Raw genomic sequence first — 57671 nt, forward strand, 5'->3', positions numbered from 1 at the left:
GCGGCGCCTACGCCCCCAGCGCCGAGGCCGACTGGCATCTGCTCGCTGGGGATGAGAGCGCGCTGCCCGCGATCGCCACGGCGCTGGAGCGGCTCACCGACAGCCGGGCGGGGGGCGCGCCCGAGGTGCCGGTGCATGTGTTCATCGAGGTGGCGGACGAGACGGAGGAGCTCAAGGTCACCGCGCCCGAGGGGGTCCAGGTGAGCTGGCTCCACCGGGGCGCCGCGCCGGTCGGCGAGGCGCTGGTGGCGGCCGTGCGGGGGCTGGAGTTCCCGCCCGGACAGCCGCACGCCTTCGTCCACGGCGAGGCGGGCTTCGTGAAGGAGATCCGCCGCCATCTCCGCCTCGAGCGCCAGATCCCGCGCGAGTGGCTGTCCATCTCCGGGTACTGGCGGCGCGGCCATGACGAGGACGGCTGGCAGGCGTCGAAGCGGGAGTGGAACCAGCAGGTCGAGGCGGAGCAGGAGAGCGCGGGGCTGGGGGAGGCCGCCGCGTAGGGGGGGCTCTCCGTACGGAAAGCCGCCGCGTAGGGGCGCCGCACGGGAAGCCGCCACGTAGGGGGCTCCGTACAGAAAGCCGCCGCGCAAGGGGTTCCGTACGGAAAGCCGCCGCGTAGGGGGCTCCGTACGGAAACCCGCCGCCCAGCGGCTCCACACAGGAAGCCGCCGCGTAGGAGCGCCGCGCAGAAAGCCGTCATGTAAGGGGCGCAGCAGAAGAGGCCGCCGCATAGCGGACGCGGCGCGTACGACCATCAGGCCCCGGCCGGGAGCATCCGGCCGGGGCCGCCGCGTGTACCGGGCACGGCGGAGCGATCGGCATCGATCCGGCGGCGCGGAGGGCGCACTCCGGCTCGCGGGATCCCGCCATGGGGATTTGACATATCGTCACATGAGCACCTTTCGAGCCCATTTCACACCTTCCGCACCTATCCCTCTTTTGGTTGACTCACATCGAGCGAGAGTTTCGGCACCACGGTGACCTCGGAGCCGACCCGTTCCATGCATGACTCGCCCTCTTACGGCCGGCACCCGGACACGAGTCGAATCCCCTCTCAAGTCGCCATCACCGGTCATGCGGTCTCCGCCGAAGGCCATGGCGTCCCAGGGCCCCGAGGGTCCGTCTCCCCTTCCACTCCTCTGCGCGACGGAAGCCGGTGCGGGCAACGGCCACGTGCCCATCCCTCCTCTCCCGGCACACCCGCCCACAGCAAGACGATCGAACAGGAGAAAACTCATGCCCATCACCACCCTCACCCCCAACCAGGGCAAGGTCGGCGACACCATCAACATCAACGGCACCTCGCTGGGCACGACCGTCTCGGTGAACTTCGGCGGCGCCGTCGTCGCCCCGGCGTCGGTCTCCAACACCCTGGTCACCTTCGTGGTTCCCACCACCGCGCCGTGCTCGGGGCAGGTCTCGGTCAGCGTCAACCTGTCGAACGGAACCCGGAGCAACGCGGTGCCGTTCTTCGTCATCGTCGCGCCGACGACCACGGGGCTGGGTCAGACGTGCCTGCCCGCCGGCGGCGGTTCGCTCACGGTCTTCGGCACCGGCTTCGCGGCGGGGGGCACCGTCCACGTGGGCGCGCTCACCCCGGTCGCCTTCGCCGCCGGCGGCAACAACACCCAGGTCACCGTCACCGCTCCGGCCCACACCCCGACCGGCTGCTTCGACACCCAGCAAGTCACGGTCACCACGGCAGGCGGCTCAGGGACCGCGGGTACCACCCAGGTCGACTACTACAACGCGCCGAGCCTGGCCGCCGCCACCCTGGCGCCTGCCACGGGCCCGGCGGGGACCGAGACCACCATCTCCGGCGCCACCTGTCTCATCGGCATCACCGACGTCACCTTCACCGACTCGGCCGCCACCGCGTTCACGGGACTGCCCTTCACGCCCATCGACGCCACGTCCATCGTCACCACGGTGCCCGCCGCGGCGGCCGCGGGCGCCGGGACCTTCACGGTCACCACGTGTGGTGGCACCTCCGGCCCGGCCACCTTCACCGTCACCTGATCCACCGACCGTGGGCGGGCGAGCCCCGCACGGTCATCCCCCGGGGCAGCCCCCCGCATGGCACACGGTGAATTCCGATCCCCCGTGCCCTGGCCGACGCCCCGCCGGTCAGGGCACGGCCGTCCGCACGGCTCAAGAAGGAGAAGGGCATCATGGCCCCCGTAGTGACCAGTGTCAGCCCCACACAAGGCAATCCGACCGGTGGCACCCCTGTCACGATCAACGGTTCCGGCTTCATCGGCGCCACCGTGGTCAGGTTCGGCCCGAATTTCGCCACCAATGTGGCCGTCGTGAGCGACACACAGATCACGGCGAGGACCCCGCCGGGGAGTGGCACTGCCAAGGTCACGGTCACGGGGCCGACGGGCACCAGCACCCAGAACGTGTTCTTCACCTATACGACGGTCGCGGCTCCGGTGCTCACGGCGCTCAGCCCGACCTCCGGGCCCACCGGCGGCGGCAATACGGTGACCATCACCGGCACCAACCTCACCGGCGCCACCCAAGTCCTCTTCGGCGCCACCCCCGCCACCATCCTCACCAACACCGCCACCCAGATCACCGTCACCGCGCCCGCCGGCACCGGCACCGTCAACGTCACCGTCACCACCCCAGGCGGCACCAGCAACCCACTCCCCTACACCTACACCACCATCTCCGCCCCCACCATCACCAGCCTCAACCCCACCTCCGGCCCCACCTCCGGCGGAAACACCGTCACCATCACCGGCACCAACCTCACCGGTGCCATTCAAGTCCTCTTCGGCGCCACCCCCGCCACCATCCTCACCAACACCGCCACCCAGATCACCGTCACCGCGCCCGCGGGACCGGCGTCGGTGGTGAACGTGACCGTGACCACGCCGGGGGGCATCAGCAATCCGCTGTCGTACATCTATGTCGCCGCCCCGGTCGTCACCGGTGTGAGCCCGCAGTTCGGTCCGGACACCGGTGGCAACTCCGTCACCGTCACCGGCAGCGGCCTGGCCCTGGCGAGCGCCGTCCACTTCGGCCCCGGCCTCGCCACCGGCTTCACCGTGATCTCCGACAATCAGCTGACCGCGACGGCTCCTCCCGGAACCGGCACGGTCGTGGTCACCGTGACCACACCGGGCGGCACCAGCACCCTGGGCCCCGGGAACCCGTACTACACCTATCTCGGCGCTCCGGTGATCAATTCGCTGATCCCGAACGAGGGTTCGTCACTGGGCGGCGACTCCGTCACGATCAACGGCTCCAACCTCACGTACACCGACTCCGTGACGTTCGGCGGAGTCCCGGCCTCCTTCAGCGTCCTCTCGGACAACCTGGCCGTGGCGACGACTCCGGCGCATGCGGCCGGAACCGTCAATGTGCAGCTCCACACCCCCGCGGGCAACAGCAACACCCTCCCCTTCACCTACGATCCGGCCTGAGCCCACCGCGGTGGGCGACGGGCTCGGCGGACCGGGGCGACGGCTCAGCCGACCGAGGAGTACGCCACGACCCCGCGCAGCAGCCCGTCGACCGCGCGGCGGGCACTGCGCGCCACCGTGCCCTCGGGGGCCGCCGCGGCGATCTGGCCGAGCACATCGATCAGTTGCTTGGTCCAGCGCACGAAGTCACCGGCGGGCATGTCGATTTCGCGCAGCACCTCGTCGAGCCCGTGGCCGGAGGCCCAGCGGTAGGCGGCCCAGGCGAAGCCCAGGTCCGGCTCGCGCTGGCCGACCCCCTCCGCCTGGTTGATCTTGTGGTGCTCCTCCAGGGCGTCCAGCCGCCCCCATATGCGCACCATCTCGCCGAGCGCGTCCTTGGCGCGGCCCGTGGGCAGCTTGGGCGGCAGCGCGTCGTCGGCCGTCCGCGCCTCGTAGACGAGCGCGGAGGCGCAGGCCGCGAGCTCGGCGGGGGGCAGCCCCTCCCAGACGCCCTCGCGCAGGCACTCGCTGGCCAGCAGGTCCAGCTCGCCGTAGAGCCGCGCCAGCCGTCTGCCCTCGTCCGTGACCTCGTCACCGCGCAGATAGCCGAGCTCGCTCAGCAGCGAGCAGATCCGGTCGAAGGTGCGGGCGATGGTGTTCGTACGGCCCTCGATGCGCCGCTCCAGCTGCCGGGTGTCGCGCAGCAGCCGGTGGTAGCGCTCGCCCCAGCGGGCGTGGTCCTCGCGGTCGCTGCAGCCGTGGCAGGGGTGGGCGCGGATGGCCGCGCGCAGCCGGCTGATCTCGGTGTCGTCGGCGGCGGGCGAGCGCTCCTTGCGGTGGCGCCGCATATCGTGGTGGCCGGCCTTGGTGCGCAGCGCGGACGCCAGATCGCGGCGCGACTGGGGGCTGCGCGGATTGAACGACTTGGGGATCCGCATCCGGTCCAGCGGCTCGACCGGCACCGGGAAGTCGATCGACGCGAGCCGCTTGACCTGCCGCTCGGCGGTGAGCACCAGGGGCCGCGGCCCGTCGTGGTACTCCATGCCGCGGTGGCCGCCCACCCGCCCGGCGGGCAGCCCGGGGTCCAGCACCAGGGCGAGCCCGGCGAACTTGCCGGTGGGCACGTGGATGACATCGCCGGGGCGGAGCTTCTCCAGGGCGACCGCGGCGGCCGCGCGCCGCTGGGCCGCGCCCTGCCGGGCCAGCTCGGTCTCACGGTCCTTCAGCTCGCGGCGGAGCCGCGCGTACTCGTCGAAGTCGCCGAGGTGGCAGGTCATGGAGGCGCGGTAGCCCTCCAGCCCCTCCTCGTTGCGCTGCACCTGGCGGGAGATCCCGACGACCGCCTTGTCGGCCTGGAACTGCGCGAAGGAGGTCTCCAGCAGCTCGCGCGAGCGGTGCCGCCCGAACTGGGAGACCAGGTTGACCGCCATGTTGTACGACGGCTTGAAGGAGGAGCGCAGCGGATACGTGCGGGTGCCGGCCAGCCCGGCGAGCGCCGCGGGGTCCATGGTGCGCTGCCACAGCACCACCGCATGGCCCTCGATGTCGATACCGCGCCGCCCGGCGCGGCCGGTCAACTGGGTGTACTCACCGGGGGTGATGTCGACGTGCTGCTCGCCGTTCCACTTGACGAGCTTCTCCAACACCACCGAGCGGGCGGGCATGTTGATGCCGAGGGCGAGGGTCTCGGTGGCGAAGACCGCCTTGACCAGGCCGCGGACGAAGAGCTCCTCGACAACTTCCTTGAAGGTGGGGAGCATTCCGGCGTGGTGGGCCGCGATGCCCCGCTCCAGGCCCTCCAGCCATTCGAAGTACCCCAGCACATGGAGGTCTTCGTCGGGGATCCCGGCGGTGCGCTCCTCGACGATGGCCCGCACCTGGGAGCGCGCCGACTCGTCGTTGAGCCGCAGCCCCGCGTGGAGGCACTGCTGGACGGAGGCCTCACAGCCGGCCCGGCTGAAGATGAAGGTGATGGCCGGAAGCAGCCCCTCGGCATCGAGCCGGTCGATCACCTCGGGGCGGCCCGGGGTCCAGATCCGGCTGCGCTGACGGCGCTCGCGCTCCCGGTCGGCCTCGCGCATATTGCGGCCGCGGCGCTTGTCGCGGCCGAAGGAGGGGCGGCTGTTCTCCATCCGGGCCAGCCGGACCAGATCGGGGTTGACCTCGCGGCGTCCGCCCTGGTCGCCGTCCTGGCCGTGCTTCTCCTCGAACAGGTCGTACATCCGGCGCCCGGCCAGCACGTGCTGCCACAGCGGCACCGGACGGTGCTCGGAGACGATGACCTCGGTGTCGCCGCGGACGGTGTCCAGCCAGTCGCCGAACTCTTCGGCGTTGGAGACGGTCGCGGAGAGTGACACCAGGGTCACCGACTCGGGGAGGTGGATGATGACCTCCTCCCAGACGGCGCCGCGGAACCGGTCGGAGAGGTAGTGGACCTCGTCCATCACCACATAGCCGAGGCCGAGCAGCGACTGGGAGCCGGCATAGAGCATGTTCCGCAGCACCTCGGTGGTCATGACGACCACCGGGGCCCCGGAATTGACGCTGTTGTCCCCGGTGAGCAGGCCGACCTGGTCGGCGCCGTAGCGCTTCACCAGATCGGTGTACTTCTGGTTCGACAGCGCCTTGATGGGCGTGGTGTAGAAGCACTTGCGGCCCTGGGTCAGCGCCAGGTGGACGGCGAACTCGCCCACGATGGTCTTGCCCGAGCCGGTGGGAGCGGCAACCAGCACACCCTTGCCGCTCTCCAGGGCCTTGCACGCCTCGATCTGGAACGGGTCCAGCTCGAAGTCGTACATCTCACGGAAGGGGGCCAGCGCGGTGGCCTGCTCGGCGGCCCGGACGCGGGACGCCGCATAGCGCTCGGCGGGAGATAGCTCGTCGGTCATCGTATCTACGAGCCTACCGGCCACCTCCGACAGCGCACGCGATCTTTATCGGGGCTTTGTTCGGGCCGCCGGACCGGGCCGAACGCCGAGCCGCCCGCCGGGCCGCCCGATGGGCGGCCACAGGCGGGCGGGTATGACCGGGTACGGCCGGATACGGCGGCCTACGACCGGGTACGGCTATGTGACGTCGTCGTAGCCGTTGCGCCGAGTGGGGCCGGAGTCGTCCCCGTCGGTGAGCTCCGGCCTGGCGCTGGGCGCGGCCACGGCCTCGGGGGTCAGATCCAGCTGGGACGCCTCGTCGTCGCTCAGGCCGAAGTCCGGGTCGGCTTCCCGGCGGCGCGCCTTGCGCCGGTCGTTGAGCAGGGCGACGCCGACGGCGCCGAAGTAGAGCACGGTGACCGGCCCGGCCAGGGCGAACATGCCGATCGGGTCGGTGCTGGGGGTGGCGATGGCACCGAAGACCGTGATGCCCATGATCATGGCGCGCCACCAGCCGAGCATCCGGCGCCCGCTGAGGATGCCGGTGAAGTTCAGCAGGATCAGCAGCAGCGGAAGCTCGAAGGCGAGCCCGAAGACGACGACCATCCGGGCCAGCAGATCGAGGAAGTCGTCCAGCGGGAGGAGGTTGTTGGCCCCCTCCGGGGTGAAGCCGATGAGGACCTTGGCGCTGGTCGGGAGGATCTTGTACGCGAAGAAGGCGCCGCCGACGAAGAGCGGTACGCCGAGCCCCACGAAGAACAGGCCGTACTTCTTCTCGTTGCGGTGCAGCCCAGGTGCGAGGAAGGCCCACAACTGGTAGAGCCAGACCGGGGTGGCCACCACCAGACCGGTCGTGAAGGAGACCTTCAGCATGATCGTGAACGGCGACAGCAGACCGTTCACGGTGAAGTAGGCGCAGTCGTGGCCTTTGCTCCCCTTACCCGACAGGTCGGAGAGCGACGCCCCGCCACAGCCGACCGAGTCCAGCACCGGCTGCATCAGGAACTTGGCGATGTCCATGTAGAAGAACATCGCGACGATCGTGACCACGCAGATCGCCAGGACCGATTTGAGCAACCGGTTGCGCAGCTCACGCAGGTGCTCGGACAGGGGCATCCGCCCCTCGGGGTCCTTCTCCTTTTTGCGGGCAGACTTGAGCAACCCACGTCCTCATCTCGTGCGTCCGGCGGCGGCCCTTCGTGCCGCCTTCAAGTGGCCCTGGGTCAGCGCTTGGTGCTGTCGCTCGGCTCCGACACCGGGCGCGAGCTGGTCACGTCTCCGGGCGCGGCCTGGATGGTGCGGTGAGTGGCATCGTCCTTACCGGGCTGGGGCGGATCGGCCGGCGCGTTCTGCTGCTGGCCCTCCGACTTCATCGCCTTCGCCTCGCTCTTGAGGATCCGGGCCGACTTGCCCAGCGAGCGGGCCATGTCCGGAAGCTTCTTGGCACCGAACAGCAGCACGACGACGACAAGAATGAGGATGATTTCGGGAGCGCCGAGCCTTCCGAACATAAGCGTCTACCTTCTCACCGAGGCGGCTGGGGGTGGGGCTGCCCGACCAGTCGGACATGTGTCCGGCAGCCGTGCTGTCAGCGATCGTAGCGCGCGGGGGTAAACCGGAAGCAATCCCCGTGCGGACTCCGGGTTGCGGCCCTCCGCCTCGTTTCCAGGGCCACGAAATGTCAGCGTACCCCGCTTGGCTGTGGGGCAGCAGAGTGCCCATCAGCGGCGACCCCCACCGCGGACGCAGAGCGTCGGTCACTGCCGACGCAGAGCGTCGACGGTTGACCCCAGCGGAACCGAGGCCCGCTCCAGGTCCTCCGCGGCCCGGGTGATCCGCTCCGAGCTGTCCGACACCTGCCTGGCCAGCCTGCGGACCTCCGCGTAGACCCGCGCCGAGAGGACGGCGAGCACGGCGATTCCGCAGAAGGCGAGGGCGAGGGCGAGCATCGGCCAGAGCATGCGGCAGAGCCTAGACGGTGGAGTGCAGCCGCAGTGTACGCACCCCACCGCCGGTGAGCAGCTCCACGATCCGCTCCCCCGCCGGTTTGCGCACCGCGGTTCCACAGTCGGGGCAGGTGAAGGAGTAGAAGGTGGTGCGGTGGCTGGCCCCGATGGCCAGCCGCAGGGCGCCCGCGGCCAGCTCGAACCGGCCGCGGCACTGCGGACAGGCTGCCTTGAAGATCACCGACGTGGCACTCCCCCGTGCGGTCACTGTGTGCGTCCCTTCACTCACCGTACGCCGCGAGCGCCTGCCGCGCCGCGTCCCGAGCACTGTCCGCCAGCTCCTGCGGCGCGACGATCCTGCCGTCCCGGCCCAGCCGCAGCGCCAGCCGGCGCAGCGAGCCGGGGTCGGGCGCGCGGAGCGTGATCCGGAGGCCGCCGTCGGGCAGCTCGTCCGCGCTGTCGTGCGGGTAGTACTCGGCGACCCAGCGCCCGCCGGGGCCGACCTCGACGACCACCTCGGGGTCCTCGGCGCCGGTCTGCACCAGCGCGGAGGACAGCTCCGACAGATCGCGCAGCTCGATCGGCGGCGGATCGGAGGCGTCGTCCAGCAGCTTGATCTCGACGACCCGGTCCAGCCGGAAGGTACGCCGCGCCTCGGAGAGGCGGCACCACGCCTCCATGTAGGTGCGGCCGACGGCGAAGAGCCGGATCGGGTCGACCTCGCGCTCGGTGATCTCGTCACGCGCGGGTGAGTAGTAGCGCAGCCACAGCCTGCGGCGTTCGGAGATGGCGCGGTCGACGTCGGCGAAGACCCCGCCCTCCGACTCGAAGATCACCGAGAGCCGGGAGCTGGCGCCCGCCGCCTCGCCCGCCGCGGCCTCCAGCTTGGCGGTGGCCCGCAGCAGCGCGTCCCGGTCGCCCTCGCGCAGCCCGGAGAGGGTGGCGACGGCGCGGGCGGCGACCAGCAGCGCGGTGGCCTCGTCGGCGGCCAGCCGGAGCGGCTCGGCCACGTCATCGGGGTTGTGCCACCAGATCCGCTCGCCGTCGGTGTCGATGTCCATCAGATCGCCGCCGCGGAAGCTGGTGCCGCACAGCGGCAGCACATCCAGGTCGGCGATCAGCTCGTCCTCGCTGATGCCGAAGGCACGGGCGACGTCGGCGACGCGGGCGCCGGGGCGCTCGCGCAGATACGTCACCAGGGAGAGCATCCGCCGGGTCTGGTCAATGGCGTTTCCGGCCATGATGAAGTAGATCCGTCCCCTCAGCCCTTGGCGACCGCGCGCAGCCGGTCCACGACATCCGCCCGCAGTTCCTCGGGCGCCAGTACGACCACATCCGGGCCGAACTCCACGAGCCAGGCGTCCAGGCCGTGCCCGTAGGGAATCTCCAGCTCGTCCCAGCCGTCGCCGTCCGCCCGGGTGGACAGCGCCTTCGCCCGCAGCGGGTACCCGTGGCCGGAGCGCAGCCGGATCCGGGCGGTGCCGTTGGCGGTCTCGCCCGCCCAGCTCTCCACGGTCTCCCGGACGGTGACGTGGTCGGGCACCTCGGCGGTGAACGCGCCGGACCGCAGCCGGACCCGGCCGGTGATCCGGGAGAGCCGGAAGACCCGCTCGGCGGTGCGCTCGCGGTCCCATCCGGCGAGATACCAGTGGCCGCGCCAGCACTCCAGGGTCCAGGGCTCGACCTGCCGCTGCTCGGGGCGCGCGGCGTTCGCCTTGCGGTAGTCGAAGACGACGGGGCGGCGGTCGCGGCAGGCGAGCATCAGCGGCTCGAAGGCGCTCTCATGGACCGGGATGCGCGGCTCCAGCGCGCTGTGTCCGGGCGTGTCGTACGGGTCCTCGGCGACCGGCATCCCGGCGGCGCGCAGCTTCTGCAGGGCGCCGCTGGCGGCGCCGGCGAGCCGGGCCTGCTGCCAGACCTTGGCGGCGAGGCCGAGGGCGGCGGCCTCCTCGGCGTCGAGGGTGATCGGCGGGAGGCGGTTGCTGTCCCGGCGGGCGAGATAGCCGACCTCGCCGTCGACGCCCTCCACCGTCTCGATGATCAGACCGAGTTCACGCAGATCGTCCTTGTCGCGTTCGAACATACGGTTGAACGCTTCATCGTTGGCCGTGTCGGTCTGGAGGTACGCCTCTATGGAGCCCCGCAACTCCCGTTTGGTCAGCGGACGCCGCGTTCCCAGCAGGCACAGGGCCAGGTTCATCAACCGCTCGGCCTTGGCAATCGCCATCGACGCCCTTTCTTCGTGACCTTACGCACGTGACCGTACCGCTACCGGGACGCGCGGCAAAAGCCGAGGGCCCCTGCTCACCGGCAGGAGCCCTCGGCGCGACGGACGGCCGTGTCAGACGGAGACCAGGTCGCAGACGAAGATCAGCGTCTCGCCCGGCTTGATCCGGCCGCCACCGGCGCCCCGGTCGCCGTAGCCGAGGTGCGGCGGGACGATGAGCTGACGGCGGCCGCCGACCTTCATCCCCTGCAGGCCCTGGTCCCAGCCGGAGATGACCTGGCCCACACCGAGCTGGATCCGCAGCGGGGTGCCGCGGTTGTAGCTCGCGTCGAACTCCTCACCCGTGCTGAAGGAGACGCCCACATAGTGCACGGCGACGTTGTCACCGGCCTTGGCCGCGGGCCCGTCGCCCTCCCAGATGTCCTTGATCTCCAGCTCGGCCGGCGGCTCGCCGCCCGGGAAGTCGACCTCGGGCTTCTCGATGCTCACGAAATTGCTCCTTGTGACGTGGTGGGCAACCCGCACAGGCTACAGAACCGCCAGGATGTCCACGGAGAACACCAGCGTGGAGTTGGCCGGGATGCCCTTCTGGGCCGCCTTGCCGTAGCCCAGGTCCGGGGGCACGACGATCAGCACCCGGCTGCCCACCTTCTTCCCGGTCAGCCCCTGCGACCAGCCCTTGACGACCTGCTGGAGCGAGAACTGGGCGAGCTCGCCGCGCTTGTACGTGGAGTCGAACTCCTTGCCGCCGTCCCACAGCACGCCCTTGTACTGGACGAGCAGCGCGTCGGTCTTCTTGACCTCCTTGCCGTCACCCTCGATGACGTACTCGGAGACCAGCTTCTTCGGCGCGGACTTCTTGGGGATGGTGATGCTGGGCGCCTTGCCGTCGGTGTTGGTGGACACCTTGGGCAGGTCGACGTTGGTCTGGTCCACCTTGCTGCCCTTGGCCGAGCTCTTGGCGTTGTAGGCGCCGACGAGGTCGATGACGAAGACCAGCGTGTCGGTGCCCTTGATCCCGGCCTGCGGCTGGCCCTGCTTGCCGTAGGCGTACGCGGGCGGCACGGCCAGCTCCAGCCGGCTGCCGAGGTTCCGGCCCAGCAGTCCCTGGTCCCAGCCCGGGAGGACCTGGCCCTTGCCGATCGGGAAGGCGGCGGTCTTCTTCTTGTCGAAGGTGTTGTCGATGACCTTCCCGGTGTCCCAGATCTGCGCCAGGTAGTTGATCTGGAGCCAGTCGCCCTTGACCGTCTTCTTGCCGTCGCCCTGGCTGATCGTCTTGACCGCGAGATCCTGCGAGGGCTTGCCCGTGCCCTTGGCGACCTTCGGTTTCTCCCCGAACTTCTTACCCGCGGTAATGGCCGGCACCGGGCCGGAGACGATCTTGCCGCTGGGGGCCGGTGAGGGACTCTGGTTCGTCGGCTCCTGGGACGGCTTGGTCTTCTCGGACCCTGACTTATCGTCACCGCAGCCCGCGAGTGTCAGCAGGCCCGCGGGCACGGCAAGGAGTACGGAGCGTCGACGCACGGAGTCCTCGTTAGGTAGATCTTTCGATGGCCAGTGCGCGCCACTCTACGACGTGACTCGGGCCCCGTCCGGAGAACGCACGGGGCCCGAGGGGAAGGTAAGCCGTACGCCGGTCACATACCGGCGATCAGCTTCTCCACCCGGTCGTCGACCGAGCGGAACGGGTCCTTGCACAGCACGGTGCGCTGCGCCTGGTCATTGAGCTTCAGATGCACCCAGTCGACGGTGAAGTCGCGGCGCTGCTCCTGGGCCCGGCGGATGAAGTCGCCGCGCAGCCGGGCACGGGTGGTCTGCGGCGGCACCGACTTGCCCTCGAAGATCTTCAAGTCGTTGCAGACCCGGGCCGCCTGGCCGCGCTTCTCCAGCAGGTAGTAGAGCCCGCGGCGGCGGTGGATGTCGTGGTAGGCGAGGTCTATCTGGGCGATGCGGGGATGCGACATGGTGATGTTGTTCTTCGCCCGGTACCGCTCGATGAGCTGGTACTTCATCACCCAGTCGATTTCGGTGCCGATCCGGTCGAGCTCCTCGGTGCGGATCGCGTCGAGGGTGCGGCCCCACAGCTCGAGGACGCGCTCGACCATGCCGGTGCGGATGCCCCGGCGCTCGCAGAAGTCGACGGCCTTCTCGTAGTACTCCTGCTGCACCTCCAGGGCGGACGCCTCGCGCCCGCTGGCGAGCCGCACCTTGCGCTGCCCGGTGATGTCGTGGCTGACCTCGCGGATCGCCCGGATGGGGTTCTCCAGGGTCAGGTCGCGCATCACCGTGCCCGCCTCGATCATGCGGAGCACCAGGTCGGTGGCGCCGACCTTGAGCAGCATGGTGGTCTCGGACATGTTGGAGTCGCCCACGATGACATGCAGCCGGCGGTAGCGCTCGGCGTCGGCGTGGGGTTCGTCGCGGGTGTTGATGATCGGCCGGGAGCGGGTCGTGGCGGAGCTGACGCCCTCCCAGATGTGCTCGGCGCGCTGGCTGACGCAGTAGACCGCGCCGCGGGGGGTCTGGAGGACCTTGCCCGCGCCGCACAGGAGCTGTCGCGTCACCAGGAACGGGATGAGAATGTCGGCGAGCCGGGAGAACTCCCCGTGCCGTGCCACCAGATAGTTCTCGTGGCAGCCGTAGGAGTTGCCCGCGGAGTCGGTGTTGTTCTTGAAGAGATAGACGTCGCCCGCGATTCCCTCCTCGTGCAGGCGGCGCTCCGCGTCCACGAGCAGACCTTCGAGAATGCGCTCGCCCGCTTTGTCGTGGGTGACCAGCTCGGTCACGTTGTCACACTCGGGTGTCGCGTATTCCGGGTGCGAGCCCACGTCGAGATAGAGGCGGGCGCCGTTGCGCAGGAAGACATTGCTGCTGCGGCCCCAGGAGACGACACGGCGGAAGAGGTACCGCGCCACTTCGTCAGGAGACAACCGGCGCTGTCCCCTGAATGTGCACGTGACGCCGTACTCGTTCTCCAGCCCGAAAATGCGGCGGTCCATGCCTGAACATTACGCCTGATGGCGTGCTCTGAAACCGGGTTCGGCGGCATGGTTGCGATCATTTTCCGCACGAGGTTCATCCGGTGTTCGGTACGTGGTCGGCTGGACGACGGGCCGCGGCCCGTCCAGGAGGAACCGCTGGGCCGCCAGCAGGACCGCCAGCGCGGCCGCGCCACCGGCCGCGGGCACCGCGAATCCGGGGGCCACGCCGCCGAACTGGACGGCGGGCCCGGCCACGGCGGTGCCGACCGCGTTGCCCACCACGAAGGTGGTCACCAGCCAGGAGAACGCCTCGGTGACCGTGCCGGACGGCGCGTGGCGGTCCACGACGACGAAGGCGCAGGCCAGCGCCGGAGCGAGGAACACGCCCGCCACCCCGGCGAGGACGGTCATCGTGACGACGCCCGGCACCAGCATCAGCGGCAGATAGCCCACCGCCAGGGCGGCCACGAGCAGCCGCAGCCGCCGTTCGGGCGCGCCGGGCCAGGCGCGGCCGCCGTAGACGATGCCGCCGGCCAGCGCGCCCACGCCGAGGGCGGAGAGCAGTGCGCTGGAGACCACGCCGCCGCCGTGCTCGTCGGCGTACGCCACGGCGGCCACCGCGATGGCGCCGAGGGCGAGCCCGATGAAGAAGAACGAGCCGAGCAGCACCAGCAGCCCGGGCGAGCGCAGCGCGCCCAGCCAGTGGGCCTCGCGCGGCGCGGAGCGCCACTGCCGCGAGGGCCGCGAGACCACGACGGAGAGCGCGCCCGCGACCCCGATGGCGTTGATGACCAGCAGCGCGGCCGCCTCGGACCACACGGCCACGGACAGCGTGACCAGCAGCGGGCCGACCGCGAACATCACCTCCTGGGCCACGGCGTCCAGCGCGTACGCCGCGTGCACCTGGTCCTCGCGCCGCAGCACCGTGGGCCACAGCGCCCGCAGCCCGCCCTCCAGCGGCGGGGTGAACAGCCCGGCGATCAGCATCGCCACGTACGCCACGGGCAGCGGCTCGATTCCGACGACGGCGAACAGGACCATCCCGAGCGCGGAGGCCACGGCGGCGGGGAGCATCACCCGGGGCTGGCCGAGGCGGTCCACGGCCCGGCCCAGCAGCGGCTGGCCCACCGCGTTGGCCGCGCCGTAGACGGCCGAGAGCCCACCGGCGAGGGCGTAGCTGCCGCCCTCGGCGCGGGCGAAGAGCAGCACGGCGAGGGCGGCGGTGGCGTTCGGAAGCCGCCCCAGCAGCGTGCCGGTGAGCAGCCGTGCCGCGTGCGGGGTGCGCAGCAGTTCCCCGTAGCCAGCCGCCATTGCCTGCCCCTTCCTGCGGATACCGGTGGGTTCCGCCGGGTTGTCGCGAGCGTCTCGCGGGTCATGGATGACGTTGTACGTATAACGTCCAGCGTCATACGTACCATGGCCGCCACCGCGGGTCCACTCGCGGGCCGGAATGAGCAGCCTGCGGCCAGCCGTACGGCGACCGAGGGGAGCGGAGGCGATGGTGACGAGCGCGGACCGCGCCCACGCGGCGGACGGAGCCGCCGGGAAAGGTTCCCGGGGAACCGGCCGGACGGGTGAGTCCGCGCGGCGCGGCGGGACGGTCGACGGCGGGACGACCGCGAGTGGCGAGGCCACGGCGCGCGGCGGGACGGCTCCCGGTGGCGGGTCGCCCACGAGTGGCGAGGCCGCGACGCACGGCGGCGGATCGGCTCCAGGCGACGGGACGACCGCCAATGGCGAGGCCACGACACGCGGCGGCGGGACGCCTCCAGGCGACGGGACGACCGCCAGTGACGAGGCCCCGGCGCACGGTAGGAGGACGGCTCCGGGGGGCGGCCGGGCGGCCGCGAGTGGCGAGGCGGCTCCGGGCGGTGCGGCGTCGGTAGGCGGCGGGGCGGCTGCGGGGCGGCCGGCGGCGGGGCGGGCGACGAGCCGGGATGTGGCACGCGCGGCGGGCGTGTCCCAGGCGACCGTGTCCCTGGTGCTCGGCGAGAAGTGGCCCGGACGGGTCTCCGAGCGCACCGTGGAGGCCGTGCGCGCCGCCGCGCGGGATCTGGGCTACCGTCCCAACCTCGCGGCCCGCAATCTCCGCCTCGGCCGCACCAGGACCGTGCTGCTGGTGGTGCCCGCCCTCACGACCGAGTTCTTCGCCCGTGTCTACACCGGCGCCGAGCGGGTCGCCGCCGACCACGGCTTCGGTGTGGTGCTCTATCCGTCCCCCGAGGGCGTGGGCCCGGCCCGGGACCCGTTCGACTCGGCGCGTGCCTCGCTGGACGGGGTGATCGCCTCCTCCATGGCGGCCGACGCGCTGGTCGTGGTGCGCGGCGGCGGACTGCCGCTGGTGATGCTCGACAGCGACCCGGACGACGCGGCCGCGGCGGCCACGGTCAACCTGGACATCGCGGACGGGGCGCGGCAGGTGGCCGAACATCTGCTGGGGCTCGGGCACCGCCGGGTGGCCCATCTCGCGGCGGCGGTGGACTCCTGGACCTTCCGGGTCCGGGCCCGGGCCCTGGCGGAGGCGGTGGGCGGGGTCCCGGGCACCGCGCTGAGCGCGGAACCGGCGGGGCTGAGCGTCGAGGAGGGCCGCCGGGCCGCCGAGCGCGTCCTGGCCCGCCCAGGACCCCGGCCGACCGCGCTCGTCTGCGACGACGACATCCTGGCCGCGGGCGCCTGCAAGGCGGCCCGGCGGCTGGGGCTGCGGATCCCGGACGACATCTCGGTGACGGGCTTCGACGATCTGGCCCTGGCCACGGCGGTGGAACCGGAGCTCACCACGGTCCGGCTCTCGGCCGAGGCGGTGGGCGCGGCCGGTATGCGGGCCCTGATCACGCTCCTGGACGGCGAGACACCCCGGGACACCGTGCTCCCCGTCGATCTGCTCCCCCGGGGCTCCACGGCCCCTCCCCCACGGTCCTGACCCGGGTCCGGGCCCCATGACGCCACCGCCGCCCCGGTGGACCCGGGGCGGCGGTGGCGGTGAGACGAATCGGCGGCGGGCGGGTCAGTCCTCGGACTCCGAGGAGGACTCCTCCGGGGACTCGGCCGACGCCTCCGCGTCGGCCCCGCCCTCTCCGGGCTCCAGGAGCCGGGAGAGCTGGCCGCCCAGGACGCGCTTGAACTTGCGCTTCTGGGGGCGGGTGCGGTCCAGGACCGCGACCTCGAGCTGCTCGGCGGTGAGGCTGCGCTCCCCGCCGTTGTTGTCACGGGAGAGCGAGTCGACGGCCAGCTTGAGGGCCTCGGCCAGGGTCATGCCGTCCCGGTGGCGCTGGTCGAGATAGCTGCTGATCTGGTCGGCGTTGCCACCGACGGCGACCGAGCCGTGCTCGTCCACGATGGAACCGTCGTGCGGAAGCCGGTAGATCTGGTCGTCCTCGGGGCCCTCCCCGACCTCGGCGACGATCAGCTCGACCTCGTACGGCTTCTCGGCGGCGCTGGAGAAGATCGTGCCCAGGGTCTGGGCGTAGACATTCGCCAGCCCGCGGGCCGTGACGTCCTCGCGGTCATAGGTATAGCCGCGCAGATCGGCGTAACGGACACCGCCGATGCGCAGATTCTCGAATTCGTTGTACTTACCGACCGCCGCGAAGGCGATCCGGTCATAGATCTCGCTGACCTTGTGCAGCGCGCGGGACGGGTTCTCCGCAACGAAGACGATGCCGTCGGCGTACTGCAGCACGACCACGCTGCGGCCGCGCGCGATGCCCTTACGGGCGTATTCCGCGCGGTCGGCCATGGCCTGTTGAGGAGAAACATAGAACGGCGTCGTCACCGGCTGTCCGTCCCTTCTGTCATTGGCGAATGCATTCCGGTTGGACCGTCCTGATCAGAGCAGGGCGGCGCGGGGGCCGTCCGGCTCTTCGAGGCGCCGCTCATGGATGGCGTGGGCGAGTTCGGACACCTCGTCCTCGCTGAACCTCTTGAATCCGTCCTCGGTGAGGGAGGTGATGATCGGATAAATGCGGCGGGCGAGATCCGGCCCACCAGTGGCCGAATCGTCGTCGGCTGCGTCATAGAGCGCCTGGAGCACGGCCATGGCGGCCTGCTCCTCGGTCGAATCCTCGCGGTAGAGCTTCTTGAGCGCGCCCCGGGCGAACATCGAGCCCGAGCCCGTGGCGGCGAAGCCGCGCTCCTCCGAACGCCCGCCGGTCACGTCGTAGGAGAAGATACGGCCCTTCCCCCGGTCGACGTCCCACCCCGCGAAGAGCGGGACCACGGCAAGACCCTGCATCGCCATGCCGAGGTTGCCGCGGATCATGGTCGACAGCCGGTTCGCCTTGCCCTCGAGCGAGAGCACGGTGCCCTCGACCTTCTCGAAGTGCTCCAGCTCCAGCTGGAAGAGCTTGACCATCTCCACCGCGATACCGGCGGTCCCCGCGATCCCGACCGCCGAGAACTCATCGGCGGGGAAGACCTTCTCGATGTCACGCTGCGCGATGACATTGCCCATGGTGGCGCGGCGGTCACCGGCGAGCACCACACCGCCGGCGAAGGTCACCGCCACGATGGTGGTGCCGTGGGGGGCCTCGATGGCGCCCTGCACCGGGGGCAGCGGACGGTTCCCCGGAAGCAGCTCGGGCGAGTGCTCGCCCAGGAAGTCCATGAACGACGAGGAGCCGGGCGTCAGGAAGGCAGCCGGCAGACGCCCTGTGCTACGAGTGTTGGCTTCCACACGTTTCCTTCCACCAGATCTTGAAATGATGCACGGACCATACCCCTGGCCATGGAAGTCATCCGTCCTGCGTCCCATTCGCCGGGACGCAGGACGGAGGAAGACGCGCCTTACTGCCCGCCCTTCTGAACGAAGGACCTCACGAAATCCTCGGCGTTCTCCTCGAGTACGTCGTCGATCTCGTCCAGCACGGAGTCGACGTCGTCCGAGAGCTTCTCCTGCCGCTCCTTGAGGTCGTCCGCGGCCTGTGCGTCCTGCGTCTGCTCCTCGACCTCTTCGGTCGAGCGCGACGCCTTCTGCTGACCGCCGCCGGTGTCCTTGGTCGCCATTTCCCTCACCCCGCTCGGTTCGCCCGCTGATTCGATCGGTCTCAAGATCAGACCCTACAAGCAGGGTCCGACATCGGCCTCCCACTCGCTACAACGCACGGAGGCCACCTCGATGATTCCCGGCCCAAGGGCATTTCAGCCTCCGGACAGCACCCGGACCAGGTCCTCGGCCGTGCGGCAGCGGTCCAGCAACTCCTTGACGTGGTTGCGGGTGCCGCGCAGCGGCTCCAGGGTGGGAACCCGTTGCAGGGAGTCACGGCCCGGGAGGTCGAAGATCACCGAGTCCCAGGAGGCCGCGGCCACGTCGTCCGCGTACTGCTCCAGGCAGCGGCCGCGGAAGTAGGCGCGGGTGTCCTCCGGGGGCTTGTTCTGGGCGCGTGCGATGTCCTGGTCGTCCAGCAGCCGCTTCATCTTGCCGCGGGCCACCAGCCGGTTGTACAGACCCTTGTCCGGGCGTACGTCGGCGTACTGGAGGTCCACCAGGTGGAGCCGGGCCGCGTCCCACTCCAGGGCGTCGCGGCGGCGGTAGCCCTCGAGCAGCTCCCGCTTGGCGATCCAGTCCAGCTCGCCGGACAGGCTCATGGGATCGCGCTCCAGCCGGTTCAGCACGTCCTCCCAGCGGGCCAGGACGTCCCGGGTCTGCTCGTCGGCGTCCGCGCCGTAGCGGTCCTCGACGTATTTGCGGGCCAGCTCGAAGTACTCCATCTGGAGCTGCACCGCGGTAAGCGTACGGCCGCTGCGCAGCGTGACGAGACGGCGCAGCGTCGGGTCGTGCGAGACCTGGTGCAGGGTGCGCACCGGCTGGTCCACCGCGAGGTCCACGGCGATAAAGCCGTCCTCGATCATCGACAGCACCAGGGCGGTGGTGCCCAGCTTGAGGTACGTCGACAGCTCGGAGAGGTTGGCATCGCCGATGATCACGTGCAGCCGGCGGTACTTCTCGGCGTCGGCGTGCGGCTCGTCGCGGGTGTTGATGATCGGGCGCTTGAGCGTGGTCTCCAGGCCGACCTCGACCTCGAAGTAGTCCGCCCGCTGGCTGATCTGGAAGCCGTGCTCATGGCCGTCCTGGCCGACGCCGACGCGGCCCGCGCCCGTGACGACCTGGCGGGAGACGAAGAAGGGCGTCAGGTGGCGCACGATGTCCGAGAAGGCGGTCTCCCGCTTCATCAGGTAGTTCTCATGCGTGCCGTAGGAGGCGCCCTTGTTGTCGGTGTTGTTCTTGTAGAGGTGGATGGGCTGGCCGCCGGGCAGCTCGGCGGCGCGCAGCGCGGCCTCGGCCATGATGCGCTCACCCGCCTTGTCCCAGAGCACCGCGTCCCGGGGGTTGGTGACCTCGGGGGCGGAGTACTCGGGGTGGGCGTGGTCCACATAGAGCCGGGCGCCATTGGTGAGGATCACATTGGCCAGGCCGATGTCCTCGTCCGTGAGCTGGCTGGCGTCGGCGGACTCGCGTGCGAGGTCGAATCCGCGGGCGTCCCGCAGCGGGTTCTCCTCCTCGAAGTCCCAGCGGGCGCGGCGCGCCCGGTGCATCGCCGCCGCGTAGGCGTTGACGACCTGGGATGAGGTGAGCATGGCATTGGCGTTCGGGTGCCCCGGGACGGAGATCCCGTACTCCGTCTCGATTCCCATCACGCGCCGTACGGTCATGCGGCCCTCCTTGCCCGGCGCCGCCCCCGGCTGGGATCGGCGCTCAAGTACCGCTGCGCTCCCGGTCCATCTGCGGCCCCCGATCCCCCGTGCCGCGATACTGCGGTACCGAAGAGCCTAGAACGGCCAAGCGGTGCTGCGGAGATCATTACAGTCATTGCTCCGGTCGGGCTCGTAGGACTCATACGAAGAATGCGGTCCGAAAAGCGCATCCGGCTGCGGATGCCCCGTCCAGGACATCCGCAGCCGGACCGCGGCGTTACAGGTACTGACCGGTGTTCGCCACCGTGTCGATGGAGCGTCCGGTGTCCGCGCCCTGCTTTCCGGTGACCAGGGTGCGGATGTAGACGATCCGCTCACCCTTCTTACCGGAGATCCGGGCCCAGTCGTCCGGGTTCGTGGTGTTGGGCAGGTCCTCGTTCTCCTTGAACTCGTCCACGCAGGCGGCGAGCAGATGAGAGACGCGAAGGCCCTTCTGGTTGTGGTCCAGGAAGTCCTTGATGGCCATCTTCTTGGCGCGGTCCACAATGTTCTGGATCATGGCGCCGGAGTTGAAGTCCTTGAAGTAGAGGACTTCCTTGTCGCCATTGGCGTAGGTGACCTCCAGGAAGCGGTTCTCCTCGGACTCGGTGTACATCTGCTCGACCACCGACTGGATCATCCCGCCGATGGCGGCCTTGGGCGACCCGCCGTGCTCGGAGAGGTCGTCGCCGTGGATCGGCAGGGACTCCGTGAGGTACTTCGAGAAGATGTCCTTGGCGGCCTCGGCGTCCGGACGCTCGATCTTGATCTTCACATCGAGGCGGCCGGGGCGCAGGATCGCGGGGTCGATCATGTCCTCGCGGTTGGAGGCACCGATCACGATCACGTTCTCCAGGCCCTCCACACCGTCGATCTCGGAGAGCAGCTGGGGGACGATGGTGTTCTCCACGTCCGAGCTGACCCCGGAGCCACGGGTGCGGAAGAGGGAGTCCATCTCGTCGAAGAAGACGATGACGGGCGTGCCCTCGCTGGCCTTCTCCCGAGCCCGCTGGAAGACCAGCCGGATGTGCCGCTCCGTCTCACCGACGTACTTGTTGAGCAGCTCGGGGCCCTTGATGTTGAGGAAGAAGCTCTTCCCCGCGGGCTTGCCGGTCACCTCGGCGACCTTCTTGGCAAGGGAGTTGGCCACGGCCTTGGCGATCAGCGTCTTACCGCAGCCGGGCGGGCCGTACAGCAGCACACCCTTGGGCGGCCGCAGTTCGTGCTCCTTGAAGAGGTCGGGGTAGAGATACGGGAGCTCGACCGCGTCGCGGATCAGCTCGATCTGGTTTCCCAGACCGCCGATCTTGTTGTAGTCGATGTCCGGCACCTCTTCGAGGACGAGCTCCTCGACCTCGCTCTTCGGTACCACCTCGTAGACATAGCCGGACCGGGACTCGAGCAGCAGGGCGTCACCGGGCCGGATGGTGGTGCTCAGCAGCGGCTCCGCCAGCCGCACCACCCGCTCCTCGTCGGTGTGCCCGATCACCAGGGCGCGCTCGCCGTCCTCAAGGACCTCCTTGAGGGTGACGATGTCCCCGGCGCGCTCGAACTCCATGGCCTCGACCACATTGAGCGCCTCGTTGAGCATGACCTCCTGGCCGCGCTTGAGGTCGTCGAGCTCGACGCTTGGGCTGACATTCACCCGGAGTTTACGACCCCCGGTAAAGATGTCTGCCGTACCGTCCTCGTTCGCCTGCAGAAAGGCTCCGAAACCGGCCGGCGGCTGCGCGAGCCGGTCGACCTCCTCCTTGAGGGCCACGATCTGGTCGCGGGCCTCACGGAGTGTGTTCGCGAGCCGCTCGTTCTGTGCGGAGACTCCCGCCAGATTGGTCTGCAGCTCGACGATCCGCTCTTCGAGAATCCTCGTATGACGCGGAGAGTCGGCGAGCTTGCGGCGCAGGACGGCGATTTCCTGCTCGAGATAGGCAACCTGGCCGGCAGGGTCATCAGACCCCCGCCCCGGCCGGATGCCGCGGTTGATGTCGTCGTCGTGGGCTGCCACGGTCCTCACCTCCTCCAAGGGGAGCTGGACGCTTCCTGACCCTACCTGGGCCGGTGCGGGTTGAAACCCCTAGATCACAAACCCGGTCGGCGTGTGTCCGATCTTCACCCTTGCGCACTCCCTCACGCCAGGTGAATACCCACCCAACAACATCGGAAAGCGAGCGGTTGTATCGTCGACACGGTCAACACCCGTCAGGGTTGGCGATATTTAGACAATGTTGAATCGCGTATCGAAGGAACAGGAGGCGGCACACCGTGCGGAACGAGGAGCTCGGCGGTCTTGAGGTCTGGATCGACCAGGATCTGTGCACCGGGGACGGTATCTGCGCCCAGTACGCTCCCGAGGTCTTCGAACTCGACATCGACGGTCTAGCCTACGTCAAGAGCGCCGACGATGAGCTGCTACAGGAGAAGGGCGCGACCACCCCGGTCCCCCTGGCCCTGCTGACCGAGGTCAGGGACTCCGCCAAGGAGTGCCCCGGCGACTGCATCCATGTACGCCGCGTCACGGACCGGGTCGAGGTCTACGGGCCCGACGCGGAGTGACCCACCGCGAGTAGCCGCATACCGCGAGTAGCCGACTCACACGCTTCCCGGGACCGGCAGCGCCTTCAGTACGAACTTTCCGTCCCGCCACTGCCAGTTGACCTTGCGCTGCAGATCCGGACAGCACCGCGGGACCTTCGCCGACGAGTATCCCAGCAACGTGGCCGAAACCCTCTTTCCGCGCACCGCGAAATCGGTGATGCTCATCCCTTCCTTCGGATCCACGAAGGTGGCCACCACGCGGGGCGCGGTGCCCGCGTGGCCGACCGGCTGGGAGAGCGCGTAGACGCCGCTGGGCGGGGTGCCGAAGGCGGTCGGGCAGCGCACCACGGCGACGGTCTCCGGCCGCCCGTCCCCGTCCAGGTCCGCCGAGCCCCGGTCGACGACGTCGGGCCGGGCCCGTCCGCAGTCCATCGGATAGTCCGCGGCGCGGGGGTCGGGGGCCTTGGCAGCCGGGAGCCCCCCGGTGCCCGGCGCGGACGCGGTGGTGGACGTGGTGGCCTTGGCGTCGGAGGGCTGGAAGAACGACCCTCCGGCGATGACGGCGGCCACGGCGGCCGCGGTCGCGACCCAGTGCACCGGACGGGGATGGGTGTGCGCGAGATCCGTGCCCAGAGGCTGCACGCGGGATGACTCCATGTGAGGGGCTGAGGCGGGAGATGACCCGCATCGTGCCACATCTCACAGGGGCGCGGCCACCGCCCCCACACGGGGAATTCGGTGGCCGCGCCGAGCCGTTGTGGCGCCGGTTTCCGCCGGGCGGGCCCCAGATGGCCGCCGGACGGACCCCGGACGGCCGTCAGGCGTCGCCGGAGGGGCGCCCGTCGCCTCCTGATGCGTCCGTGACACCGGTGTCCTTGGCCCGGCCGGTGTCCTTGGCGGAGCCGGTGTCCTTGGCCGGGCCGGTGTCCCCGGCGGCGCCGGTGTCCTTGGCGGTGCCCCAGCCCACGTAGTCCTCGCCGTAGGCGCCCTTGGCGGGCCTGCGGCGGCGCATCGGGGGCTCCACGCCGTCCGCGAGCCGGCGGGCGGTGAGCAGGAAGCCGGTGTGGCCGATCATGCGGTGGTCGGGCCGTACCGCCAGGCCCTCCACGTGCCAGGTGCGCACCATGGTCTCCCAGGCCGACGGCTCGTTGAAGGTGCCGTGCTCGCGGATGGCCTCAACGGTGCGGGCGAGCTGGGTGGTGGTGGCGACGTACGCGCACAGGATGCCGCCGGGGACGAGCGCCTTGGACACCGGCTCCAGGCACTCCCAGGGGGCGAGCATGTCCAGGATCACGCGGTCCACGTCGGTGTCGCTGAGGTTGTCCTGGAGGTCGCCGACGGTGAGCCGCCAGGCGGGGTGCGGGGCGCCGAAGTAGCGCTCGACGTTCTGGGCGGCGATCTCGGCGAAGTCGGCCCGGCGCTCGTAGGAGTGCAGCATGCCCTGGTCGCCGATGGCCCGCAGCAGGAACGTGGAGAGCGAGCCGGAGCCGACGCCCGCCTCGACGACGCGTGCGCCGGGGAAGATGTCGGCCATCGCCAGGATCTGCCCCGCGTCCTTGGGGTAGACCACGGCGGCACCGCGTGGCATGGACAGGACATAGTCGGGGAGCAGGGGGCGCAGCGCGAGATACGCGACGTTTCCCGTGGTGCGCACGACGGTTCCCTCGGGGGCGCCGATCAGCTCGTCATGGGGGAAGGATCCCTTGTGGGTGTGGAAATTCTTCCCGGACTCGAGCGTGAAGGTGTAGTGGCGTCCCTTGGGGTCGGTGAGCTGGACCTGGTCCCCGACCTGGAAGGGCCCGCGACGGCGGGCGGCACCGGTCGGTTCGGACATGTGAACAGCCTACCGGGCACTTCGCCGTGCCCGGACCACGCCCGGGTGCCTTCAGGAGGAGCCCGAGGGGGTCCTGGCCATGGCCGCCACGAAGGCGCGCTCGACATCGGCCGTGGAGAGCACCCCGTAGACCTCGCCGGTCTCCTCGACCACCAGGTACTCGGTGGCGGGGGTGGCGCGCAGGGTGTCCAGCAGTTCCTCGCCGGTGAGCTCGGCGGAGACCCGCATACCGTCCTTGAGGTCCTGGGCGAGGCCGCTGACCGCGACCCAGGGGCGGCGGTGCTCGGGGATCCCCACGATGGCCGCCTCGCGCACCACCGCGGTCGGGGCGCCGTGGCCGTCCACCACGACCAGGGCGCGGGCCCCGGCCTCGTTCGCCCGGCGCAGCGCCTCGGAGAGCGGGGTGTCGGCCGCCACGGGGACGGCGCGCCGGGTGAGCGTACGGGCGCGCAGGTCCGGCAGCCGCTCCCGCAGCCGGGCCATCCGCAGGCTGTTACCGGCGCCGGTCCAGATGATCGCGGCGAGTATGGCGGCCAGCAGCGCGTCGGTGAGCGAGTCGACGCTGCCGAAGCTCTGGGGCTCCTCGCCGAGCCCGCCCGCCTGGGTGAGCAGCGGCAGCCCGACGAGCACCGCGACGGCGAGCGCGCGGCCGCTCCAGGCGGCGGCGACGGTGCCGGTCATGGGCCGGCCGCTGATCTTCCAGACGACGGCCCGCAGCATCCGCCCGCCGTCCAGCGGCAGTCCGGGCAGCAGGTTGAACGCGGCCACGATCAGGTTGGAGACCATCAGCCCGGCGAGCAGCACCCCGGGCACCGTGCCGGGCTCCACGACCAGCATGCCGAGGTAGAACACGCCCGCCAGGACCAGCGAGAGCAGCGGGCCGACGAAGGCGAGCACGAACTCCCGGCCGGGGGTCTCGGTCTCCTTCTCGATCTCCGAGACCCCGCCGAAGAACTGCAGCTGGATCCGGCGCACCGGCAGCTTGAAGCGGAGCGCGGCCACGGTGTGGGCGAGCTCGTGCACCAGCACCGAGGCGTAGAAGGCCACCGCGAAGAAGAGCGAGACCAGATAGCGGGCGGCGCCCAGCTCGGGCAGCACCCGGTCGAGCTGGCCGCCGAATACCCAGGTGATGAGGGCGGCGACCAGGAACCAGCTGGGCGAGACGTACACGGGTACGCCGAAGGGGCGGCCCATGAGAAAGCCGCCGCCCACCTCGCGTGGGCGCGGCTGCTTGCCGCCCTCGGGCTCGGTCGCGCGGTCCGATTCCCCGTTGTCGGACTGCCGCTGCCCGCTGTTGTCCACGGTGTCCCCTCGTCGGATGCTCGGTCGCACCCCTCTTTTTGATACGGTCCCCACGATCATGCAGTGCCGGGGGCTCGAACGTCGATGGTATGCGTCCGGCTGTCGGTGGCGGGTCGTAGGGTCTTCGCCATGGGAACCACCACGGGAACCACCACCGGGAAGGCCGAACCCTCCGACGGGCCGCCGAAGTCCGGCCCCGCCGCCTCGCTGTCACCCTCACGGGCGGCCGATTTCATGCGGTGCCCGTTGCTGTACCGCTTCCGAGTGATCGACAAACTGCCGGAGAAGCCCAGCGCGGCGGCCACCCGCGGCACCGTGGTCCACGCGGTGCTGGAGCGGCTCTTCGACGCCCCGGCCGCCGACCGCACCGCGCCGCGGGCCCGGTCGATGGTGCCGGGCGAGTGGGAGCGGCTGCTGGCGGCCAAGCCGGAGCTGGCGGAGCTGTTCCAGGAGGAGGACGGCGCTCCGGCGCCGGACCGGCTGGCCGAGTGGCTGACGGGGGCCCAGACGCTGGTGGAGCAGTGGTTCTCGCTGGAGGATCCGACTCGTCTGGAGCCCGCGGAGCGCGAGCTGTTCGTGGAGACGGAGCTCGAGTCCGGGCTGAGGCTCCGTGGAATCATCGACCGGATCGACATCGCTCCCACCGGTGATGTGCGGATCGTGGACTACAAGACGGGCAAGGCCCCCGCGCCGCAGTACGCGGGCGAGGCGCTGTTCCAGATGAAGTTCTACGCCCTGGTGCTGTGGCGGCTGCGCGGGGTGATCCCGCGGCGGCTCCAGCTGGTCTATCTGGGCAGCGGAGACGTGCTGACGTACGACCCGGAGGAGCGGGATCTGCGGGCCGTGGAGCGCAAGGTGCTGGCCCTGTGGGAGGCGATCCGGCTGGCCACGGAGACCGGCGCCTTCGTGCCCCGGCAGACCAGGCTCTGCGGCTGGTGCGACCACCAGGCACACTGTCCGGAATTCGGGGGTACGCCACCGCCGTATCCGTTGACAGTGCTACCCCGTCAGTCCGGCAGAATGGACGCGGTCTAGGAGAAGGAGTTCCCGTGGCGATCCGCGTCCTACTGGTCGATGATCAACCGCTGCTGCGCACCGGCTTCCGGATGATCCTGGAGGCGGAGCAGGATCTGGCGGTCGTCGGTGAGGCCGGGGACGGTCTGCAGGCCCTCGATCAGGTGCGGGCGCTGCAGCCCGATGTGGTCCTGATGGACATCCGGATGCCGCGGATGGACGGCGTGGAGGCGACCCGTCAGATCACCGGCCCGGGGCGGGACGGCCCGGCCAAGGTGCTGGTGCTGACCACCTTCGACCTGGACGAGTACGTGGTGGAGGCGTTGCGCGCCGGGGCCAGCGGCTTCCTGCTGAAGGACGCGCCCGCCACCGAGCTGGTGCAGGCCATCCGCGTGGTGGCGGCGGGCGAGGCGATGCTGGCGCCCAGTATCACCCGCAGGCTGCTGGACAAGTACGCCGGGCATCTGCCGTCGGGCGAGGAGCCGGTGCCGGACACCCTGCACACGCTGACCGAGCGCGAGGTCGAGGTGCTGAAGCTGGTGGCCCGGGGGCTGTCCAACGCGGAGATCGCCGCCGATCTGTTCGTGAGCGAGACCACGGTCAAGACGCATGTGGGCCATGTGCTGACCAAGCTGGGGCTGCGCGACCGGGTGCAGGCCGCCGTCTACGCCTACGAGAGCGGGCTGGTCCGCCCCGGCGCGCAGTAGGCGTCACCGGTGCGGCTCCGGCGGGGCGGCCGGCCGATGGGCCGGTCGGTCGCCCCCGTCGGCCCGTCGATCCAGCAGCCCGTCAGCCGCCGGACGACTTGCCGATCTCCCAGAAGCGGAAGACCGTCGAGGAGTCGAGGGTCCACTGCAGCCCGGTGATGTCGTCCTGGGCCACCGCGTACTGCTTGCCCTGCCACAGCGGGAGCATCGGCACCTCGTCGGCGACGATGTCCTGGATCCGCTGGAAGTCGCCCACCGTGGCCTCCCGGCTGGGCTGCTCGGCGGTGGCGGGGATCAGCTGCGCGGTCAGCCGCGGCGAGGTGTAGTGGTTGGCCAGGACGTTGCCGGCGCCGAAGAACGGGGCGACGAAGTTGTCCGGATCCGGGTAGTCGGGCACCCAGCCCTTCACATAGACGCCGTACTTCCCGCCGGCGACGCCCTTCTCGTACGTGGCGACGTCCGCGCTCCTCACATCGACGTCGAACAGCCCGCCGGCGTTGAGCTGCTCGGCGATCCGGCGCAGGCCCGGGACGGTGCCGGGGCCGTAGCGGATCGGGGTGCCCCACAGGGTCAGCTTGACCTTGCCGGTGATCCCCTCGTCCCGGAGCGCCTGCTTGGCCTTCTCGGGCTGCGGGCGGTCGCCGTACTTGTCGTAGAAGGCGGTGTTGTGGCCGGTGATACCGGCCGGGACCACCGAGTACAGCGGTTCGGCGGTGCGCTTGTAGACGTCCCGCACCAGGGTGGAGCGGTCGATGAGGTACGCCATGGCCTTGCGCACCCCGAGCTTGCCCGCCACCGGGTCCTTCATGTTGAAGACCAGGTGCTGGACCTCGGCGCCGGTGCCCTCGACCACGTTCAGGCTCTTGCCGCCGCCGAGGCTCCGCGCCTGGAGGTCGGCGAGGTCGCGCATGGCCAGCCCGCGGTAGGCGAGGTCCACATCGCCCTTCTGCACGGCGGACTTCAGCCGCGCCTGCGCGCCGTGGAAGAACTTCAGGGTCAGCCCGGAGTTCTTGGGCTCGGCGGGCCCCTGGTAGTCGCCGTTGACGGAGAAGTCCGCCTCGGCCTTGGTGAAGGAGTCCAGCTTGTAGACGCCGGAGCCGACCGCCTTGTGGTCCGTGCGCAGCTTGTCGGCCGGGTACTCCGCGTGGTCGACGATGGACCCGGCACCGGAGGCGATCTTCTGCGGGAAGGTCGCGTCGGAGTCCTTCAGCTGGAAGACGACGGTCCGCTTGTCCGGGGTGTCGATGCTCCCGATGGAGGTGAGCATCAGCGCCGGGCCGTTGGGGTCGTTGATCCGCTTGGTGCGCTCGAAGGAGTACTTGACGTCCTCGGAGGTGAGCGGATGGCCGTCTGTGAACGTCAGGCCGTCCTTCAGGGTGCAGGAGTAGACCCGGCTGGTGCTGTCCTTGAAGGAGCACTTCTCCGCCGCCTCCGGCTGCGGTGTGGTGCTGCCCTTCGGGAAGCTCAGCAGCGACTGGAAGACGTTGTTGAACAGCAGCCAGGAGCCGGGGTCGTAGCCCGACGCCGGGTCGGTGGCGAGCACCTCGTCCGACATCCCCATGACCACGTGCTCGCCGGCGCCCGCCGCGTCCCCGTCCTCACTGCCGCAGCCGGTGAGCAGGGCGGCGGCCAGTCCCGCCCCGAGGGGCGCTGCCAACCACTGATCACGTTTCCTCAACGGTATTCCTCACACACTCGACGTCTCCGTGTCCGACCCCCGTAAGTCGTTTCAGTCGCCCTTGCCGAGCTCCCACAGCTGGAGCATGGTCGAGGAGTCGAAGGCGTACTCGGCGCCCGTCACGTTCCCGCGGGCGGCCACGTACGTGTTGCCCTGCCACAGCGGAAGGTAGGGCACATCGCTGGCGACGGCGTTCTGGATGGACTGGTAGTCCTTGTCGGCGAGGCTGCGCTGGGCCTCCTGCCGGGTCTTGGGGATCAGCTCGTCCTGGATGGTCTTGTTGCGGTAGGGCGAGTTGAGGAAGTTGTCCTTGGTGAGGAACGGCGCGGTGTAGCTCTCGGGGTCCGGGAAGTCGGGGAGCCAGCCCATCCCGGAGGCGGAGAACTGGCGCTTGACGAGCGCGGGGCGGAAGTCCCGCCACGGGTAGCCCTTGACCGTGACGGAGAACAGTCCGCTGGCGTTGAGCTGCTTGCGCAGTTCCTTGAACTCCCCGGCCGTCTCCGGGCCGTAGTGGTCGGTGGTGTAGGTCAGCGTCAGCTTAACCGGGGTGCTGATACCGGCCTGGGTCAGCACGCGCCGGGCCTCCTCGGGGTCCGGGTCGCCGTACTCGTTGTGGAACGAGTTGATGTGCGAGGAGATGCTGGTGGGGATCATCGAGTAGAGGGGCTCGGCGGTCCGCTTGTACACATCGCGCACCAGCGCCTGGCGGTCCACGAGATGGGCGATGGCCTGCCGGACCGCCTTGTTCTTCACCGTCGGGTCGGAGGTGTTGAAGACCAGGTAGCGGATGCCCTGCCCGGAGGACTCGAAGAGGCGGACGCCCTTGATCTCGCCCTTGTTGAGCTTGTCGAGCTGCTCCGGCGAGAAGCCGCGGTGCACCAGGTCGATGTCGCCCTTGACCAGCGCCTTCTCCATGGTCGACGCGGAGTCGTAGAACCGCATCTCCACCTTGCCGGCCTTCGGCTCGACATCGCCCTTGTAGTGGGAGTTCCTGGTGAAGACGACCTTGGTCAGCCGGTTGTCGCGCACCTCGGTCCTGGCGCTGTACGGGCCCGAGCCGGTCATGTCGAAGCCGTCGCGCAGCGCGTCGGGCTTGTAGACCTCGCTGTCGAGGATCGCGGCGGCCGGGGTGGTGAGCTTCGACGGGAAGGTCGCGTCCGGCTGCGAGAGATGGATGACGATCTCGCGGTCGCTGGGGGTTTCGATCTTGTCCACATTGGACAGCAAGGACTTGGTGCCGTTGGGGTCGTCGATGCGCAGCACCCGCTCGAGGGAGAACTTGACGTCCTTCGAGGTGAGGTCGTGGCCGTTGGAGAACTTCAGCCCGTCGCGCAGCGTGCAGCGGTACTGCTCGCTCTGTCTGTCCTGGAAGCCGCATTTCTCTGCGGCATCGGGTATCGGCTCGGTTCCCGAGCGGGGCAGCCGCATCAGCGTCTGGAAGGCGTTGTGCAGCACGCTCCAGGACGCGAAGTCGTAGGCCAGGGCGGGGTCCAGCGGCGCGGGTGCCGCCTTCGACGCCTCTATGCGGTCCGTGCTGCCCAGGACGAGCGTCTTGCCGTCCGAGCCCGAGCCGTCGGTACCACCGCACGCGGCGAGCGTGGAGATCAGGAGGCCGGCCACGGCCGGCAGCACCAGCGACTTGCGCGTCATTGTCGGGAGTCTCCCTGCCATCGATCAACTACTCGCGACGACATTAGTCCGAGGCGCCAGTGATACTCGGACACAACGAAGTTGAGGCGATATCACGCCCCGATAACGAGCGATCATCGACCGATATCCGGACGTGGCCGCGATTCGTGCGCGATGCCACTAATCCGGACACAAAGGCTCTCCCAAAACGCATCAGACGGGACGCGCGACAGCCAACCATCGCACTCGTCTACGGCATATGCAGTGACAAACATCACGTTCCGTTGTCGCCAACGGAACGTGAAAAATCCGCCCGCGCTATTCAGTCTGCAATTTACATGAATACGCTCGGTGCGCGATCAGTGCACCGCCGTGATCAGAGTGCGCAGAAAATCGAGATCGACTTCTTCGAGCGAGCCGATGACCGTACGCCCCGCCGCGGGCTCGATCGGCACCACGGACGGCACCGCGACCACCCGGCATCCGGCCGCCTCCGCGGCCCGTACGCCCGTGTCGGTGTCCTCGATGACCACGCACCGCCCCGGCTCCGCCGCGAGCCCCGCCGCAGCGAACAGATACGGGTCCGGATGCGGCTTGGTCCGCTCGACCTCGTCGCCCGCGACCGTCAGGGCGAAGTGCTCCGGGCCGAGCGAGCGCAGGACGCGGTCCATCACCCGCCGGTGGGAGGCGGAGACCAGGGCGGTGGGGATGGAGTGCGCGGCCAGCTCGGTGAGCAGCCGGCGGGCTCCGGGCAGCATCGGCACACTGCCGTCGATCAGCTCGGTGAAGCGGCTGTTGAGCAGGCCGGTGAGCTCGGCGAGGGCGATCTCGGCGCCGGTGGCCTCGATCAGGAACTGGGCGCTGCGCGACATCGGGCCGCCCACCACGACCTGGCGGTACTCCTCGGCCAGGGCGTGCCCGAGCTCGGCGAAGATGGAGACCTCCGCGTCCCACCAGATGCCCTCGGTGTCGACCAGGGTGCCGTCCATGTCGAGCAGAACGGCTTGCAGAGCCGAGCCTTCGGCCGTACGGGTGTCGACGGCGGGGATGCTGCTGGTCATCCAAACACCTCCGGATAAGGGGCACGAAGGCCGGCCCCCTTCCACGGACGGGAAGGCGACCGGCCTCTACCGGATCGACCAGTCTACGTCGCGCCGCGCCGACGCGCCCGGTGAGAGCCTGTGACACAGGCTCTGAGCACCCAAGGCGGTCACAGAAGGCCGCCAGGGGGCTACCGCGCGTCTACCGCGCGTTGAAGTACTTCGCCTCCGGGTGGTGGATCACGATGGCGTCCGTGGACTGCTCGGGGTGGAGCTGGAACTCCTCCGAGAGCTTCACCCCGATCCGCTCCGGCTCCAGCAGGTCGGCGATCTTCGCACGGTCCTCCAGGTCGGGGCAGGCGCCGTAGCCGAGCGAGAAGCGTGCGCCGCGGTACTTCAGCGCGAACATGTCCTCCATCTCGCCCGGGTCCTCTCCCGCGAAGCCCAGCTCGGCGCGGACCCGGGCGTGCCAGTACTCGGCCAGCGCCTCCGCGAGCTGGACGGACAGGCCGTGCAGCTCCAGGTAGTCGCGGTAGGAGTCGGCGGCGAACAGCTCGCCGGTGGCCTCGCCGATCCGGGAGCCGACGGTCACCACCTGGAGGCCGACGACATCGGTCTCGCCGGACTCCTCGGGCCGGAAGAAGTCGGCCAGGCACAGCCGGCGGCCGCGGCGCTGGCGCGGGAAGGTGAAGCGGGTCCGCTCGCTGCCGTCCTCGTTCAGCAGGACCAGGTCGTCGCCCTTGGAGACGCACGGGAAGTAGCCGTAGACGACGGCCGCCTCGAGCAGGTTCTCGGTGTGCAGCCGGTCCAGCCAGCCGCGCAGCCGGGGCCGCCCCTCGCTCTCCACCAGTTCCTCGTAGCCGGGGCCCTCGCCGGTGCGGGACTGCTTGAGCCCCCACTGGCCCTTGAACAGCGCCCCCTCGTCCAGCCAGGAGGCGTAGTCGGCCTGCTGGATGCCCTTGACCACGCGGGTGCCCCAGAAGGGCGGGGAGGGCACGGGGTTGTCGGTGGCCACGTCGGAGCGTGCCGGGCCCTCCTCCGGCTCCGGCTCGCGCACCTGGGCGGCGCGCTGGGGGACGCGGCGCTGCCGGAGCTCGGGGAGCGTGGCGCCGGGCACGCCGCGCTTGACGGCGATCAGCGCGTCCATGAGCCGCAGCCCCTCGAAGGCGTCGCGGGCGTAGCGCACCTCGCCCTCGTAGATCTCGTGCAGATCCTGCTCGACATAGGCCCGGGTGAGCGCGGCGCCGCCGAGGATGACGGGGAACCGGGCGGCCAGCTTGCGCTGGTTGAGCTCCTCCAGGTTCTCCTTCATGATCACGGTGGACTTCACCAGCAGCCCGGACATGCCGATCACATCGGCACCGTGCTCCTCGGCGGCCTCCAGGATCGCGGAGACCGGCTGCTTGATGCCCAGGTTGACCACGTTGTAGCCGTTGTTGGACAGGATGATGTCCACGAGGTTCTTACCGATGTCATGGACGTCGCCGCGGACGGTGGCGAGCACGATGGTGCCCTTGCCCTCGTCGTCCGACTTCTCCATGTGCGGTTCGAGATGGGCGACCGCGGTCTTCATGACCTCGGCGGACTGGAGGACGAACGGCAGCTGCATCTGGCCGGAGCCGAACAGCTCGCCGACCACCTTCATGCCCTCCAGCAGCGTCTCGTTGACGATGTCGAGGGCGGGGCGCTCCTGGAGGGCCTCGTCGAGGTCGGCCTCCAGGCCGTTGCGCTCGCCGTCGATGATGCGGCGCTGGAGCCGCTCCTCGAGCGGCAGCGCGGCCAGTTCCTCGGCCTTGCCCGCCTTGAGCGACTTGGCGGTGGCGCCCTCGAAGAGCCCCATCAGCTTCTGCAGCGGGTCATAGCCCTCGGCCCGGCGGTCGTAGATCAGGTCCAGGGCCGTACGGACCTGCTCCTCCTCGAACCGCGCGATCGGCAGGATCTTGGAGGCGTGCACGATCGCCGAGTCCAGGCCCGCCTTGACGCACTCGTCGAGGAAGACGGAGTTGAGCACGATGCGGGCGGCCGGGTTGAGGCCGAAGGAGATGTTGGACAGGCCCAGTGTGGTCTGGACGTCCGGATGGCGCCGCTTGAGCTCGCGGATCGCCTCGATGGTGGCGATGCCGTCCTTACGGGACTCCTCCTGACCGGTGCAGATGGTGAAGGTCAGGGTGTCGATGAGGATGTCCGACTCGTGGATGCCGTAGTTGCCGGTCAGGTCGGCGATCAGCCGCTCGGCGATCTCGACCTTGTGCTCCGGCGTGCGGGCCTGGCCCTCCTCGTCGATGGTCAGCGCGATCAGGGCGGCGCCGTGCTCCTGGGCCAGCCGGGTGACCTTGGCGAACCGGGACTCGGGGCCGTCCCCGTCCTCGTAGTTCACGGAGTTGATGACCGCGCGTCCGCCGAGCTTCTCCAGCCCGGCCCGGATCACGTCGACCTCGGTGGAGTCCAGGACGATGGGGAGGGTGGAGGCGGTGGCGAACCGCCCGGCCAGCTCCTCCATGTCCGCGACGCCGTCCCGGCCGACGTAGTCCACGCACAGGTCGAGCAGATGGGCGCCCTCGCGGATCTGCTCCCGGGCCATCTCCACGCAGTCGTCCCAGCGGGCCTCCAGCATGGCCTCGCGGAACTTCTTGGAGCCGTTGGCGTTGGTGCGCTCGCCGATCGCCAGGTACGAGGTGTCCTGGCGGAACGGCACGGTCTGGTAGAGCGAGGCGGCGCCGGGCTCGGGGTGCGGGGTGCGCTCGGTGGGGGTCAGCCCGCGGACCCGCTCGACGACCTGGCGCAGATGCTCGGGCGTGGTGCCGCAGCACCCGCCGACCAGGGAGAGCCCGTACTCGCGGACGAAGGTCTCCTGGGCGTCGGCCAGCTCACCGGGGGTGAGGGGGTAGTGGGCGCCGTCCTTGCCCAGCACCGGGAGGCCGGCGTTGGGCATGCAGGACAGCGGGATCCGGGAGTGGCGGGCGAGGTGGCGCAGGTGCTCGCTCATCTCGGCGGGGCCGGTGGCGCAGTTGAGGCCGATCATGTCGATGCCGAGCGGCTCGAGGGCGGTGAGCGCCGCGCCGATCTCGGAGCCGAGCAGCATGGTGCCGGTGGTCTCGACGGTGACCGAGCAGATCACCGGCAGGTTGGCGCCGGTGGCGGCCAGGGCGCGGCGGGCGCCGATGATCGAGGCCTTGGTCTGCAGCAGGTCCTGGGTGGTCTCCACCAGGAGGGCGTCCGCGCCGCCGGCGATCATGCCTTCGGCGTTGGCCTGGTAGGCGTCGCGGAGGACGGTGTACGGGGCGTGGCCGAGGGTGGGCAGCTTGGTGCCGGGGCCCATGGAGCCGAGCACCCAGCGCTGGCGTCCGTCGGCGGCGAACTCGTCGGCGACCTCACGGGCGATCCGGGCGCCGGCCTCGGAGAGCTCGTGGACGCGGTGGGCGATGTCGTATTCGCCGAGCGCCGCGTGGTTGGCGCCGAAGGTGTTGGTCTCGACGCAGTCCACGCCGGCGGCGTAGTACTCCTCGTGGACCGAGCGGACGATGTCCGGGCGGGTGACGTTGAGGATCTCGTTGCAGCCCTCGAGCTGCTGGAAGTCGTCGAGACTGGGCTCCTGCGCCTGGAGCATCGTCCCCATCGCGCCGTCGGCGACCACCACTCGGGTGGCCAGCGCTTCGCGGAGCGCGTCGGCTCGGGCGGCGGATGTGGGCGATGGCGTATGAGAGGCCATGGATGTGCTCCCTGGAGTGCGACGGCTGTCGGCTTTGCGCCCTCCCCCGGGGACGGCGCACCACGCCAGGGTAGCGGCCAGTGGTCATTTCGCGAGGGGTGGCCCATCAGCCGGGACGAGCACGGCCGATTCGGCCCCCGTCGGCCCATTGATCGCCGACACACAGCCGTCAGGTACCGAGCAGTCGACATGGACCGATAGTGTTCAGCATTGTCGAACCGCAGTCAGGAGGTTGGCGATGGCCCGGAACATCCAGTCGCTGGAGCGCGCCGCCGCGATGCTACGCCTGCTCGCCGGTGGTGAGCGACGTCTGGGACTGTCCGACATCGCCTCCACCCTGGGGCTGGCCAAGGGCACCGCGCACGGCATATTGCGCACCCTCCAGCAGGAGGGCTTCGTGGAGCAGGACGAGGCGTCCGGCCGCTATCAGCTCGGCGCGGAGCTGCTGCGCCTGGGCAACAGCTATCTGGACGTGCACGAGCTGCGCGCCCGCGCCCTGGTGTGGACCGACGACCTGGCCCGCTCCAGCGGCGAGAGCGTGTACCTGGGCGTGCTGCACCAGCGGGGCGTGCTGATCGTCCACCATGTCTTCCGGCCGGACGACAGCCGCCAGGTGCTGGAGGTCGGCGCGATGCACCCGCTGCACTCCACGGCGCTGGGCAAGGTGCTCTCCGCCTACGACCCGGTCGCGCACAGCGAGGTGACCGAGGCCGACCGTAAGGCGTTCACGCCCCGCACGGTGACCGGGGAGCGCGAGTTCGAGGGCGTGCTGGACCTGACCCGGGCGCGCGGCTGGGGCTGCGACGTGGAGGAGACCTGGGAGGGCGTGGCCTCCGTCGCGGCGCCCATCCACGACCGGCGCCGGCTGCCCGTGGGCGCGGTGGGCATAACGGGCGCGGTCGAGCGGGTGTGCGCGGACGGGGAGCTGCGCTCCGAGCTCGTGGCCGCCGTACGGGACTGTGCTCGCGCCGTCTCCCGGGACCTGGGCGCCCTGCGCTTCTGAACCGTGCCACCGCGTGCGGATTTGCCCCCATATCCCCGCATGACCTGCTTCATCACGGTTTCACATACGCACGATTTTTCCTTCACACGACCCTTGACGGGGTCTTCGGCGTGAAGAAAACTGCCGTTCATCGGTCGGCATTGTCGAACACCTGACGACAATATTCGCTATGGTGGACTCGCCGCGGGCCGACCAACGCCCTCCCACGAGGGCGCGGACCACCGGAGAGACCCGGGGGTTCGCCTTCCCCTGGACGAAGGACAAAGGAGTCGCGGGTGTCCAGCTCCGACATCTTCATCGGCGAGACCATCGGTACCGCCGTTCTCATTCTGCTCGGCTGCGGTGTCGTCGCCGGCGTTGTCTTGAAGCAATCCAAGGCGTTCGAGGCCGGGTGGGTCGCCATCACCCTCGGGTGGGGCTTCGCCGTGCTCACCGGCGCCTACATCTCCGCACCGCTCTCGGGGGCGCATCTGAACCCGGCGGTGACGATCGGCCTCGCCATCGAGGGCGGCGTCGAGTGGAGCAAGGTGCCCATCTACTTCCTCGGGCAGATGCTCGGCGCGGTGATCGGCGCTTCGCTGGTGTGGCTCGCCTACCTCGGCCACTTCCACGCCCATCTCACCGACCGCGAGATCGTCGGCGGACCGGGCGCCCAGGACACGGCGGCGGCGGACCGGCAGCAGCAGGCCACCGGCGCCGGCCCGGTGCTGGGCGTCTTCTCCACCGGCCCGGAGATCCGGAACGTCGGTCAGAACCTGGCCACCGAGATCATCGCCACGACCGTGCTGGTGCTCGCCATCCTCACCCAGGGGCTCAACGGCGACGGCAAGGGTCTCGGCGTCATCGGCGTCATGATCACCGCCTTCGTGGTGGTCGGCATCGGCCTCTCGCTCGGCGGCCCGACCGGTTACGCCATCAACCCGGCGCGTGACCTCGGCCCCCGGATCGCCCACGCCCTCCTGCCGCTGCCCAACAAGGGCGGCTCGGACTGGGGCTATGCCTGGATCCCCGTAGTCGGCCCGCTCATCGGCGGCGCCATCGCCGGCGGGATCTACGAGATCGCCTTCGCCTAGTCCACCCCACCATTCGCAGGAGAGCAGCAGATCATGACCGACACCCACACCACCAGCGCCTCGTCCCACGGCCAGGGACCGTTCATCGCGGCGATCGACCAGGGCACCACCTCCAGCCGCTGCATCGTCTTCGACCGCGACGGCCGCATCGTCGCGGTCGACCAGAAGGAGCACGAGCAGATCTTCCCCAAGCCCGGCTGGGTGGAGCACAACGCCACCGAGATCTGGGAGAACGTCAAGGAGGTGGTCGCCGGCGCCATCACCAAGGCCGAGATCACCGCCGTCGACGTCAAGGCGATCGGCATCACCAACCAGCGCGAGACCACCCTGCTGTGGGACAAGAACACCGGTGAGCCGGTGCACAACGCGATCGTCTGGCAGGACACCCGCACCGACGCCCTCTGTCGCGAGCTCGGCCGCAACGTCGGCCAGGACCGCTTCCGCCGCGAGACCGGCCTCCCGCTGGCCTCGTACTTCGCCGGTCCCAAGATCCGCTGGCTGCTCGACAACGTCGAGGGGCTGCGCGAGCGGGCCGAGGCGGGCGACATCCTCTTCGGCACCATGGACTCCTGGGTCATCTGGAACCTCACCGGCGGGGTCAACGGCGGCGTGCACGTCACCGACGTCACCAACGCCTCCCGCACCCTCCTGATGAACCTGCACACCCTGGACTGGGACGAGAAGATCCTGACCTCGATGGACATCCCGGCCGCCGTGCTGCCGCGGATACGCTCCTCCGCCGAGGTCTACGGGCACACGGCCGAGGGCGTCCTGGCGGGCGTGCCGGTCGCCTCCGCGCTCGGCGACCAGCAGGCGGCCCTGTTCGGCCAGACCTGCTACTCCGAGGGCGAGGCCAAGTCCACCTACGGCACCGGCACCTTCCTGCTGATGAACACCGGCGAGAAGCCGGTCAACTCCTACAACGGGCTGCTGACCACCGTCGGCTACCGGATCGGCGACGAGAAGCCGGTCTACGCCCTGGAGGGCTCGATCGCGGTCACCGGTTCGCTGGTGCAGTGGATGCGGGACCAGATGGGCCTGATCAACAGCGCCGCCGAGATCGAGACCCTCGCGAGCTCGGTCGAGGACAACGGCGGCGCGTACTTCGTGCCCGCCTTCTCGGGCCTGTTCGCCCCGTACTGGCGGTCCGACGCGCGCGGTGTGATCGCGGGTCTGACCCGCTACGTCACCAAGGCGCACATCGCCCGTGCCGTGCTCGAGGCCACCGCCTGGCAGACCCGCGAGATCGTCGACGCGATGACCAAGGACTCCGGGGTCGAGCTCACCTCGCTCAAGGTCGACGGCGGTATGACCTCCAACAACCTCCTGATGCAGACCCTCTCGGACGCCCTGGACGCACCCGTGGTGCGCCCGATGGTCGCCGAGACCACCTGCCTCGGCGCCGCCTACGCCGCCGGTCTCGCCGTCGGCTTCTGGCCGGACACCGACGCCCTGCGCGCGAACTGGCGCCGGGCGGCCGAATGGACCCCCCGAATGGACGCGGACGTCCGCGACCGCGAGTACAAGAACTGGCTCAAGGCCGTGCAGCGGACCATGGGCTGGATCGAAGACGAGGAGTAAGCAATGACCACCCTGCAGAGCGTTCCGTCCTCCCTCGGAACGCACCCGGCTGCCGGTTCGAACCCGAGCCGAGCCGAAACCCGGGAACAGCTCTCCAAGGCGACGTACGACCTCCTGGTGATCGGCGGCGGCATCCTGGGCATCACCACTGCCTGGCACGCCGCGCAGTCCGGACTGCGGGTGGCGATGGTGGACGCCGGTGACTTCGCCGGCGCCACCTCCTCGGCCTCCTCCAAGCTGCTCCACGGCGGCCTGCGCTACCTCCAGACGGGCGCGGTCAAGCTGGTCGCCGAGAACCACTTCGAGCGGCGCGCGGTCTCCCGTACCGTCGCCCCGCACCTGTCCAACCCCCTCACCTTCTACCTGCCGGTCTACAAGGGCGGTCCGCACGGCGCGGCCAAGCTGGGCGCGGGCGTCTTCGCCTACTCGGCGCTCTCCGCCTTCCGCGACGGCGTCGGCCATGTGATAGGCGCCGAGCGGGCCGCGCGCGACGTCCCGGAGCTGCGCACCGAGGGCCTCAAGGCGGTCGCGGTCTACGGCGACGGCCAGATGAACGACAGCCGCATGGCCCTGATGACGGTCCGGGCGGCCGTGGAGGCGGGCGCCACCGTCCTCAACCACGCCGAGGTCGTCGGCCTGCGCAAGAACGACGGCCGGGTCGCCGGAGCCGAGCTGAAGGACCGCACCGACGGCACCGAGTTCGGGGTCAGCGCCCGTCTGGTGCTCAACGCCACCGGCCCCTGGGTGGACCACCTGCGCCGGATGGAGGACCCGAACGCGGCCCCGTCGATCCGGCTGTCCAAGGGCGCGCACCTGGTCCTCAAGCGCACCTCCCCGTGGCGGGCGGCGCTGGCCACCCCGATCGACAAGTACCGCATCACCTTCGCCCTCCCCTGGGAGGACATGCTGCTGCTGGGCACCACGGACGAGGAGTTCGAGGGCGACCCGGCCGATGTCGCGGTCAACGAGGCGGACATCTCCCAGATCCTGGACGAGGCGGCCTTCTCCATCCGCGACCAGCAGCTCTCCCGCGATCTGATCACCTACTCCTTCGCGGGGCTGCGGGTGCTGCCCGGCGGTCCGGGCGACACCGCCAAGGCCAAGCGGGAGACCGTGGTCACCGAGGGCAACGGCGGGATGCTCTCCATAGCCGGCGGCAAGTGGACCACCTTCCGCCACATCGGCCGCACCGTGATGCGGAAGCTGGCCGAGCTGCCGGGCCGTCCGCTCGCCGACGACATGGAGCCGGTCAAGCAGCTGCCCCGGCACATGCCGCTGCCGGGCCTGGCCAATCCGCACGCCGTCGAGCACCGGCTGCTGGTGGACGGCGGCACCCCCGGCCCGCGCATGGCCGCCGACACCGCCCGCCATCTGGCGACCCACTACGGCTCGCTCTCCTTCGACATCGCCCGGCTGGCCGGCGGCGACCCGGCGCTCGCGGAGCGGATCCACCCGGACGCCCCGGAGATCTGGGCGCAGGTCGTCTACGCCCGGGACTACGAGTGGGCGCGCACGGCGGACGACGTCCTGCGCCGCCGCACCACCCTGACCATCCGCGGCCTGGACTCCGAGGACATCCGGAGCCGGGTCGAGGATCTGCTGGCCAAGCGACCCTGACCCCCGCGGGGCCGCCTTCCCAGGTCCGGGCGGCCGGGTGAGAGGAAACGTCTTCTCACCCGGCCGCCCGGACTGCTAGTTTGAAGCAGCAATCAATTCGAGGAGGGGGTGAGCGCGCGATGTCCTACCAGGAGCACGCCATCTCGCTCACCGCCCGCCGCCATATCGATCTGCACCGCGTCTCCAGCGCGATCTGTCAGGGCCGCTGACGGCTTCTCCGCCGCCCGGCCCTTTCTCTTTTCCGCATCCGCAGCTCTTTCGTTCCGTTCAGCCTGGAGACCTCCCCATGCTCGGCTCACGCCGCGGTCATGCCGTTTTCGGCGTCATCACCGCTCTGTCCCTCGCCGCCACCGCCTGCTCCTCCTCCGGCGCGTCCGGCGCGGGGAGTTCCACCCCGCACTCCGGCGGCCGTCTGACCTTCGCCCTGGCCTCCGACCCGATCTGCGTCGACCCGCAGCAGCAGGGCAACAACGACGCGCTCTACCCCGCCCGGCAGTTGGTGGACTCCCTCACCGACCAGGACCCGAGGACGGGGAAGATCGTGCCGTGGCTGGCCAGGAGCTGGGAGGTGAACAAGGACGCCACCACCTTCACCTTCCACCTCCGCCGCGGCGCCACCTTCAGCGACGGCACCCCGGTCGACGCCCGCGCGGTCAAGGACAACTTCGACGGCATCGTGCGGCTGGGGGCGAAGTCGGTGCTGGGCGCCAGCTATCTGGCCGGGTACGCGGGCACGACCGTGGTCGGCGAGGACACCGCCCGGGTGCGGTTCAAGGAGCCCAACGCGCAGTTCCTCCAGGCCACGTCCACCTTCACACTCGGTCTGCTGGCCCGGTCGACCACCCGGCTCCCGGCGGCGAAGCGCTGCACCGACCACCTCGTGGGCTCCGGCCCGTTCACCCTCGTCGACTACACCCCGAACAAGTCGGTCGAGGAGCGCCGCCGCCCGGGCTACGCCTGGGGCTCGTCGCTGTGGCGCAAGAAGGGCCCGGCCTATCTGGAGCGCATCTCCTTCAAGGTGGTCCCCGAGTCCGGGGTGCGCACCGGCTCCCTCCAGTCCGGGCAGGCCGATGCCATCGGGGGCGTCGCGCCTAGTGACGAGGACGGGCTGAAGGGCACCGGCTTCACCCTGCTCAGCCGGGCCAACCCCGGTGTGCCGTTCGCCCTGACGGTCAACGCGGGCCGCCCCCTCACCCGGGACGCGAAGATCCGCGAGGCCATCCAGCTCGGGGTGAACCGCCAGGAGGTGGTCGACACCGTCCTCAGCCGCCGCTACAAGCCGGCCACCAGCTCGCTCGCGTCCACCACCACCGCGTACAAGAACCTCGGCGACCGGCTGCGCCACTCCCCGGACCGGGCCCGGAAGCTGCTGGACGAGGCGGGCTGGAAGCCCGGACCCGGCGGCATCCGGGTCAAGGACGGCCGGAAGCTCTCCCTCAAGGTCGTCTGGGCCACCAACTTCGGCCCCAACCAGACCGCGCTGGAGCTGATCCAGCAGCAGCTGAAGAAGATCGGCGTCCAGCTCACCCTGAAGTCCCACTCCATCGGGGACTATGTCGAGGTCCGGCAGAAGGGCGACTACGACTACGCCTGGGGCAACACCACCCGCGTCGACCCCGACATCCTGCGCACCTCCTTCTCCGGCGAGGGCCTCAACCTCTCCCGGCTGCACGACCCCGCGCTCGACTCGGTGCTCGACCAGCAGTCGGCCACGGCCGACCCGGCACGGCGCGCGAAGTACGCCGCCCAGGCCCAGGCCCTGGTGGTGGAGAAGGGCTACCAGGTGCCGGTCTTCGAGCTCACCACCGTGATCGGCGTCGGGAAGAACGTCCACGACCTGGACTTCGAGGCGTCCTCCCGGCTCCAGTTCCATGACACCTGGCTCTCCTGAGCGCCGTCCCGAACTCCGAAGAGCGAAAGCGAACCCATGCCGCGCTACCTTGTGCAGCGGCTGCTCCAGGCGGTCTTCGTGCTGTGGGCGGCCTTCACCACCTCCTTCGTCGTGCTCTATCTGCTGCCCGGCGACCCGGTATCGATCATGGCTTCCGGGGGCGGTGACACCAACGATGTGAGCCCCGGGCAGATCGCCGAGCTGAAGCGGGTCTACGGCTTCGACAAGCCGCTGATCGAGCAGTACGGCGATCGGCTGTTCCACGCCCTCCAGGGCGACTTCGGGATCTCCGTCCAGAACGGTGACCCGGTCACCCGGCTGATCGCCGACCAGTTGCCCGCGACCCTCCAGCTCACCTCGGCCGCGCTGCTGCTGGCCACGGCGGTGGGGGCGGGCGTCGCGCTGGCGGCCACCTACACCCGGCGGCGCTGGCTGCGGCAGGCCCTGCTGTCGCTGCCCGCGCTGGGCGTCTCGGCGCCGACCTTCTGGGTGGGCCTGATCCTCGTCCAGGTCGTGTCGTTCCGCTGGGGGCTGCTGCCCGCCATCGGCAACGAGGGGTTCCAGAGCCTGATCCTGCCGGCGATAACCCTGGCCGTGCCCGCCTCCGCCGTGATCGCGCAGGTCTTCGCCAAGAGCCTGCGGACCGCGCTGGCCGAGCCGTATGTGGAGACGGCGCTGGCGAAGGGGGCGAGCCGGCCGCGGGTGCACTTCGGGCACGCCCTGCGCAACGCCGCCGCCCCGCCGCTGACCGTGGCCGGAATGCTGGTCGGCAATCTGCTGGCGGGTTCGGTGATCGTGGAGACGGTGTTCTCCCGGACCGGTGTCGGCCGGGTCACCGCCACCGCCGTGACCGCCCAGGACATCCCGGTGGTGCAGGGTCTGGTGGTCTTCGGCGCCCTGGCCTTCGTACTCGCCAACCTGGCCGTGGACCTGATCATTCCGCTGCTCGATCCACGCATCACCGGCGCCGCGGCCCCGGCGGTGACCCGATGAGCCGCCGCCGCGCCGCCGCGCGGTTCTGGGTGCGCAGGCCCGGTCTGGTGGTGGCGGTGGCCGTGCTGGTGGTGACGCTCCTGGCGGCCTTCTTCCCCGCCCTGTTCACCGGGCGGGATCCGCTGTCGGGGGTGCCGGCCGAGCGGCTTCAGGCGCCCAGCCTCCACCATCTCTTCGGCACCGACCAGCTGGGCCGGGATCTGTTCTCGCGGGTGGTGCACGGCTCGGCGCTCTCGCTCAAGGCCACCTCGCTGGCCGTGGCGGTGGGCCTGGTCGCCGGTTCGGCGCTGGGGCTGACCGCGGGCTATGTGGGCGGGCTGCTCGACGACGCCCTGATGCGGATCGCCGACGTCCTGCTCGCCATCCCCAGCCTGCTGCTCTCCCTGGCCGTGGTGACCGCGCTCGGCTTCGGCACCGTCAAGGTGGCCGTCGCGGTGGGCGTGACCAGCGTGGCCGGCTTCGCCCGGATCATGCGGGCCGAGGTGCTGCGGGTGCGCGAGGCCACCTATGTCGAGGCGGCCCGGTCCTCGGGCTCGCGCCCGCTGTCGGTGCTGCTGCGGCATGTGCTGCCGAACGCCTCCGGGCCCGTACTGGTCTACGCGGCCGTCGAGTTCGGCACCGTGGTGCTCGCCGTCTCCGCGCTCAGCTTCCTGGGCTACGGGGCCGAACCACCGGCACCGGAGTGGGGCTCCCTGGTCTCCGGCGGCCGCGACTACCTCGCCACGGCATGGTGGCTCACCACCCTGCCGGGCCTGACCATCGCCGCCACCGTACTGGCCGCGGGACGGGTCTCCCGCGCGCTGGACGGCGAGGCGAAGGAGGCGTCCCGATGACGGTCACCACCGCGCCCCTGCTGTCGATCCGCGGGCTGAAGGTCTCCTACCGCACCGGCGACGGCTCCCCGCCCGCCGTGCGCGGGGTGGACCTCGACATCGCCCCCGGTGAAGTGGTCGCCCTGGTCGGTGAGTCCGGCTCGGGGAAGTCCACCACCGCACACGCGGTCATCGGCCTGCTGCCGCCCGGCGGACGGATCGACGACGGCCGGATCCTCTTCGACGGTACGGACCTGGCCGCCGCCGGAGAGCGGGAGCTGCGGGCCCGGCGCGGCCGCGACATCGGGCTGATCCCGCAGGACCCGATGGTCTCGCTCAACCCGGTGCAGCGGATCGGGCGGCAGGTCGCCGAGGTGCTGCTGATCCACGGCCTGGCGGACCGGGCGTCGGCCCCCGCCGAGGCCGTACGGATCCTGGGGCAGGCCGGGCTGCCGGATCCGGAGGTCCGGGCCCGCCAGTATCCGCACGAGCTGTCCGGGGGCATGCGGCAGCGCGTGCTCATCGCGATCGCGGTGGCGGCGCGCCCCCGGCTGGTGATCGCCGACGAGCCGACGAGCGCGCTGGACGTCACCGTGCAGCGGCGGATCCTGGACCATATCGAGACGCTCACCCGCCAGGCGGGCACGGCCGTGCTGCTGATCACCCACGATCTGGGGGTCGCGGCCGACCGGGCGCGGCGGATCGCGGTCATGTCGGAGGGCGGGATCGTGGAGACCGGCCCGGCCCGGGACGTCCTCACCGCGCCCCGCCATCCGTACACCCGGCAACTGCTGGCGAGCGCGCCGAGCGTGACGACGGCGCGGGTGCGGGCGCGGGAGGCGGCACCGCGGGAGACTCCTCCGGCCGCCGCCGACCTGGTCGCGGTGGCGGGCCTGGTCAAGGTGTTCGCGCCGCGCGGTCGGGCGGCGGTCCGCGCCGTGGACGGGGTGGACTTCCGGATCCGGCGGGGTGAGAGCTTCGCCCTCGTCGGGGAGTCCGGTTCGGGGAAGTCCACCACGGCCCGCATGGTGGCCCGGCTGACCGACCCCACCGAGGGCCGGATCCGGTTCGACGGGCAGGACATCACCGCGCTGTCGGGCGCGGCGCTGCGCCGACTGCGGCGCCGGGTCCAGCTCGTCTACCAGAATCCGTACTCCTCGCTCGACCCCCGCCGGTCCGTGGCCGACGCCGTCACCGAGCCGCTGCGCGCCTTCCGGGTGGGCGACCGGGCGGCACGGCTGCGGCGGGCGGCCGAACTGCTGGACCGGGTGGCGCTGCCCGCGGCCACGCTGCGCCGCAGACCGGGTGAGCTCTCGGGCGGTCAGCGGCAGCGGGTGGCCATCGCCCGGGCCCTGGCCCTCAGCCCCGATCTGGTCATCTGCGACGAGCCGGTGTCGGCACTGGATGTGTCGGTGCAGGCGCGGATTCTGGAACTGCTGGCGGAGTTCCAGCGCGATCTGGGGCTGAGCTATCTCTTCGTCTCCCATGACCTCGCCGTCGTACGGCAGATCGCCGACCGGGTGGGGGTGATGCGCGACGGGAGGCTGCTGGAGACGGGCACGACGGATGAGGTCTTCGCCTCGCCCTCCCATCCGTACACCGGGGAACTGCTCGCCGCGATCCCCGGCGGGCGCCATGCGGTCTCCGTCCGATCCTGATCCGCCCGACGCTGGAAGGACACCATGAAGTTCTCCGTACTGTCCCTGATCAGCCATGCCCCGCATCCCTTGACCGGTGAGCTGCCCGCCGCCGCCGAGCGGTTCGAGGACGTCGTGGAGACGGGGGTGGCCGCCGAGCGGCTCGGCTTCGACGCGTACGCCGTCGGGGAGCGGCACGCCGGGCCGTTCCTGTCCTCGAGCCCGACGGTGGTGCTGGGCGCGCTCGCGGCCCGCACTTCGCGGATCCGGCTGCTCACCGGTGTGACCGTGGTGGCGATCCTGGACCCGGTGCGGGTCGCCGAGGACTACGCGACGCTGGACCAGCTCTCCCGGGGCCGGATCGAGCTGGTGGTGGGCAAGGGCGCGGAGGCCGGGCACTTCGACCTCTTCGGCCTCGACGAGGACCGGCAGTGGGATCTCCAGGCCGAGAAGTACGAGCTGCTGCGGCGGCTGTGGAGCGAGGAGAAGGTCACCTGGAAGGGGGAGTTCCGGCCGCCGCTGAAGGAGGTGACGACCGTGCCGCGCCCCTACGACGGGCTCCCCAGGGTCTGGCACGGCTCGGCCACCAGCCGCAACTCACCCGAGCTGGCCGCCAGACACGGCGATCCGCTGTTCACGGCGAACGCCATCCAGCCGCGCGAGGCGTACGCCGGGCTGATCCGCCACTACCGCGAGCGGTTCGAGGCGTACGGGCACGATCCGGCGACCGCGCATGTGGCGGCCGGGTCCGGCGGGCTGTTCATCGCGGACACCACCCAGCGGGCGATCGAGGAGTACAAGGACTACTACGAGGCGCGGGTGCGGCAGAACTTCAAACCGCACCTCGCGGACAAGCCGGGCTACAACACCCCCTTCCGCACGATCGAGGACGCGATCGAGAGCGGGCCGCAGCTCATCGGGAGCCCGCAGCAGATCATCGACAAGATTCTCGGCTATCACGAGCTCTACCGGCACGACCTTCAGTCGATCACGGTCGACGGGATCGGGCTGAGCCGGTCCCGGCAGATCGAGACCTTGCAGAGGTTCGCCGAGGAGATCGCCCCGGTGGTGCGCCGGGAGGCACCCAGCAAGCTCTGGAGCTGACGGGCGATCTCACCAACTCGCCGCCCATGCGAGGCAGTTGGCGGTAGATCCACCGCGGGCCTGTGAACTTACTCGCGCGTTAAAAATCAGCTGAATCGCTCTTGCCTTCTTCGGCGGTGCGCGCATCAATGACATCGCCACATCGCCCGTGGATGACGGGCGGGAACCACCCCCCACACATCAGCCGCACTTCCCCCACTCCGGAAGGCAATCCCATGAGACGGATCAAGCTCGGGATCGGCACGGCAATGGGAACAGCAGCACTGGCCGCCGGCGCGCTGGCGCTGGCACCGACCGCGACCGCGGTCACCCCCACGACAGCCACCCTCACGGCCGACTGCGGGACCTTCGGGTCGGGCCTGGCCACCCTCACCGCGACGCAGAGCGGGACCGCCGCGACCATCACCCTGTCCTCGGGGGCGATCAAGGCCCCGATCGACGTTCCGGCGGGCTCGGTGAGCTCGACGCTGACGCTGTCGAAGAGCGGCGGCGGAACCAAGACCTTCACCGGCAGCTCCAACCCGGCGATCCCGACCGGCTCCGATGTGACCACCGGCCCGCTCAAGGGCACGGTGGCCGCGGGCGATGTCCTGGAGGCGAAGTCGCTCAAGCTGGTGATCTTCGGTCTGATCACGGTCAACTGCACCGCCACCACGCCCCAGTCCCCGGGGCCGTTCACCTTCTGAGCCATCCGATGAACCGGCTCTGAGCCCGCTTCGGGCCCTCCTGGTAGAAGGTCACACCGGACCGGCGGCGTCCCCGGCAGACGCCGCCGGTTCAAGCACGTCATAATGGACCTGATACATCGGATGTTTGGCCCGGGGAGGTCCACCATGGCGGTCACCGACGAGGCGATCGAAAAAATCAAGGGCATGATCGTCTCGGGCGCGCTGCGCCCCGGTGACCGGCTCCCCAAGGAGAGTGAGCTGGCCGCCGATCTGGGGCTGTCGCGCAACTCGCTGCGCGAGGCCGTCCGGGCGCTGTCGCTGATCCGGATCCTCGACGTACGGCAGGGCGACGGCACCTATGTGACCAGCCTCGATCCCCAGCTGCTGCTGGAGGCGCTGAGCTTCGTGGTGGACTTCCACCGCGATGACACGGTGCTGGAGTTCCTCGCGGTACGGCGGATCCTGGAGCCCGCGGCCACGGCGCAGGCCTCCACCCGGATCAGCGACGCCGAGCTGGACCGGCTCCAGGAGCAGCTGGACGCGCTCGGGCAGGAGCCGTCGGTGGAGGAGCTGGTCGCCTGCGATCTGGAGTTCCACCGCGGCATCGTCCAGTCCTCGGGCAACTCGGTGCTCTGCTCGCTGCTCGACGGGCTCTCCGGGCCCACCACCCGGGCCCGGGTGTGGCGCGGTCTGACGCAGGAGGACGCGGTCAGCCGCACTCTCCATGAGCACCGGGCGATCCTGGCCGCCCTGCGGGACCGCGACGCGGAGGCGGCACGGTCCTGGGCGACGGTGCACATCGCGAGCGTCGAGCAGTGGCTGCGCTCCACGCTGTGAGCCCACCGGCGCTCCGCCCCGGCCCCCGCCGGGAGGCTCCGCCCCGGACTCCCGCCCGCGGGTCCGGGGCGGGCTCGCCCCCGGCTCCGGGCGGAGCCCTGCCGCGTGGCAGGCGCTTCGCCCCTGGAACCCGGGGTCTGGGGCGAAACCGCGCCTTCCAGCCCCTCCGGCGATTGAGGAGCGGGGTCTGGGGCGGAGCCCCAGTTGAGGGAAGGGGCGGGTAGGGGAAAGCAGCCCGCCGCAGGCGTCACAATCCGGCGGGCACCCCCTAGGTTCCCAGACCGTAGGCGCGGGCCGCGTTGCCGCCGAAGACGGCGGCGCGCTCGTCCTCGCCGAGCCGGAGGGCGGCCCGGTCCGCGAGGGCCACCACCTCGTCGTAGGTCGCGGCGAGAACGCACACCGGCCAGTCGGAGCCGAACAGCACCCGGCCGGGCCCGAAGGCGTCCAGCACGTGCCAGGCGTACGGGAGCACCTGCTCGGGCTTCCAGCCGGCCCAGTCGGCCTCGGTGACCAGACCGGACAGCTTGCAGTCGACGTTCGGCAGGGCCGCGAGCGCGGCCAGCTGCCAGGCCCAGGGGTCGCGCTCCCCGCTCGCCACGGGCGGTTTGGCGGCGTGGTCGAGGACGAAGCGCAGCTGCGGCAGCTCACGGACGGCGTCGATGGCCGCGGGGAGCTCGCGCGGGGTGACCAGCAGGTCGTAGACCAGCCCCGCGTCGGCCACGGCGGCCAGCCCCCGGCGGGCGTCCTCGCGGTCCAGCCAGCGCGGATCCGGTTCGTCCTGCACCTGGTGGCGCAGGCCCACCAGCCGGTCGCCACCGGGCCCGGCGGCCAGCTCCGCGAGCACCTCGCCCACCCCGGGGTCGGTGAGGTCCGCCCAGCCGACGACGCCCGCGATCCGGTCCGATCCGCCGGCCAGGGCGAGGAGTTCCCGGGTCTCCTCGACGGAGGAGCTGGACTGGACGACGACGGTGGCGTCGATCGCATGGGCGTCCAGATGCGGGGCGAGGTCGTCCGGGGTGAAGGTGCGGCGGATGGGCTCGGCCCACGCGCCGTCCATCCACGGCTGCTCACGGCGGGTCAGGTCCCACAGGTGATGATGGGCGTCGATACGGCGCGGCAAGGGCACTCGGGCACTCCTCGGGGGGGTCAGACCGGCAGCGGGATGTCGTCGTCGAGCAGACCGCGCCGGACCAGGGCCGGCCACAGCTCGTCGGGGATGTCGTGGGCGAACATCCCGGCATTGTCCCGGACTTCGGCCGGGGAGGCGCAGCCGACCACCGCGGCGGCCACCGCCGGGTGGCCGAAGGGGAAGCGCAGCGCGGCGGCCCGCAGCGGCACCTGGAACTCGGCGCACACCTCGGCCAGCCGCCGGGCCCTGGCGAGGAGTTCGGGCGGCGCCTGCTGGTAGTCGTAGCGGGCGCCGGGGGCGGGGTCGGCGAGCAGCCCGGAGTTGTAGATCCCGCCGACCACCACGGAGGTGCCGCGCCGCTCGCACACCGGCAGCAGATCGTCGAAGGCGGTGCGCTCCAGCAGCGTCCAGCGCCCGGCGCACAGCACGACGTCCACGTCGAAGTCGGCGACGAACCGGGCGAGGAGATCGCTGTGGTTCATGCCGAAGCCGATGGCCCGGACGAGCTTCTCCCGCTTCAGCTCGGCCAGCGCCGCGAAAGCCGTCTCGTAGACCTCACGGACGTGGTCCTCCGGATCGTGGAGGTAGACGATGTCCACGGCGTCGACCCCGAGCCGCTCCAGGGAGGACTCGAGGCTCGCGCGGATGCCGTCCCGGGTGAAGTCCCACTCGCGGACCCGGTCGGGGGTGTCGGCGAACCCGGCCGCCTGGACGGGCTCCCCGGGGGCGCGCGGCCGCAGCCGCCGCCCCACCTTGGTGGAGAGCGTGTACCCGGCGCGGTCGCGCCCGGCCAGCACCCGCCCCAGCCGCTCCTCGGACAACCCGACGCCGTAGTGCGGCGCGGTGTCCATATAGGTGAGACCGGTGTCGAACGCCGCCCTTACGGTGTCCAGCGCACGCTCCTCCGGCACCGCCTCGTAGAGGTTGGCCAGCGGCGCGCAGCCCAGCCCCAGGGGTGGTACGCGCACCCCCGAGCGCCCCAGTTCGCGCGGGCCGCTCGGGGCCCGTCCGCCGTCGACCGCCATGGTTTCCTCCCGGCTCTCAGTCCTGCTTCTCGCCGCTTGCGTAGCGGGAGATGATCAGCGCGACGATGATGATCGAGCCGTTGATGAACTGGTTCCACAGGGGCGGCACCCCGCCGAGGGTCATCACATTGACGACCAGCTGCAGCGTCAGCACACCGGTGAGCGCGCCGAAGAGGGTGCCGCGGCCGCCCTTGAGGCTGATCCCGCCGATGACCGCCGCGGCGAACACCTGGAAGATCCAGCCGTTGCCCTGGGTCGCGGCGACCGAGCCGTAGTGGCCCGTGTAGAGGATGCCCGCGAAGGCGGCCAGCAGTCCGCCGACGCTCAGCACGATCCAGGTGATCCGGTCCACCCGGATGCCCGCCGCCCGCGCGGCCTCGGGGTTGCCGCCGATCGCGTACAGCGCGCGGCCGTGCCGCAGATAGCCCAGGGCCAGACCGCCGAGGGCGTACAGCCCCAGGCAGATCCACACGGCGGCGGGCACGCCCAGCCACTCGGCCTTGCCGAGGTAGCGGAAGGACTCGGGGACGTTGACGATCGACTGGCCCTCCGCGATGCCGACCTGGAGTCCGCGCAGCATGGTGAGCATGCCCAGGGTCGCGATGAAGCCGTTGACGCGCAGCTTGAGCATCAGGAAGCCGTTGGCCGCGCCGATCAGCGCCCCGACCGCCAGGCACAGCGGTATCGCGGTCCACACCGGCAGCAGCCCCAGGCCCTCGAACCGCGCCCCGTGCGCGGGCAGCACGAGCCACAGGGCGATCACCGGCGCCACGGCGATGGTCGACTCCAGGGAGAGGTCCATCCGCCCGCTGATCAGGATCAGCGCCTCGCCCAGCACCAGCAGCCCCAGCTCGGTGGACTGCTGGACGACCCCGATCAGGTTGTCCTCGGTGAGGAAGGCGGGCGAGACGATGAAGCCGATCACCCCGAGGACGAAGATCACGGGGACCAGCGACAGATCGCGCCAGCGCGCGATGTCGATCCGCGGCCGGCCCCCCGCCGGGTCGTCAGCCACCGCCTCGGCGGTCCGCTGCCGTGCGGTATCGGTCATGTCTGCCTTCCTTCTGTGCGGTCTTCGGTGTCCCCCGCCGTGCCGTTGGTGCCCGGCTCCGTGATGCCCTCCATGGCGGCCACGAGCTGGCGGTCGCTCCAGCCGCTGCCGAACTCGGCGACCACCCGGCCGTGGAAGAACGCCAGGATCCGGTCGCAGACCCGCAGATCGTCCAGTTCGTCGGAGACGATGACCGCGCCGCTCCCGGCCGCCGCCACGTCCCGTACGACGCCGAGCAGCGCGTCCTTGGACTTCACGTCCACCCCGGCGGTCGGGCGGATCGCGACCAGGACGCTGGGCTCACGGGCCAGCGCCCGCGCGATGACGACCTTCTGCTGATTTCCGCCGGACAAACCCGAAACGGGCTGCGAAGGTCCCGAGGTCTTGATGTCCAGGGAGGTGATCATCCGCTGGGCGAAGGCGCGGGTCCGGGAGGGCAGCACCGTGCCGAAGGGCCCGAGCTGGTCGGTGACGGTCAGCGTGGCGTTCTCGGCGACGCTGCGGCCCAGGACCAGGCCCTGGTCGTGCCGGTCCTCCGGGACGTAGCCGATGCCCGCGTCGATGGCGTGCGGCACGCTGCCGGGGCGCACCGGCCGGCCGCGCACCGAAAGCCGCCCGCCGACCGGTTTGCGCAGCCCCACCAGGGTCTCGCCGACCGCCGTGTTGCCGCTGGCCGTGGCCCCGGCCAGGCCGAGCACCTCGCCGGGGCGCACCACCAGGTCCAGCGGGTCGAACTCGCCCTCCAGGGCGAGCCCTTCGGTGCGCAGCACCGGCTCCCCGTCCGGGTCGGCCTCCTTACGGGCGACGGGAGCGCGCACCACGGCCCGGGAGCCGCCCCCGGGCGCCCCGCCGTCGTCCCCGGTCATCGCCGCCACCAGCTCCTCCTTGGGGAGGCCGGCGACCGGGGCGGTCAGCACATGCCGGGCGTCGCGGAAGACGGTGACGGTGTCGCAGAGTTCGTAGACCTCCTGCAGATGGTGCGAGATGAACAGGAAGGCGACCCCCTGCCGGCGCAGCTCCAGCAGCTTGGCGAAGAGCCGGTCGATCCCGCCCGCGTCGAGCTGTGCGGTGGGCTCGTCGAGGATGATCAGCCGGGCGCCGAAGGAGAGCGCGCGGGCGATCTCCACGAACTGCCGCTGCTCGACGCTGAGGTCCTTCGCCCGCGTCTGCGGATCCACCTCCACGCCGTACTCGGCCAGCAGCGCGCGGGCGTCCTCGCGCAGGGCGCGCCAGCGGATGCGCCCTGCGCCCGGGAAGCGGTTGAGGTAGAGGTTCTCGGCGACCGTCAGGTCCGGGACCACCATCGACTTCTGGTAGACGCAGGCCACCTTGCGCTGCCAGGCGGCGGTGTCGCCGTAGCCGGGAGCGGACTCGCCCGCGAAGGTCACCTCGCCCTCGTCCGGGCGCTCCATCCCGGTCAGGACGGACACCAGCGTGGACTTGCCCGCCCCGTTGCGCCCGACGAGCGCATGGGCCTCCCCGGGCCGCACCGCCAGCCGGGCGTGGTCCAGGGCGACGGTGGGCCCGAACCGTTTGACGATGCCCTGGGCCCGTACGACGGCGGGCTGTTCGGCCTCGGCCATGGTCACTTCTTCTCGAGCTGGTTGGCCCACAGCTTCTTGTCGTCGACGTTCTCCTTGGTGACCAGCGGCGCCGGGAGCTGGTCCTCCAGGCCGTTCTCGATCTTGACGATCTTGGAGTCGTGGTCGGTCGGGCCGGGTTTGAACGTCTTGCCGTCCAGAGCGGCCTTGGCGTAGTTCAGGGCCCACTGGGCGTAGAGGTCGGCGGGCTGGGAGAGCGTGGCGTCGATCTTCCCGGAGCGGATCGCGTCCAGCTCCTCGGGTATCCCGTCGTTGGAGATGATCGTGATGTGCTTGGCCGAACCGGCGGGCTTGAGCAGCCGCTTCTGCTCCAGCAGGGCGAGCGTGGGCTGCAGGAAGGCGCCGCCCGCCTGCATGTAGATGCCGTTCACGTCCTTGTGCTGGGCCAGCAGGCTCTGCAGCTTGGCGGAGGCCACATCGCCCTTCCAGTCGGTGGGCAGCTCATGCACCTTGATGCCGGGGTACTTCTTCTTCATGCAGGAGGCGAACGCCTGTGAGCGGTCCCGGCCGTTGATCGAGCTGAGGTCGCCCTGGAGCTCGGCGATCCGGCCCTTGCCGCCCAGCTTCTCGCCGAGGTACTCGCACGCCTTGGTGCCGTACGCCCGGTTGTCGGCGCGCACCACCATGTAGACCTTGCCGGAGTCGGGCCGGGTGTCCACGCTGACGACGGGGATCTTCTTCTCCTCCAGCTGCTCCAGGGTGGAGGAGATGGCCCCGGTGTCCTGGGGCGCCATGATGACCGCCTTGGCGCCCTGGTCGGTGAACGCCTGGACGTTGGCGACCAGCTTGCCGATGTCGTTCTGCGAGTTGGACAGCGGGAGCGCGGAGACCGTGCCCTTGTCGATGCCCTTCTCCAGGTACTGCTGGTAGGAGTTCCAGAAGTCGGTGTCCGTCCGCGGCATGTCGATGCCGACCTTGCCGCCGCCGGCGCCATTGCTCTCTCGGTTGCAGCCGGTGAGCGCTGCGACGGCCAGCAGCACGGCGCAGGCGGCGGTGCCGGTGGTGCGGAGTCTCGTCATCGAGTCCCGTCCTTGGTCGTTCCTGGGTCGAGTCGTGCAAGTGGTGCCGGCCTCGGGCGGAGGCGATTGTGCGGTTGTCTCAAGCGGTTGTCTCAAGCGGTTGTACGGCTGTCTCGAGCGGCCGGGCCGTTGTCTCGAGCGGCCGGGCCAGGAGGCCGGGCCGTTGTCTCAGGAGGAGGCGGGCCGCAGCCGCAGCCCCTGCATCCCTCCGTCGACGGCCAGCGCGGTGCCGGTGACGGCCGCGGCGGCGGGACTGGCCAGGTACGCGACGGCGGCGGCCACCTCGTCGGCGGAGACCAGCCGTCCGGTGGGCTGCCGGGCCTCCAGGGCGGCGCGCTCGGCCGCCGGGTCGGGGGCCTGGTCCAGCAGCCGGCCGACCCACGGGGTGTCCACGGTGCCGGGGTTGACGCAGTTGACGCGCACCCCTTCGCGGATGTGGTCCGCCGCCATGGCGAGGGTCAGCGACAGCACCGCGCCCTTGCTCGCGCTGTAGGCGGCGCGCTGCGGCAGTCCGGCGGTGGCAGCGATCGAGCAGGTGTGGGTGATGGAGACGGCGCCGGGCCGGTCGGCCGCGGCGGCGCGCAAGTGGGGCAGCGCGGCCCGCGCGGTGCGGACCAGGCCCAGCACATTGATGTCCAGCAGCCGGTGCCACTCCTCGTCGGAGTTGTCCTCGACGCTGCCGATCGCGCCGATGCCCGCGTTGCCGACGACGGTGTGCAGCGCGCCGAACTCGGCGACGGCCGCGTCCACCGCGGTCCTGACCCCCTCGTCGGAGGTGACATCGGCCTCGAGTGGCAGCGTGCCGTCCGGGGCGCTCGACGGATCGCGGTCGAGCACGGCGACCCGCGCGCCCCGGTCGCGCAGCGTGGCGGCGATGGCGGCGCCGATGCCGGAGGCGCCGCCGGTGACGAGCGCGGCCAGCCCTTCGAAGTCGCCGGTGGTCACTGGTGGTCCTCCTGGGGCTGTGCGGGTGCGGACGGTGCTGGTACGGGCTGAGCCGGTGCGGACGGTGCCGTTCCGGGCCGTGCGAGGCGGGTCCGCCATTCGGGCCCGTCCGGATAGCGGTAGGCGGCGATCGACTCTGGGTACATACGGGCGGAGAAGCCCGGCGCGGTCGGTGCCCGGTAGCGGCCCGACTCGACGACCACGGGATCGGCGAAGTGCTCGTGGAGGTGGTCGACATACTCGATGACCCGGTCCTCCCAGCTGCCCGACACGGCCACGTAGTCGAACATGGCCAGGTGCTGGACGAGTTCGCACAGCCCGACGCCGCCCGCGTGCGGGCACACCGGAAGTCCGTACTTGGCGGCGAGCAGCAGGATCGTGAGGTTCTCGTTGACCCCGGCGACCCGTGCCGCGTCGATCTGGACGAAGTCCACCGCCTCGGCCTGGAGCAGTTGCTTGAAGACCACGCGGTTGGCGACATGCTCGCCGGTGGCGACCTTGACCGGCTGTCCGGCGCGGATGGCGGCGTGGGCGAGGATGTCGTCCGGGCTGGTGGGCTCCTCGATCCAGTGCGGGTCGTACGGTGCCAGGGCGCTCATCCAGCGCACCGCCTCCGCCACGTCCCAGCGCTGGTTCGCGTCCACGGCGATGCGCACGTCCGGGCCGACGGCCTCGCGGGCGAGCCGCATCCGTCTGAGGTCCTCGTCCAGTTCGGCCCCGACCTTGAGCTTGATCTGGCCGAAGCCGTCGGCGACGGCCTCCTGCGCCAGCTTGATCATTTTCTCGTCGGAGTAGCCGAGCCAGCCGGGCGAGGTGGTGTAGGCGGGGTAGCCCCGCTCGCGCAGCCGCGCGGCGCGCTCGGCGCGGCCGGGCTCGGCGGCGCGCAGGATGGCGAGCGCCTCCTCCGGGGTGAGCGCGTCGCTGAGGTAGCGGAAGTCGACCAGCTCGACCAGCTCCTCGGGCGACATCTCGGCGAGGAACTGCCACAGGGGCTTTCCGGCCTGCCGGGCGGCGAAGTCCCAGGCGGCGTTGACCACCGCGCCCGCGGCCATGTGCATGACGCCCTTCTCGGGCCCGAGCCAGCGCAGCTGGGAGTCATGGGTCAGCTCACGGTGCAGGGCCGCGAGATCGGCGGCCGTGAGCGGCGCCGGGCGGCCCACCACATGGAGGCGCAGGGAGCGGATGGCGGCCGCGGTGACATCGTTGCCGCGGCCGATGGTGAAGACGAAGCCGTGTCCCTCGGCGGCCGCCGCCCCCTCCCCCGCGTCCGTGCGCAGCACGACGTAGGCGGCGGAGTAGTCGGGGTCCGGATTCATGGCGTCCGAGCCGTCGAGCTGCTCCGAGGTGGGAAACCGGATGTCATGGACCTCGAGCTCGGTGACGGATGGACGCTTACTCAATGGGGGCTCCCTGAAACGATGCGCGAGAGTGAACATCGGACCTTTCGCGATGATCCGATGTATAGCGCTGCCCTAGGGGTTTCGTCCAGAGGTGCGTCCGAACTTTCGAAGGACAGATCGGATGAATCTCTTAGTACTCCTGGACGGGGGCTGCGGCCGGGGCCCCGGAAAGCCGTAGGCTTGGGTGGCACGCATTGGGAAACTGCAGCTGGAGGCGGCACCATCCGTCCGCCCCGGTCGGAAGGAGGCGCTGGGTGATCGAGCTTGAGGGGGTTCCCGAGCTGATCGACCCGGTCATGATCTGTGCCTTCGAGGGCTGGAACGACGCCGGAGACGCCGCCTCGACCGCGGTCGGGCACCTGGACCGGGAGTGGAAGGGCGAGGTCTTCGCCTCGCTCGACGCGGAGGACTACTACGACTTCCAGGTGAACCGCCCCACCGTGGCCCTGGAGGGCGGGGTACGCAAGATCACTTGGCCGACCACCCGGCTCTCGGTGGTCCGGGCGGACACCGGGGAGAAGTCCCGGGACCTGGTGCTGGTGCGCGGTATCGAGCCGAGCATGCGCTGGCGGTCGTTCTGCAACGAGATCCTCGGGTACGCCCATGAGTTGGGCGTGGAGATGGTCGTCATCCTCGGCGCGCTGCTCGGCGACACCCCGCACACCCGGCCGGTGCCGGTCAGCGGGGTCACCTCCGACCCGGACCTGGCCCGCAGCCTCGATCTGGAGGAGACCCGC

The 57671-nt window shown here is 70.6% G+C and carries 50 protein-coding genes (2 of these 50 cut by a window edge); 20 read left to right on the plus strand and 30 right to left on the minus strand.

Annotation, left to right across the window (positions count from 1 at the left end; translation table 11 throughout):
• The 3 genes from NP777_RS18335 to NP777_RS18345 form a co-directional block, all read left to right on the plus strand.
• On the plus strand, positions 1-497 hold the 3' portion of the coding sequence (locus NP777_RS18335) for a siderophore-interacting protein (protein ID WP_256651224.1). Its footprint begins 385 nt before the window's first position; the window shows 497 of its 882 coding nt (coding positions 386-882); its start codon lies beyond the left edge, outside the window; the stop codon is at positions 495-497.
• 736 nt (positions 498-1233) lie between these two features.
• Positions 1234-2016 carry an IPT/TIG domain-containing protein gene (locus NP777_RS18340; protein WP_256651225.1) on the plus strand — a complete coding sequence of 261 codons (783 nt, stop codon included), beginning with the start codon at positions 1234-1236 and terminating at the stop codon, positions 2014-2016.
• Between the two features lie 152 nt (positions 2017-2168).
• Positions 2169-3431, plus strand: coding sequence for an IPT/TIG domain-containing protein (locus tag NP777_RS18345; protein ID WP_256651226.1), 1263 nt, complete (start codon positions 2169-2171; stop codon positions 3429-3431).
• 44 nt (positions 3432-3475) lie between these two features.
• On the opposite strand, the gene NP777_RS18350 is transcribed toward NP777_RS18345, so the two are convergent.
• The 11 genes from NP777_RS18350 to NP777_RS18400 all read right to left on the minus strand — a co-directional run bounded on the left by NP777_RS18350 (position 3476) and on the right by NP777_RS18400 (position 14742).
• Positions 3476-6298 carry a DEAD/DEAH box helicase gene (locus NP777_RS18350; RefSeq protein WP_256651227.1) on the minus strand — a complete coding sequence of 941 codons (2823 nt, stop codon included), beginning with the start codon at positions 6296-6298 and terminating at the stop codon, positions 3476-3478.
• Positions 6299-6475: 177 nt separating this feature from the next.
• The gene (gene tatC, locus NP777_RS18355; RefSeq protein ID WP_256651228.1) at positions 6476-7438 is read right to left on the minus strand and encodes a twin-arginine translocase subunit TatC; all 963 of its coding nucleotides are present in this window, start codon (positions 7436-7438) and stop codon (positions 6476-6478) included.
• 62 nt (positions 7439-7500) lie between these two features.
• On the minus strand, positions 7501-7788 hold the full coding sequence (gene tatA, locus NP777_RS18360; protein WP_256651229.1) for a Sec-independent protein translocase subunit TatA: 288 nt from the start codon (positions 7786-7788) through the stop codon (positions 7501-7503).
• 246 nt (positions 7789-8034) lie between these two features.
• Positions 8035-8238 carry a hypothetical protein gene (locus NP777_RS18365; protein ID WP_256651230.1) on the minus strand — a complete coding sequence of 68 codons (204 nt, stop codon included), beginning with the start codon at positions 8236-8238 and terminating at the stop codon, positions 8035-8037.
• A gap of 10 nt (positions 8239-8248) precedes the next feature.
• Entirely contained in the window at positions 8249-8512 is a 264-nt protein-coding gene (locus tag NP777_RS18370) for a hypothetical protein (protein ID WP_044577890.1), read from the minus strand.
• Positions 8505-9464, minus strand: a complete 960-nt coding sequence (locus NP777_RS18375) for a helix-turn-helix transcriptional regulator (protein ID WP_256651231.1) — start codon at positions 9462-9464, stop codon at positions 8505-8507. Before NP777_RS18375 ends, NP777_RS18370 begins: the two co-directional genes overlap by 8 nt.
• Positions 9465-9484: 20 nt before the next feature.
• A complete protein-coding gene (locus NP777_RS18380; protein WP_256651232.1) occupies positions 9485-10450 on the minus strand; it encodes a helix-turn-helix transcriptional regulator in 966 nt (321 codons plus the stop codon).
• A 114-nt stretch (positions 10451-10564) separates the two neighbouring features.
• On the minus strand, positions 10565-10939 hold the full coding sequence (locus NP777_RS18385; RefSeq protein ID WP_256651233.1) for an FKBP-type peptidyl-prolyl cis-trans isomerase: 375 nt from the start codon (positions 10937-10939) through the stop codon (positions 10565-10567).
• 39 nt (positions 10940-10978) lie between these two features.
• Positions 10979-11974 (minus strand): FKBP-type peptidyl-prolyl cis-trans isomerase, encoded by a 996-nt coding sequence (locus NP777_RS18390; RefSeq protein ID WP_256651234.1) that lies wholly within the window; start codon positions 11972-11974, stop codon positions 10979-10981.
• 113 nt (positions 11975-12087) lie between these two features.
• Positions 12088-13449 (minus strand): Pup--protein ligase, encoded by a 1362-nt coding sequence (gene pafA / locus NP777_RS18395; protein WP_121823997.1) that lies wholly within the window; start codon positions 13447-13449, stop codon positions 12088-12090.
• A 9-nt stretch (positions 13450-13458) separates the two neighbouring features.
• Positions 13459-14742: an MFS transporter gene (locus NP777_RS18400; protein WP_256651235.1), complete on the minus strand. Its 1284-nt coding sequence runs from the start codon at positions 14740-14742 to the stop codon at positions 13459-13461.
• Positions 14743-15370: 628 nt separating this feature from the next.
• Here NP777_RS18400 and NP777_RS18405 point away from each other — a divergent pair.
• Positions 15371-16351, plus strand: a complete 981-nt coding sequence (locus tag NP777_RS18405) for a LacI family DNA-binding transcriptional regulator (protein ID WP_256651236.1) — start codon at positions 15371-15373, stop codon at positions 16349-16351.
• Between the two features lie 84 nt (positions 16352-16435).
• Here NP777_RS18405 and prcA read toward each other — a convergent pair whose 3' ends face one another.
• From prcA to arc, 5 genes are all read right to left on the minus strand, one after another.
• Positions 16436-17203, minus strand: a complete 768-nt coding sequence (gene prcA / locus NP777_RS18410) for a proteasome subunit alpha (protein ID WP_086879700.1) — start codon at positions 17201-17203, stop codon at positions 16436-16438.
• 54 nt (positions 17204-17257) lie between these two features.
• Entirely contained in the window at positions 17258-18103 is an 846-nt protein-coding gene (gene prcB / locus NP777_RS18415; RefSeq protein WP_256651237.1) for a proteasome subunit beta, read from the minus strand.
• 110 nt (positions 18104-18213) lie between these two features.
• On the minus strand, positions 18214-18432 hold the full coding sequence (locus tag NP777_RS18420; protein ID WP_020872584.1) for a ubiquitin-like protein Pup: 219 nt from the start codon (positions 18430-18432) through the stop codon (positions 18214-18216).
• Positions 18433-18567: 135 nt separating this feature from the next.
• On the minus strand, positions 18568-20079 hold the full coding sequence (dop, locus tag NP777_RS18425; RefSeq protein WP_078956995.1) for a depupylase/deamidase Dop: 1512 nt from the start codon (positions 20077-20079) through the stop codon (positions 18568-18570).
• Between the two features lie 259 nt (positions 20080-20338).
• Complete coding sequence (gene arc / locus NP777_RS18430) at positions 20339-22105, minus strand: proteasome ATPase (protein WP_256651238.1); 1767 nt, start codon at positions 22103-22105, stop codon at positions 20339-20341.
• A 257-nt stretch (positions 22106-22362) separates the two neighbouring features.
• Here arc and NP777_RS18435 point away from each other — a divergent pair, with 257 nt between their 5' ends.
• Entirely contained in the window at positions 22363-22653 is a 291-nt protein-coding gene (locus tag NP777_RS18435; protein ID WP_256651239.1) for a ferredoxin, read from the plus strand.
• A gap of 36 nt (positions 22654-22689) precedes the next feature.
• Here the strand turns inward: NP777_RS18435 and NP777_RS18440 are convergent, their stop codons facing one another.
• The 3 genes from NP777_RS18440 to NP777_RS18450 all read right to left on the minus strand — a co-directional run bounded on the left by NP777_RS18440 (position 22690) and on the right by NP777_RS18450 (position 25771).
• Positions 22690-23277 carry a hypothetical protein gene (locus NP777_RS18440; RefSeq protein WP_256651240.1) on the minus strand — a complete coding sequence of 196 codons (588 nt, stop codon included), beginning with the start codon at positions 23275-23277 and terminating at the stop codon, positions 22690-22692.
• A 175-nt stretch (positions 23278-23452) separates the two neighbouring features.
• Positions 23453-24469 (minus strand): tRNA (adenine-N1)-methyltransferase, encoded by a 1017-nt coding sequence (locus NP777_RS18445; protein WP_256651241.1) that lies wholly within the window; start codon positions 24467-24469, stop codon positions 23453-23455.
• A gap of 51 nt (positions 24470-24520) precedes the next feature.
• Positions 24521-25771: a site-2 protease family protein gene (locus tag NP777_RS18450; RefSeq protein WP_256651242.1), complete on the minus strand. Its 1251-nt coding sequence runs from the start codon at positions 25769-25771 to the stop codon at positions 24521-24523.
• 129 nt (positions 25772-25900) lie between these two features.
• Between NP777_RS18450 and NP777_RS18455 the strand changes: the two genes are divergently transcribed.
• A complete protein-coding gene (locus tag NP777_RS18455; protein WP_391858535.1) occupies positions 25901-26806 on the plus strand; it encodes a RecB family exonuclease in 906 nt (301 codons plus the stop codon).
• Between the two features lie 14 nt (positions 26807-26820).
• On the plus strand, positions 26821-27492 hold the full coding sequence (locus NP777_RS18460) for a response regulator (protein WP_009719179.1): 672 nt from the start codon (positions 26821-26823) through the stop codon (positions 27490-27492).
• Positions 27493-27574: 82 nt separating this feature from the next.
• On the opposite strand, the gene NP777_RS18465 is transcribed toward NP777_RS18460, so the two are convergent.
• The 4 genes from NP777_RS18465 to metH form a co-directional block, all read right to left on the minus strand.
• Complete coding sequence (locus tag NP777_RS18465) at positions 27575-29170, minus strand: ABC transporter substrate-binding protein (protein WP_256651243.1); 1596 nt, start codon at positions 29168-29170, stop codon at positions 27575-27577.
• 51 nt (positions 29171-29221) lie between these two features.
• Positions 29222-30820 carry an ABC transporter substrate-binding protein gene (locus NP777_RS18470; RefSeq protein WP_256651244.1) on the minus strand — a complete coding sequence of 533 codons (1599 nt, stop codon included), beginning with the start codon at positions 30818-30820 and terminating at the stop codon, positions 29222-29224.
• Positions 30821-31158: 338 nt separating this feature from the next.
• A complete protein-coding gene (locus NP777_RS18475; RefSeq protein WP_256651245.1) occupies positions 31159-31860 on the minus strand; it encodes an HAD family hydrolase in 702 nt (233 codons plus the stop codon).
• Positions 31861-32041: 181 nt separating this feature from the next.
• The gene (gene metH, locus NP777_RS18480) at positions 32042-35548 is read right to left on the minus strand and encodes a methionine synthase (RefSeq protein ID WP_256651246.1); all 3507 of its coding nucleotides are present in this window, start codon (positions 35546-35548) and stop codon (positions 32042-32044) included.
• A gap of 238 nt (positions 35549-35786) precedes the next feature.
• Here metH and NP777_RS18485 point away from each other — a divergent pair, with 238 nt between their 5' ends.
• The 12 genes from NP777_RS18485 (at position 35787) to NP777_RS18535 (ending at position 48764) form a co-directional block, all read left to right on the plus strand.
• The gene (locus NP777_RS18485; RefSeq protein WP_256651247.1) at positions 35787-36551 is read left to right on the plus strand and encodes an IclR family transcriptional regulator; all 765 of its coding nucleotides are present in this window, start codon (positions 35787-35789) and stop codon (positions 36549-36551) included.
• Positions 36552-36826: 275 nt separating this feature from the next.
• A complete protein-coding gene (locus NP777_RS18490; protein ID WP_256651248.1) occupies positions 36827-37624 on the plus strand; it encodes an MIP/aquaporin family protein in 798 nt (265 codons plus the stop codon).
• Between the two features lie 33 nt (positions 37625-37657).
• Positions 37658-39205, plus strand: a complete 1548-nt coding sequence (glpK, locus tag NP777_RS18495) for a glycerol kinase GlpK (RefSeq protein ID WP_256651249.1) — start codon at positions 37658-37660, stop codon at positions 39203-39205.
• A 3-nt stretch (positions 39206-39208) separates the two neighbouring features.
• Entirely contained in the window at positions 39209-40822 is a 1614-nt protein-coding gene (locus NP777_RS18500) for a glycerol-3-phosphate dehydrogenase/oxidase (RefSeq protein ID WP_256651250.1), read from the plus strand.
• A 119-nt stretch (positions 40823-40941) separates the two neighbouring features.
• Positions 40942-41031, plus strand: coding sequence for a putative leader peptide (locus NP777_RS48375; protein ID WP_313884834.1), 90 nt, complete (start codon positions 40942-40944; stop codon positions 41029-41031).
• Between the two features lie 77 nt (positions 41032-41108).
• Positions 41109-42713 carry an ABC transporter substrate-binding protein gene (locus NP777_RS18505; protein WP_256651251.1) on the plus strand — a complete coding sequence of 535 codons (1605 nt, stop codon included), beginning with the start codon at positions 41109-41111 and terminating at the stop codon, positions 42711-42713.
• Between the two features lie 36 nt (positions 42714-42749).
• The gene (locus tag NP777_RS18510; RefSeq protein ID WP_256651252.1) at positions 42750-43706 is read left to right on the plus strand and encodes an ABC transporter permease; all 957 of its coding nucleotides are present in this window, start codon (positions 42750-42752) and stop codon (positions 43704-43706) included.
• On the plus strand, positions 43703-44539 hold the full coding sequence (locus NP777_RS18515) for an ABC transporter permease (RefSeq protein ID WP_256651253.1): 837 nt from the start codon (positions 43703-43705) through the stop codon (positions 44537-44539). Before NP777_RS18510 ends, NP777_RS18515 begins: the two co-directional genes overlap by 4 nt.
• Positions 44536-46176 (plus strand): dipeptide ABC transporter ATP-binding protein, encoded by a 1641-nt coding sequence (locus tag NP777_RS18520; RefSeq protein ID WP_256651254.1) that lies wholly within the window; start codon positions 44536-44538, stop codon positions 46174-46176. The genes NP777_RS18515 and NP777_RS18520 overlap by 4 nt, the downstream gene beginning before the upstream one ends.
• A gap of 24 nt (positions 46177-46200) precedes the next feature.
• Positions 46201-47259 (plus strand): LLM class flavin-dependent oxidoreductase, encoded by a 1059-nt coding sequence (locus NP777_RS18525; protein WP_256651255.1) that lies wholly within the window; start codon positions 46201-46203, stop codon positions 47257-47259.
• Between the two features lie 215 nt (positions 47260-47474).
• Positions 47475-47945 carry a hypothetical protein gene (locus NP777_RS18530; RefSeq protein ID WP_256651256.1) on the plus strand — a complete coding sequence of 157 codons (471 nt, stop codon included), beginning with the start codon at positions 47475-47477 and terminating at the stop codon, positions 47943-47945.
• Positions 47946-48092: 147 nt separating this feature from the next.
• Positions 48093-48764: a FadR/GntR family transcriptional regulator gene (locus NP777_RS18535; protein WP_256651257.1), complete on the plus strand. Its 672-nt coding sequence runs from the start codon at positions 48093-48095 to the stop codon at positions 48762-48764.
• A 268-nt stretch (positions 48765-49032) separates the two neighbouring features.
• On the opposite strand, the gene NP777_RS18540 is transcribed toward NP777_RS18535, so the two are convergent.
• From NP777_RS18540 to NP777_RS18570, 7 genes are all read right to left on the minus strand, one after another.
• Entirely contained in the window at positions 49033-49884 is an 852-nt protein-coding gene (locus NP777_RS18540) for an amidohydrolase family protein (protein ID WP_256651324.1), read from the minus strand.
• Positions 49885-49910: 26 nt separating this feature from the next.
• Positions 49911-50918 (minus strand): aldo/keto reductase, encoded by a 1008-nt coding sequence (locus NP777_RS18545; RefSeq protein ID WP_256651258.1) that lies wholly within the window; start codon positions 50916-50918, stop codon positions 49911-49913.
• 16 nt (positions 50919-50934) lie between these two features.
• Positions 50935-51969 (minus strand): ABC transporter permease, encoded by a 1035-nt coding sequence (locus tag NP777_RS18550; protein ID WP_256651259.1) that lies wholly within the window; start codon positions 51967-51969, stop codon positions 50935-50937.
• The gene (locus tag NP777_RS18555; protein WP_256651260.1) at positions 51966-53552 is read right to left on the minus strand and encodes a sugar ABC transporter ATP-binding protein; all 1587 of its coding nucleotides are present in this window, start codon (positions 53550-53552) and stop codon (positions 51966-51968) included. Before NP777_RS18555 ends, NP777_RS18550 begins: the two co-directional genes overlap by 4 nt.
• Positions 53553-53554: 2 nt before the next feature.
• Positions 53555-54589: a sugar ABC transporter substrate-binding protein gene (locus NP777_RS18560; protein WP_044577818.1), complete on the minus strand. Its 1035-nt coding sequence runs from the start codon at positions 54587-54589 to the stop codon at positions 53555-53557.
• Positions 54590-54757: 168 nt separating this feature from the next.
• A complete protein-coding gene (locus NP777_RS18565; protein ID WP_256651261.1) occupies positions 54758-55534 on the minus strand; it encodes an SDR family NAD(P)-dependent oxidoreductase in 777 nt (258 codons plus the stop codon).
• Positions 55531-56850 carry an enolase C-terminal domain-like protein gene (locus NP777_RS18570; RefSeq protein ID WP_391858537.1) on the minus strand — a complete coding sequence of 440 codons (1320 nt, stop codon included), beginning with the start codon at positions 56848-56850 and terminating at the stop codon, positions 55531-55533. Before NP777_RS18570 ends, NP777_RS18565 begins: the two co-directional genes overlap by 4 nt.
• 338 nt (positions 56851-57188) lie before the next feature.
• Between NP777_RS18570 and NP777_RS18575 the strand changes: the two genes are divergently transcribed.
• Positions 57189-57671: the 5' end (the start) of a PAC2 family protein gene (locus NP777_RS18575; protein WP_256651263.1), read on the plus strand. Its footprint extends 753 nt past the window's final position; the window shows 483 of its 1236 coding nt (coding positions 1-483); its start codon is at positions 57189-57191; the stop codon falls past the right edge of the window.

Source organism: Streptomyces rugosispiralis, from assembly GCF_024505145.1.
GTDB classification, from domain to species: Bacteria; Actinomycetota; Actinomycetes; order Streptomycetales; family Streptomycetaceae; genus Streptomyces; species Streptomyces rugosispiralis.

Coding starts and splice junctions, on each gene's coding strand:
- NP777_RS18340 (WP_256651225.1), top strand. CDS start 1,234: ATGCCCATCACCACCCTCACCCCCAACCAGGGCAAGGTCGGCGACACC.
- NP777_RS18345 (WP_256651226.1), top strand. CDS start 2,169: ATGGCCCCCGTAGTGACCAGTGTCAGCCCCACACAAGGCAATCCGACC.
- NP777_RS18350 (WP_256651227.1), bottom strand. CDS start 6,298: ATGACCGACGAGCTATCTCCCGCCGAGCGCTATGCGGCGTCCCGCGTC.
- tatA (WP_256651229.1), bottom strand. CDS start 7,788: ATGTTCGGAAGGCTCGGCGCTCCCGAAATCATCCTCATTCTTGTCGTC.
- NP777_RS18365 (WP_256651230.1), bottom strand. CDS start 8,238: ATGCTCTGGCCGATGCTCGCCCTCGCCCTCGCCTTCTGCGGAATCGCC.
- NP777_RS18375 (WP_256651231.1), bottom strand. CDS start 9,464: ATGGCCGGAAACGCCATTGACCAGACCCGGCGGATGCTCTCCCTGGTG.
- NP777_RS18380 (WP_256651232.1), bottom strand. CDS start 10,450: ATGGCGATTGCCAAGGCCGAGCGGTTGATGAACCTGGCCCTGTGCCTG.
- pafA (WP_121823997.1), bottom strand. CDS start 13,449: ATGGACCGCCGCATTTTCGGGCTGGAGAACGAGTACGGCGTCACGTGC.
- NP777_RS18400 (WP_256651235.1), bottom strand. CDS start 14,742: ATGGCGGCTGGCTACGGGGAACTGCTGCGCACCCCGCACGCGGCACGG.
- NP777_RS18420 (WP_020872584.1), bottom strand. CDS start 18,432: ATGGCGACCAAGGACACCGGCGGCGGTCAGCAGAAGGCGTCGCGCTCG.
- dop (WP_078956995.1), bottom strand. CDS start 20,079: ATGACCGTACGGCGCGTGATGGGAATCGAGACGGAGTACGGGATCTCC.
- NP777_RS18445 (WP_256651241.1), bottom strand. CDS start 24,469: ATGTCCGAACCGACCGGTGCCGCCCGCCGTCGCGGGCCCTTCCAGGTC.
- NP777_RS18455 (WP_391858535.1), top strand. CDS start 25,901: ATGGGAACCACCACGGGAACCACCACCGGGAAGGCCGAACCCTCCGAC.
- NP777_RS18470 (WP_256651244.1), bottom strand. CDS start 30,820: ATGACGCGCAAGTCGCTGGTGCTGCCGGCCGTGGCCGGCCTCCTGATC.
- NP777_RS18475 (WP_256651245.1), bottom strand. CDS start 31,860: ATGACCAGCAGCATCCCCGCCGTCGACACCCGTACGGCCGAAGGCTCG.
- metH (WP_256651246.1), bottom strand. CDS start 35,548: ATGGCCTCTCATACGCCATCGCCCACATCCGCCGCCCGAGCCGACGCG.
- NP777_RS18485 (WP_256651247.1), top strand. CDS start 35,787: ATGGCCCGGAACATCCAGTCGCTGGAGCGCGCCGCCGCGATGCTACGC.
- glpK (WP_256651249.1), top strand. CDS start 37,658: ATGACCGACACCCACACCACCAGCGCCTCGTCCCACGGCCAGGGACCG.
- NP777_RS18500 (WP_256651250.1), top strand. CDS start 39,209: ATGACCACCCTGCAGAGCGTTCCGTCCTCCCTCGGAACGCACCCGGCT.
- NP777_RS48375 (WP_313884834.1), top strand. CDS start 40,942: ATGTCCTACCAGGAGCACGCCATCTCGCTCACCGCCCGCCGCCATATC.
- NP777_RS18505 (WP_256651251.1), top strand. CDS start 41,109: ATGCTCGGCTCACGCCGCGGTCATGCCGTTTTCGGCGTCATCACCGCT.
- NP777_RS18510 (WP_256651252.1), top strand. CDS start 42,750: ATGCCGCGCTACCTTGTGCAGCGGCTGCTCCAGGCGGTCTTCGTGCTG.
- NP777_RS18515 (WP_256651253.1), top strand. CDS start 43,703: ATGAGCCGCCGCCGCGCCGCCGCGCGGTTCTGGGTGCGCAGGCCCGGT.
- NP777_RS18520 (WP_256651254.1), top strand. CDS start 44,536: ATGACGGTCACCACCGCGCCCCTGCTGTCGATCCGCGGGCTGAAGGTC.
- NP777_RS18525 (WP_256651255.1), top strand. CDS start 46,201: ATGAAGTTCTCCGTACTGTCCCTGATCAGCCATGCCCCGCATCCCTTG.
- NP777_RS18530 (WP_256651256.1), top strand. CDS start 47,475: ATGAGACGGATCAAGCTCGGGATCGGCACGGCAATGGGAACAGCAGCA.
- NP777_RS18535 (WP_256651257.1), top strand. CDS start 48,093: ATGGCGGTCACCGACGAGGCGATCGAAAAAATCAAGGGCATGATCGTC.
- NP777_RS18545 (WP_256651258.1), bottom strand. CDS start 50,918: ATGGCGGTCGACGGCGGACGGGCCCCGAGCGGCCCGCGCGAACTGGGG.
- NP777_RS18550 (WP_256651259.1), bottom strand. CDS start 51,969: ATGACCGATACCGCACGGCAGCGGACCGCCGAGGCGGTGGCTGACGAC.
- NP777_RS18555 (WP_256651260.1), bottom strand. CDS start 53,552: ATGGCCGAGGCCGAACAGCCCGCCGTCGTACGGGCCCAGGGCATCGTC.
- NP777_RS18560 (WP_044577818.1), bottom strand. CDS start 54,589: ATGACGAGACTCCGCACCACCGGCACCGCCGCCTGCGCCGTGCTGCTG.
- NP777_RS18570 (WP_391858537.1), bottom strand. CDS start 56,850: ATGAATCCGGACCCCGACTACTCCGCCGCCTACGTCGTGCTGCGCACG.